Source organism: Pseudoalteromonas sp. NZS127, assembly GCF_015864805.1.
In the GTDB taxonomy this organism is placed as follows: Bacteria; Pseudomonadota; Gammaproteobacteria; order Enterobacterales; family Alteromonadaceae; genus Pseudoalteromonas; species Pseudoalteromonas nigrifaciens.
The window spans coordinates 230,686-287,996 of the sequence record NZ_JADYWN010000002.1 but is presented as its reverse complement, the minus strand read 5'-3'; the positions used below and the strand labels follow the sequence as shown (position 1 = coordinate 287,996).

The following is a 57,311-nucleotide window of genomic DNA, read 5'->3' as shown; positions in this document are numbered from 1 at the left end:
GCTTATCTTAGATTAATAACATATTTTTAATAAGTTACAGAAATTTTGACTTAAATATATACGATTTGTTTGTTTTTAATTCACTAAAGTTGACATGTTGGAATTTTAACTATTACCCATGCTATAGTGACAGAGAATGGTTTTTATCCCAATACTGTCTTAACTATAATATTTTAAGAGTCATTATTTGGATCAAAAGCCTGTTGCAATTTATTAGTGGAGGCGAATTTGGAAACAGGAATGATTATTTCACTAGCATTATACTTTGTTGTAATGCTAGGTATAGGATTGTATGCATTTAAGCAATCAACCAGTGATGTTTCAGGTTACATGTTAGGGGGCCGTAATTTATCACCAAGTGTTGCTGCGCTATCTGCAGGTGCATCTGATATGAGCGGTTGGTTACTTATGGGCCTTCCCGGCGCTATGTATCTTTTTGGTTTGAGTAAGGTTTGGATTGCGATTGGTTTAGTACTTGGTGCTTGGGCAAATTACTTCTTAGTTGCACCTAGGCTTCGTGTTTACACTGAAAAAGCGAATGATTCAATTACGATCCCGGATTATTTTGCAAATCGCTTTGCGGACAATAAGAATATATTACGTGTTATTTCAGCTATTGTTATTATTGTTTTCTTCACACTTTATACCTCATCTGGCGTGGTTGCTGGTGGTAAGTTATTTGAAAATTCATTTGGAATGAGCTATGAAGTTGGCCTTTATGTTACTACTGGCGTTGTAGTACTTTATACGCTTTTTGGTGGTTTTTTAGCGGTAAGTTTGACCGACTTTGTACAAGGTTGCATTATGCTTATTGCGCTATTAGTAGTACCAATAGTAACGTTTACTATGCTTGATCAGCCAGTAATGGAAACGCTCGCTAATGCAAGCTATGACCTGTTACTTATCTCGCCAAAGGCCAGTGAAGTTCACTCTCTAAATATGCTAGATTGGTTTGCTGGTGGCTCTACCATCGCAATTATTTCTGCGTTAGCTTGGGGCTTTGGTTACTTTGGTCAGCCTCATATTATAGTACGCTTTATGTCGGTACGTTCAGTTAAAGATATTCCAGCAATGCGACGCATTGGTATGTCTTGGATGACATTATCTGCAATAGGCGCAGTACTAACTGGTTTATTTGGGGCAGCCTTCATACTAGAAAATGAAATGCCGATAAATGATAAAGAAACAATATTTTTAGTGCTATCTGAATTGGTTTTTCATCCATTGATTGCTGGCTTTTTATTAGCAGCTATTTTAGCGGCTGTAATGAGTACTATCTCTTCACAATTGCTAGTGTGTTCAAGCTCGTTAACTGAAGACTTTTATAAAATATACCTGCATCGCGAAGCCTCTCAAAAAGAGCTGGTTTTTGTTGGGCGTATTAGTGTGGCATTAGTTGCTATGTTTGCTATTTACTTAGCTTACGATAGAGATAGTTCTATTTTAGACTTAGTGAGTAATGCGTGGGCAGGCTTTGGCGCTGCATTTGGACCACTCGTATTGTTTAGCCTTTACTGGAGAAGAATGAACTTTGCTGGCGCCTTAGCAGGCATGTTAGTGGGGGCTTCAACAGTACTTATATGGATATACGCACCAATTACTATTAATGGTGGGAGTTTAAGTAGCGTTATTTATGAAATAGTCCCAGGCTTTATTTTATCAAGTATTGCGATTGTATTAGTTAGCTTAATGACCAATGAGCCAGCTAAAGAAATTACAACCTTATTTGATGAAGTAGAACAAGAACTATAAAAAGTTATAAACAAAAAAAGGGAGTAACTTAGGTTACTCCCTTTTTTATGCAAAATTTATTAACTCGCTTTTTTGTCGCTACTTTCTTCTATGGGTGCAACATTATCTGCTTTTTTGCCTTTTACAGCAGCTTTAGGGGCTATAGGCTCTTTGCCACCTTTTAATATTGTCATGAAGTCATCTTTACTTTTTGCCATTTCTAAAGCGAGTGACTCTACTTGTTGCTCACTTAATGGTACATCAACTTTTTCTAGCAAAATTTCAAGCGACTCTGCAATATCGAGCATTTTATCATAGGCATCAGCTTCTTTTTTGGTAGTAAACGTCATGCGCTCGACTCCGTTTCGTTCTACAACATATTTAACAACAACAGCCATGATTTCTCCTGCTTACTTGCGTGGCATATAGTATATATAAACCATTAGATTACTGTTTTTATGTACAGTACAAGTTTGTGCTTAAATTTGCAAGTCCCCTAATTAATATTAAGTGATAATAGTTGACAACAAAGATTAACTTTACTTTATTTAACTTAATCACTTTTGTGTACCGTTGCAGTTAAGGATCTCACAGGGAGTGAATGTTAGGTTTAAGTATTTAATAAAGTGCAGGTGTAAAAAGCCTTTTGCGTTATGACTTAAACATATAAACAACAAAGTAAATGTTCATGTATGAACAAAAAAGGAAGAAAGATGAAAAAACTAAAATATAGTATTTTAGCTGCAGCTTTTTGTATGTTGCCAGTAACTCTTACCTACGCAAATGTTGATACCTCAGCAATAACTCAGCAAGTAAAACAGGCGGCTTTAAATATTAATACTGCTGATGTTAGCCAGCTATCTAAGCTCCCTGGTATTGGTAAGAAAAAAGCACAAGCTATTATAGATTATCGCGAAGCAAAGGGTAACTTTACATCGTTAGAGGATTTGAAAATGGTAAAAGGTATAGGTAAAAAATTAGCTGCAAAGCTTGAAGGTAAGGTTTCGTTTTAAGTTAAAAAGGGCGCGTTAAGCGCCCTTAGTATATTGGGTTAATGCTTCACATAAATGCTTTTTAGCAAAGTTAATTTCAATTGGAGTCGTTAGTAGTGGGTAACACAACCCACCGAGTAGTAAAAAAGGGATGAGTAACCAGCCTTCAAATACGGCAAATATTAAAAACAGCGGACTGAGTAATAATAATTTTATAATACGAAGTAGTACTTTATTAACAGGTGAAAGCATACTTAAAGAAATCGCTATAACAGCTTGTCTGTCACGTATTTTTAAATGTTTTAGAGCATTAATTTGGCTTGAAAAAAACACAAGCATTACAGCGACCTTTTAGTCATTAAGCGACTCGTTACCAGTAAAAATAAAGTGGCTGCAAACAGCGCAAATATTACTTCCATCCATGCCGGCATACTTAGCCACGCAAATTGCCAGTCAATGTTTCCGCAATCACCAGTGGCTGCAAAAAAGCTTGGGATCCACTCATGTAATGGCATAAAGGCAGGAAAGTTAGGTTCAAACTCACAGCTAAATGCAAAAGGATCAGTGGTTGTTTGCATTTCGATATGCTCGCGGGCAATTATAAATCCCCAAACACTAGAAACAGCCCATACACTATAGGCGAGCAAGCGAACCCCTCTATGCTCTGGATTACTTGTACCAATAATACCTGCAATAAGTAAACCTAATACCGCAGTACGCTGATATATGCACATGATACATGGCGCCAATCCCATTTTATATTGAAAAAACAGTGCCGTTATTTCAAGCAGAAAAACAATACCACTAAACAAAAGCCAAGGAGTACGTTGGGTGGGTAATTGTGCAAGCCAGTTCATAATAAATCCGTATTTAAATAAGACGTTAGATTATGACGTAGGATAAAGTTAGGGGCAAGCAAAACGACTTAAAGCCTACCCACATGCATTTATGATGATTAAAGTTAAGGTTATAATTCTAAAAGCCAATAAAAATCCAGTAATGTGAATAAAGAGGTAACCCTTTAAACGAGTAAAGTATGTGTGTGAGGTGACTTTATGTAATAAGTTAATAAGGCAAGGCGCGAACTTAAAGTAAATAACTACTTAAAATGTATCTAGGGTGAATATATAAGTGCTTGCGACAAGTGTTAGTAAAAAATATAAAGTATTTTATAGACACAAATATTTTAATCGCATACTGGCAGTAATATGGCGTACTTTACTTGTTACTTGAGCGTCGTCTGGTACAATCAGTCGGTTAATCGTATGTAGTAGTGTGAATTAATTCGAGTGGGAATTGGATGAGAATTTTTAAAGCGAAAAGCCCAGCAGGATTTGCTGAAGAATACATAGTAGAGTCTATCTGGAATGGCGATTTCCCTCCTGGATCTATTCTACCTGCTGAGCGTGAACTCTCAGAGTTAATAGGTGTTACCCGAACGACGTTACGTGAAGTATTACAGCGATTGGCTCGAGATGGCTGGTTAACTATTAAACATGGTAAGCCAACAAAAGTGAATAACTTTTGGGAAACGTCAGGACTAAATATTCTTGAAACGTTAGCACGTCTTGATGAAGATAAAATGCCAGAGTTAACCGACCAGTTACTCTCTGCACGCACTAATATAAGCGCAATTTATACGCGTGCAGCTATAAAGTTAAATCCAGAACGTGTGATTGAAATTCTCTCACAAAGCGATGAGTTAGAAGACAGTGCGCAAGCATTTGCTGATTACGATTATAAAGTGCATCACGAGTTAGCTGTTGCAGGTAATAATCGTATTTACGTGCTTATACTCAATGGCTTTAAAGGATTTTATTCAAAAATAGGTTGTCATTATTTTTCAGATCCGGGGACGCGTGAGTTGGCTCGCCAGTTTTATAAAGACTTAACTAAATTGGCCGAAAATAGAGAACACGACGGTGCGATCATGATGATGCGTAAATATGGTCATCAAACCGGTGAAATTTGGCAACAAATTCGTGGCGATATGCCCAGCGACATAATGGATTAAACCTATTTTAAAAGCCTGCATTTGCAGGTTTTTTTGTGTCTTCATTTTATTAATACTTTATAACCAAGAAACTGAGCTAATAAAATAAACCCCATCACTTTTTAGCGTTCAGTATTATCGATGGGAGGAATCGTTAAATACGATTGTCATTTCGCACCAGTTCTCTCTAGAATAATAATAATTATATGTGCGCTATTGGTTTTTAAGTTTTAGAGCCCATATAACTATCAGCATTGCATAAGCAATTGACAACAAACTCAAAATATTTGGAGAATAAAATGGGTGTATTAGTAGGCCGCCAGGCACCAGACTTTACCGCTGCAGCAGTTCTTGGTAACGGTGAAATTGTAGATAGCTATAACCTTCATGAAAAAATTAAAGGTAAAAAAGCAGTTATTTTCTTTTACCCACTAGATTTCACGTTTGTATGTCCTTCTGAACTTATTGCATTTGATAAGCGTTATGAAGAATTCCAAAAACGTGGCGTTGAAGTAATTGGTGTTTCTATCGATTCACAATTCTCACACAACGCATGGCGTAACACTGCTGTTGCAGATGGCGGTATCGGTAAAGTTAAATATGCACTAGTTGCAGATATTAAACATGAAATTTGTAAAGCATACGACGTTGAGCATCCTGAAGCGGGTGTTGCGTTTCGTGGTTCTTTCCTAATTGATGAAGAAGGCAATGTACGTCACCAAGTAGTGAACGACTTACCACTAGGTCGTAACATTGATGAAATGCTACGTATGGTTGACGCGCTAGCGTTCCACACTGAGCACGGTGAAGTATGTCCTGCTGGTTGGACTGAAGGTAAAAAAGGTATGGATGCAAGCCCTGAAGGCGTTGCTAAGTTCCTATCTGAAAACGAAGGCGATCTATAATTTAGCTCTCGTTTTAAATAAAAAAACCGCCAATTGGCGGTTTTTTTGTTGCTTCTAATTTAGAACGAGAAGCTTACTTTAGTATAAATATAACGACCGCGTGGGTTATGAACCCCAGACGCATAACCGTAAAGGTCAGAATCGCCATCACCAATTGCAAAAGGAGGCTCTTCGTCAAACAAGTTATTAATACCTAGTGATAATTTAGCTGACTCAGTGATACGGTACGACGTTTGTAAGTCAACCAACACTTGTGAATCAATCATACGTGATGTATTGCTATCAAAATCTAAGTTACCGTCAAAGTCGATATCAGGTGTGTCTTCAAACTCACCAACATAACTTAAGTTAACATTAGTATTAAAGTCGCCCACTTCCCAGTTAGTTGAGAAAATCCAACGATGCTCAGGGTAACCATATTCACCAGAGTAATCACGGCCATCTTTTTCAAATTTGTTTTGGTAAGCCCACTCTAAATTGAATTTCAATAAACCTAAATCATCCAATGAATGATTGTAATTTGCTGAAAAGTCGATGCCAGATACTTCTTGTGAAGAGACGTTTTCAAATGTGCTATAGATTTTTTGAATTGAACCTAAGCTTTCACCATTAGTAGGCGGTAAGCGAACACATACAGTACTGTTTTGGTTACCACACTCGGCAGCATAAATTGGACCAAACTCTTCTTGGTCAATTTTATTGTCTTGGGTGATGCTCCACACATCAACACTTAAACCAAACTCTGCGCTAGGGGCCCAAATGAAGCCGACGTTCCAAGATTCAGACTCTTCAGGTTGTAAGTCTGCATTACCAGAGAATTGAATGTTGTAATCAAGTGCCTGACAGTCTAAGCCCGTTTGTTGACAGCGTTGAGTATCAATAAAGAACTGACTTTTTTCTGATGGACCTAGGCCAACTTGTGCTAAAGAGGGTGCTCTAAAGCCTTGTGCCCATGAGCCACGAACCGTGATTTCATCACTAGGTGCCCAGCGAAGTGCAACTTTTGGATTGGTAGTTGTGCCAAAATCGCTATAGTCATCGTGACGTCCAGCAAGTTGCAATTCTAATGTATCAGCTAGTGGAATTGAAAATTCAACATAAGCAGCATATTGATCGCGCGATGCTGCGGCTGATACAGCTTCAGTACCAAAAATTAAACCGCGACGGAACTGATCATCAGGGATATCTGTAACGTCTTCTTCGCGGTACTCAATACCGGCTGCCATCATCACCACATCGTCGCCAAAGCTAAATGCTTCACCGCTAATGTTTGCGTCAAATGAGGTCATATGTGACTCACCTTGACGTACTAAGCTAGTAGTGATTCTGTCGATTACTGCAGGATCGTTATAAGTGCCGCCAAATGGGTTGTAATTACCGGCATCTATTTCTTGTTGTAAAAAGTCGGTACGCACCCAGCCTTGTGAGCGATCGCCAGTTTGCATTGATTTACTACGACCTTTTTGTACCGCTGTCTCCCAGCTCCAGTCGTTAAATTCGCCTCGTAAACCCGCTACAAAACGCATCGTATCTGATTCAATATCCCATTGGCGAGCACCGGCATCAACCGTTCTGTAACGGCCAATATCTATATCTTTACCAAATGGGTTATTAGGATGATTTGCTGGCACAGTAAGCCCTGCATCTTCATCTAGCGGGGTTGGCGCACCCATAGCCACAGAGCTATTGTGTTGTACTGCCATTTCTAAAAATGCGGTAATACCATTATCAAAATTATACTCAAACTGCGAAATAGCCCCAATACGTTCAGATGCTGGTGCAATATAGCCGTATGGGCCGTAATCGAACAAACAGCTGCCACTGGCAGTTGCGCTATCGGCTGGACAAGCAGGGTCAATGGTTTTTACACCATCAACGTAAAAGTAACCAGGGAAGCCACGTGATGAACGAAAGTCCTCACCACCTAAAGCTCTTTGATCTGCAGTGCCTAAACTGCCCATTTCACTTGACGATAAAGAGGTGTTTTTAAAGTAGTCAATAATAACGGAAGCACTGCTTTTTTCGTTACTTGTACCCCAAACGATGCTGGCTGATGTTTCTTCGTAATTAGGACCGTCAGTGCCACCGTAGCCTAAGTTTACTTCAATACCATCAATATCTTTTTTCAAGATAACGTTAACTACACCCGCAACAGCATCAGAGCCATAAATAGCTGATGCACCATCTTTTAAAATGTCGATACGTTCAATCGCTGAAACAGGAATACTGTTAATATCAACAAATGAGTTAGTAATACCTTCAGCGAATGCACTAATAGCAACACGGCGGCCATTAATAAGTACTAAAGTTGCGTCAGCACCTAGGCCACGTAAACTTACCGCTGCAGAACCATTTGCAGTAGAGTCTTGGTTATTACCACGGGTAGAGAAAGTACCGCTACCTGCAACAGGCATTCTTTCAAGCAACTGCTGTAGGTTGTCATAACCCATGTTATCAATATCGGCTCTACTGATAGATTGAACCGGAGAAGGGCCTTCCATATCAGAACGTTTAATACGAGAGCCCGTTACTTCAATGCGTTCTACTTTTTTCACTTCATCAGCGGCGTATGTTGTTGTTGTAAAGCCAGCTGTTAATGCCAAAGTAGCCCCTGCAATTAAGCTAGGGGTAAATGCAAATTGCTTCATCCTTAAGTCCTTGTTAGTTTTGTTGAATTTGGTAGCTAAAAAAGCCTCCATATTAATACCATGTAACAAAGGTGTTAGCAATTGCAGTGTGATGTGACTTTAGTCTGGGTGTTGCTGGTAAAATAGTCAGTGTGTTTTATTTACTTGGAGATAGAAGTTCGACGTAAAGCGGGGTTTTAATATAAATCTTGCGTTGCAATTAGTGGTAAGAATTAAATAGTTTAGTGAGCACTTATTTTGTAATAATTTATTCTTTTATTAACAGCCACTAAGTTGCAGTATATTTATGCAGTTTGGTTTAAAATTGTGCGTTAAATTATTTTAAAATAAATAAAAAAACGCCTAATAAATTAGGCGTTTTTATTTATGCTTTATGCTTCATTAAGCGTTCTTTTTCACGCGACCAGTCTTTATCTTTACCGTCTTCGCGTTTGTCGTGTAATTTTTTACCTTTTGCTAAATGAAACTCAAGTTTCACCCAGCAATTCTTCCAATACATAGCAGTAGCAATTAATGAATAGCCATCGCGTTCAGTCGCGCCTACTAAGCGATCTAGCTCGCGTCTGCTTAATAGTAACTTACGATAACGTAAAGGATCACAAATTACATGGGTAGATGCACTGTTAAGAGGCTGAATTTGGGCGCCTAATAAAAATGCTTCACCGTTTTTAAGATGGATATAAGTTTCAGTGATGTTAACTTTGCCAGCTCGGATGCTTTTTACTTCCCAGCCTTGGAGCTCTACACCCGCTTCAAACTTATCGTGTAAAAAATACTCATGTCGCGCTTTTTTGTTAAGCGCGATGGTATTGCTTGTCGATTTTGATGATTTATTCTTAGCCATAGTGCCCTATATTATACGTAATACGAGATGTTTTACATCGATTTTTTAATAATGCATTTAAAAGCTTAGTAATTAATTTAAGCAGCGTGAAAGTTTGGGGAAACGCGTAAAGCTTGCTAAAATTCCACCACACAGTTGGGAGTGAGTATGCCACAAATAAAAAAAAGTGCGCTGGTTATGTACAGCACTAAAGAGATGTTTGACCTTATTAATGATGTAGAAGCCTATCCTCAGTTTTTACCTAATTGCTCAGACTCAAAAATTATTAAGCAACACAATAATAGCATGACCGCGAGTTTAGAAATATCAAAAGCAGGTATAAAAAAGTGGTTTACCACAGAAAATACCTTTGTTGATGAGCAAACCGTGGTATTAAATCTTGTAGATGGTCCGTTTAAAATGTTGCAGGGGCGTTGGCACTTTCAACAACTTGACGCAAATGCTTGCAAAGTAGAGTTACAATTAGACTTTGAGTTTTCGAGTAAGTTGATTGAGTTAGCGTTTGGTAAAATATTTAATGATGTTGCAAAAAATATGGTGAGTGCGTTTACTCAGCGCGCGAAACAGGTTTATGGAGTGAGAGTATGATTGATGTTGAAGTTGTATTTGCACTACCCGAAACAGCAACAAGCTTAACAATAGAAGTTGTTAAGGGAACAACGGTAGAACAAGCTGTTATTCAATCAGGAATTATCGAAAAACACCCAGAAATAGATGCTACAGCACTAACACTCGGTGTTTGGAATAGAACTGTAAAGCCTAATCAAGAGCTAAAAGAGGGGGATAGAATTGAAATTTATCGTCCTTTAATTGCCGATCCTAAAGATGCGCGTAGAAAACGAGCTGAAAAAGCGAAAGAAGAAGGGCGAGCAAATAAAGTAACCGGTGGCCGTCCTATAGAGCGATAGCATAAGGTTTTAGCTATTATAAAGGTGAGCTTAACTCACCTTTATAATTTTATAAGCGAGGGTGCTTATTGTTCGAGTGGAGTAGTAAAGTTTTCTGGCTGTTCGTAATCACCTGAAATAGAAGCAAGCTTTTCATTTTCAAAGTTAATAACCAGTGATTTGTACTGCTCGTTACTACGGCCTTTATTAAAGCTATATACATAACGCCAAGTGTTATTATCAAATGCATTTTCGGCGATAGGCTTGCCTAATACATAAACAACTTGCTCACGAGTCATGTTTACACGCAGTTTATCAACATCAGATTGTTCTAAAAAGTTACCTTGAGGGATGTTGATTCTGTATACCCAGCTAGAACACCCAGCTGCTGAACTAAGCGTTAAAGCAACGATAAGCCAAAGAGAAAAAGTTTTTAACGACTGCATTGTTAGTTGTGATCCTTATTTTTTATAATCTGCATGATACCGATTAGTCACTGAAGGTAAAACCCTTTTAAGCAATTGTTTTTTGTTAAGGGCATTAAGTTAAGGTAGCGATTTGACCACTGATAATCAAAAAAGTTTAAAATGCAGTGATCAGAGCTGCTTAAAAAAGCCATCTATCTGGTATTTGTATATAGTACAAACCCGCTACGGCCATTGGTATACGGGTATAACGACCAATGTTGAGCAACGTCTTGCTACGCACCAAGCGGGTAATGGTGCAAAAAACCTTAAAGGTAAAGGCCCACTTTTACTTATTCATCAGCACAGTGTTGGCAATAAAAGTGCAGCAAGTAAATTAGAATACCAAGTGAAAAAATTATCTAGGGCTAAAAAAGAAGCCTATGTAGCATCATTTAAGACGGGCTAAGTGGGAGTGGTGTTTTAGCAAGCTGGTTAATAAAGGCTTCTATTAATAGCACTGCATCAGTAAAAAGTTTGCTGTTAATATTCTCAGCGGTGTCATTACTTGTATGATGGGCACTGTCGTAGCCCATGCCAAAGTAAACATAAGGGATTTTTTGTCTTGCAAACGAATAGTGATCGCTCGCTTTATGCCAGTTTATATTTTTAGATTTTATATATCTGCTCATTTGCGCTGCGGAGTAAACCGGTTTTAAATTTACATTATTATTTTCAACGGCTAAAAACACACTATTTAAGGTGTTTTTTAACGATCTAGAGGTTAATACATATAAGTTGCTACGACGTTTTTTAACCCCTAGCATGTCTAAATTTATGTTCATAATAACGCTATTTGGTAGCAGTGTTTTGGCAAAATATTTACTGCCATGTAAGCCGTTTTCCTCTGCATCTGTGGCTACAAAGGTAAGAGAAAAAGGCAGTGGCTTATTATTAAATACGCTTGCTAAATAAATTAAAGCAGCAACACCGGTGGCATTATCATTTGCTCCAGGATGCAGTTTTCCGCCACGTTTACCTAAATGGTCATAGTGTGCGGTAATAATAATACGAGTGGCTTTTTGTAATGGGTCGCTTGCCTGTGTTACTGCCTCTAGAGCACCTATGTTGGAACTAATAATATTAATACCACACGCTTGGCTAAATAGGCCCGATTTATAGCAAAATGGCTGCTCGACCACGTTATTATTAACTTGGCTTAATCTGTGTTTTATATAGCTTCTTGTAAGCTCTGCGCTTTGAGAACCTGTTTTTCTACCTGCAAGTTGCTGGTCTGCTAAGTAATATAAATCATCAATAAGTAGCTGCTGCGCCGTTTTACTATTAACAAAAGGGCTTAAAAGCAGAAAAATAATAACGACAGTTAATTGTTTAATGGGCACCTACCTTTGCGGTTAATGATTGCAGCGCTTTTAACTTTGCGTCATAACGTTTTTTGTCATGTAAAAAATCAGCATTTTTTCCGGCTTTACGCAAATGGTACTTTGCTTGCTTTGTATCGCCCCACTGAAAGTAAACTCGCGCCAAGCCAAAATGACTTTCGTGAAGTGTGGGGGATAATGTATAGGCCTTTTTAAAGTGTTTGAGTGCTTTAGCGTAATATTTATGTACGTACTCGGTATTACCAAGTGATATATGGTAATAAGGATTACTTTGGCGCTGTTTATCAAGCTGATTAAGTATTTGAGTTCCTTGCATCTCTCGCTCTGTAAGTAAGTACAACATAGCAAGATTACCTTGTGCTGTGTTGTTGTTTTTATCAAGATGAAGGGCGTAATTATAAGCTTGCTCGGCTTCATTTAAATAGTTAAATTGCTTAAATAAAACACCTAAGTTCCCCCATGCAACGCTAAAATTAGGTGCTACCTTAGTTGCTGCATTAAAGTAGCTATAGGCTAATTCATATTGTTTATTTATTAGCGCAGTAGCACCTTTATTATTATAAAACATAGCGGTAACAGTATTTTTTGATAATCGTGTTGTTTTAAAGCGTGCTTGTCGGCTGTTAGAGTCAAAGTCGATAATTAAGCGCTGATCTCGTTGGTAAAATAAAGTGCCAGCATCTTTTATTAGAGGTTGGCTATTAAGGCTTAAATTTATGTGTCCGGTTAATAAATTAACGCCTTGATCAAGTGCCCAATATTCAGGGATATGTACTTTTTGAAATTGCGCTTTTAAGCCTAAGTGCTCCGCTAAGCTATACGCTAATATAGATAATGACAAACAGTTAGCGTTTAGATTTTGATAGCTTTGTGCAGCGGTTAAAGTGGCAGATGAGCGATAGGCAAGTGAGTCATCACCATTTTTTAATAAAAAGCTAAATATGCCTTGTGCAATATGTTGGGCTGAATTTTGACTGTTTAAATGAGAATCTAATTGCCGCGTTAAGCTGGTATCTAATTTAAATATTTCTGCTGGAGTTTCGATCTGTTGTAGCTTAAAGTTTGCTGGCTCAATGAGTTGCGGCAGCGCTAACTTTGGCGGTGAGCTACACGCACACAAAAAAAGTATAAAGCTAAATGATAAATAATATTTAAGTTGAGTGGCTTTCATATAATACCTCTAAGCAAAACTACTTACCAGTTAAGTGTAGTTGTAATTTTACTCAGAGGTATAATTTAAATGTTACAAAAAATGAGTTAGCGATTTGCCTCAAAAGTGGCAACAAGTGACGCAAGCGTTTGTGCGCTATTTGCTAAATCGCGAATAGCCTGCTCAGTATTTAATTGCTCATTCATCGACTTGTCGCTAATTTCACTAATTTGCTCAATATTACGTCCTACATCGGCTACTACATTACTTTGCTGCTCTGTTGCTGTTGCGATTAAGGTTGCCATATCATTAATTTGATTTGCTGTTTCAGTAATTGTATCAAGCAGCTCAACTGAGTTTTGCATTGCCCCTACACTTTGCTGAGCTTTACTTTTGGACTGACTAATATCGGTAACAACATCATTCGATATTTGGGTTAATTCTTCAATCATCGACTGAATTTCAGTGGTTGATTGTGAGGTACGATTAGCCAGCGCTCGCACTTCATCGGCAACAACAGCAAAACCACGACCGTGCTCGCCCGCACGCGCAGATTCAATAGCAGCATTAAGCGCAAGTAAGTTTGTTTGCTCAGAAATACCTCTAATTGAGTCAACAATACTAGCAATATCAAGCGTTTTTTTAGAAAGTAAGGTTACTTGCTCTGTAATGCCATCTATGTCGCTAGCAAGAGCTGCAATAGTCGTTTGGCTTTGCAGTACCTGTTGATGGCTTTTACTGGTGTTTTCACGGCTACTATTGGTTAACTTCGCCGTGTTGGCGGCACTTTGTGCTATTTCTTGTACTGTTGCGCCCATTTCGTTAATGGCGGCAGCAACTGATATTGTTTGCTCTTTTTGCTGATCAATTGCTTGTGAGTTATGTTTTGCTTGCGCAAACACGTGGTCAGAGCTTTGGCGGATCCCATGGCTTTCATGGGCAACTTGTTTAATTGCTGTGTCTATTTTTTCGATGAATTGATTAAAACCATCGGTTAAATAATTTAGCTCAGGTTGCGCAGAGTAAGGAAGTCTATATGCTAAATTAGCATCGCCTGTGCCTAAACGAGAGAATAGCTCGGCTATTTTCGACAGTGGCGACGACAATGAGCGAGCAAGCAAATAACTAATACAGCTCGCTATAAGGGCGATAATTATAGTGAAGGTTAAAATTTGCCATTCTAATTTACTCACACTCGAAAACACTTCGCTTTTAGGTACTTGGGCTACAACAAAAAGGTCAGTATTTTTTATTGGTGTTGCAGCAACCAGGGTGTCTTCACCTGCTAAGTTAATTTCTGCCAATGAAAAGCCATTACTATTTAATAATTTATTATGTATATTTTCGCCGTACAGGGCATCTATATTTACTTTAGCCACTTTATTGGCGTCTTTGTGTAACTGGATCAAGCCATTTTTATTGGCAAGAAAAACAAATCCAGATTGCTCAATCTTAAATTGCTGCAGTAGCTTTTGCATATCGGTAATGCTTTTAGCAAGCCCTGCCAAACCTAAACCATTGGGTTGCTGATGGTTAATAAACATTTTTACATCGTTAGCAGATTCTTGATAAATACTAATGTCATAAGGGCGCTTTGACTGTTTAAATGCGAAAAACCAGCCATCTGCGGCATCGTTTTTCAATACGCGTAAAAAGCCATTTTGGTTCCAGTATTGTGCGGTGTCTCTATTTGCCCATGATGCAGTAGCAAGATCGTACTGCTGTACTAATCTATTTAACTCATTAAGAAGTTGAGAGTCGTCCTCGGTGGCTGAATTTGCCCAATCAATCAGAAATACATTTGAAGAAAGTTGTTCTGCGGCGCCTAAAAGCTCGTTTATTTCGCCACCAATATGGTTACTAATAGTTTGTAACTTGCTTGGAAGTTCAGACTCTATCATGCGCTTTTCGATGATATCCTCTGCGTTATGTAACGATGTTAAGCCTATGAGCGCGGCAACACAGATTGCTATAACACTGCCTAAAGCGGTGATTTTTTGAGTAATAGAAAGGTTTTGTATCATCATATGGGTAATTTTGTTTACAACTGAACCAAGTAGGTGATTATTTTAACACATTATATATTTTGAGCGAGTGATGAATAGCGTGCTATGCAGGTACGAAAAAGCCCACCGCAAAAGCAGGTGGGCTTGGTTTCTAACAAGTGAAACTTAGATTAACTTGGGATTAAACTATTTTTTTCATTGCTGACATGTAACCGCGTAATGTAGCGCCTACTTTTTCAACAGGGTGTTCACGTAATGCTGTATTAATTTGAATTAGCGTTTGGTTGTCTACTTGATTACTATGCTCACCTAAGCCTTTACCAATTACGTCGGTGTCAATTTTTTGCATAAAGTCTTGTAGCAAAGGTAAACATGCGTGGTTATATAAATAACAACCATATTCAGCCGTGTCCGAAATTGTACGGTTCATTTCAAATAACTTTTTACGCGCAATGGTATTAGCAATCAGTGGCGTTTCATGTAATGACTCATAATAAGCCGACTCTGCAATAATGCCTGCGGCAGTCATGGTTTCAAATGCAAGCTCTACGCCTGCTTTAACCATAGCGACCATTAAAATACCGTTATCAAAAAATTCTTGCTCAGCAATTTCAACATTGCCCGCTGGGGTTTTTTCAAAGTGAGTTTCGGCTGTTTCTGCGCGCCATTTAAGTAAGTTTGCATCATCATTATTCCAGTCTTCCATCATGGTACGTGAAAAAGTACCATCGATGATGTCATCTTGATGTTTGTTATATAGTGGGCGCATAATTTGTTTTAGTTCTTCGCTTAATTCAAACGCTTTTACTTTAGCTGGGTTTGAAAGACGGTCAAGCATATTGGTTACGCCACCGTATTTAAGGGCTTCAGTAATTACTTCCCAGCCGTATTGAATTAGTTTTGAGGCGTAACCTGCATCAATGCCTTTTTCAATCATTTTATCAAAACATAAAATAGAACCGGTTTGTAACATGCCACATAAAATGGTTTGCTCGCCCATTAAATCTGATTTTACTTCAGCAATAAATGACGACTTAAGTACGCCGGCTCTGTGGCCGCCAGTACCTGCGGCATAGGCTTTAGCTTGAGCTAAACCATGCCCTTGTGGGTCGTTTTCTGGGTGCACAGCAATTAGAGTTGGTACACCAAAGCCACGTTTGTATTCTTCACGCACTTCAGAGCCTGGGCATTTAGGTGCTACCATAATAACGGTAATGTCGTCGCGTACTTGCATACCTTCTTCAACAATATTAAAGCCATGAGAGTAGGCAAGGGTTGAGCCTTGTTTCATTAGTGGCATAATTGCGTTTACCACTGAAGTATGTTGTTTATCAGGCGTTAAATTTAATACTACGTCGGCAGTTGGAATTAGTTCTTGGTAAGTGCCTACAGTAAAGCCATTTTCAGACGCGTTTAAAAATGATTGACGACGTTCACTAATGGCCGAGTCACGCAGCGTATACGACACATCTAAACCAGAATCACGTAAGTTTAAGCCTTGGTTTAAGCCTTGTGCGCCACAGCCTACAATAACCAGTTTTTTACCTTTAAGAGCATCAACGCCGTCAGTAAACTCGTCTGCGTTCATAAATTCACATTGGGCTAATTGCGCCAATTGTTCGCGTAAAGGTAAGGTATTAAAATAATTCGCCATGTTAGTGTCCTATTGATTCAGTTTGTTAGATGCATTGCTGTTGCTTTGCTTAACTCAACCATATGAAAAATCTTTTCTTGCGTAAACTGATATATTTGCATTAGAGTGTTTCATAATATGAAATACTGAGTTGGTTATGGATCACAAGCATTTAAATTACTTTTTAGCGTTGGCAAAAACATTGCACTTTTCGCGTGCCAGTGAACTTTGTCATATAAGTGCGCCGACATTGAGCCGTAATATTAAGCAGCTTGAAAGCGAAGTGGGGGTAATGCTATTTTTACGTGATAACCGCAGTGTAAAACTAACCCGCGAAGGGCTGGCATTTATTGACTACGCCACATCCACATTGGCTAATTGGCAGCGCTTTAAAGCGAACCTAAAAGAGCCACAGCAGTATATTTATGGCAACGTGAGTATTTATTGTTCAGTAACCGCATCGTACAGCTTTTTACATCATATTTTAGAGCAGTTACGCGCTCAACATCAGCATATAGAAATCACCCTAAATACCGGCGATCCTGCGCTGGCAATAAACCGTGTTTTAGATGGCCACGAATCTATGGCTATTGCTGCTAAGCCAAATAAGTTACCTGCACAAATTGCCTTTGTTGATATTGGCTATTCGCCGCTGGTATTTATTGCGCCTAAAATTGCGTGCTCAATTACGCAAAAGCTTGCTAGTAATACAAGTAGTATTGATTGGTCAGAACTTGAATTTATTGTGCCAGAGCAAGGGTTTGCTAGGCAGCGCTTGGAGCAATGGTGGCGAAAAAATAATATTCAGGGAAAAATTTATGCACAAGTAGCGGGGCACGAAGCGATGGTATCTATGGTGAGCCTTGGCTTTGGTATAGCAATGATCCCTAAAATAGTTTTAGATAACAGTCCACTACAAGACAAAGTACACGTTCTGCAAACAAATACACATGCACCTAAAGGTATTGATATTGGCTTGGCAGTATTACATAAGGAATTAAACGACCCGGCTATAAGTGCCTTGTGGAATATAGCGCAAAATATGGGTGAAAAAATAATTTAATGCAATACACTTACTAAGGTTGCTCTTAGTATAAAAGCCCAGATAGCGTAAGCCTTTAATCTACCGCTCCTCTATTGCCTATCAATAGAGCTGTTAGGCTAAGTATATAAGCCGCAAAGTAATCATAATTGTATAAAAGTTGTTAATGATTGTAACTGCCTAGAGCTTGTTCTCAATGACCTTGCTACTATGGATAAATGGCCTTTTTATATATGTACGATGAACACAATGCGGTTTTATTTTATAATAATATTATTAATCTCTCTTTCGTTTAATGCTCAGGTATTTGCGCAAAGTGACGAGCCTGTAGATGCACATATATCTACAGAGCAACTGCATTTAAGTATGAGTATAGGGGCGGGAGTAATAACTAATCCATTATATGGTGCAGATAATATTCCGTTGGTGATCATTCCTCAAATAGCCTTTTATGGGCAACAGTGGTTTTTTGATAATGGCCGAGTTGGCTACTCGATTAAACAAACGCAACAGCATAACTTAAGCCTAGTAACAGAATTAAACCCTGAGTCGCGTTTTTTTATTGATTGGCACCCGCAAAATATATTTGCGCTAAAAAGTGCTAGTTCAAATAATCAATTTACCCAGTTAGAAACAGATACCTCGCCTCAACAAATAAATATTAATAATATTAGTAAGCGCAAGCTCGTTTTAGATGCAGGTATTAGTTACTCCTTTGTAGCTGAGCAGCAGATGTTATCCGTGCAAGCATTGCACGATGTAAACTCAGCTTATAATGGTTGGCGAGCTGCAATACAATGGCAGTATCATGGGCAAGTAGGTAATTTGCAATTAAAGCCCACTGTGGGAGTTAATTATAAGTCTGCGCAATTAAACGACTATTATTACGGTTTAAACAGTGATGAAACACTGTTAGGTAAAATAGTAGTTGGTAGTAGTTGGCAACCTTATGCTAAAATCGATGCCCGCTGGCCCCTTAGCAAGGCCAACGCTCTTCGTTTTCATTTAGCATATTATGACTATTCGGCTATGGATAGTAGCCCGCTGTTTGAACGTCATTATTCAACGACTGCCTTTATAGGATTTGAACATACTTTTTAATATGAAGTATTTAATCTTTTTTGTGTTTATTTCTTCACTACTTAGTGGCGTTAGCGTGGCGCAAACAATTCTTGATGTATCTCCCAAAGTTTGTGTTGTCTCTGAACAGCATGATTTTTGCGATCTCAATTTGCAGTTTAAATGGCAGCAGTTAGCGGTTAAAGATGTGTGTTTGTATCAACAAAATACGCAAATACGATGCTGGCAACAGCAAGGTTCTGGTCAGTTTAGCTATAAAGCGCGTGTTCAGGTGGAGACCATATACTCCCTGATCAATCCTCACACCGGTGACTCACTTGCGAGCGTACTCGTTGAAGTACAAAGTGCCCATACTAAAAAACAGTATCGGCTGCGTTCACCGTGGAGCTTTTTTTAATTTAGGAGTAGTAAATGCCAAAAATATTACTTGTTGAAGATGATCTTGGTTTACAGCAATTAACCAAAGATTACCTCGAACATAATGGCTTAGAAGTCGACGTACTAGATCGTGGTGATGAAGTGTTTACTTACCTTGAAAGTAATCCCGTCGACCTGATTATTTTAGATGTAATGCTGCCAGGTAAAGATGGCTTTAGTGTTTGCAGACAAGTACGTGATAAATACACCACTCCTATTTTAATGTTAACGGCCAAAGGTGAAGACTTTGATCAGGTAATAGGGCTAGAGCTTGGCGCTGATGACTATGTTATTAAACCGGCTGAGCCACGTGTATTATTAGCAAGAATTAGCGCATTATTACGCCGTGGGCAACCTAACTTAAAAGCCACCGAAGAGCTGCAGTTTGGCGACTTATTTATTGATAAAACCAGCCGTATTGTTAAGTTATCGGGCGCAGAAATAGTCCTAACCTCACATGAATTTGAATTACTTTGGCTACTAGCATCAAATGCCGGAGAAGTATTGAGCCGCGAACATGTGCACCAACATATGATAGGGCGACAATACGATGGCCTAGATCGCACCGTAGATGTACGCGTTTCAAGAATTCGCAAAAAACTGGGCGATAACAGCGACAAACCTTATCGGATTAAAACTGTTTGGGGACAAGGCTATTTATTTGTTTCTGACGCGTGGGATATGTAATTAATGCTTAGTGTTAAGCTGCGTTAATGGGCAAGCTGTTTATAAGCCTGTATGTGTATATTATTGTCTCGTTATTTATTGTCAGCGGGGTAATTGAACAGCTTTGGCCATATGAAGAATCGCAGCAGCAGGTGCTACTCGACGATGAGTTTGGCCAGTCTTTGTGGCTATTATCACAAACCCCTAATGGGCTTACAAAGCTAAAAAACCATTTTTCTAGTCAAGTGATTGCTCAGCGCGATTTAATATTACCCGCCGAGCAACAAGCTCAGCTATTAAAAAATCACTACCTTTATTTATATGATAAACAACAGCGCATAGTTTGGTATGTTCAACTTAACGCCACACAACTATTACAGGTTGGCCCTATAGGGGGGGCAGCCAAGCCCGTTGCCTCTGTTTTACCCTACTTATTGCTGTTATTAATTGTAGGCATTCCTGTTGGTTTGTGGAGTTTTTTACTGTGGCGAGACTTTGCTAAGCTGCGTAATGCATGCGAGGCCGTAGGTGGCTCACAGGACTTTCAATTAACAGATAGCTCTAAATCATTTTTTTTACCTATAACGGGCACCTTGCAAGTGATGCAGCAGCGAATTGAGTTTTTATTAACCGCGCAGCAAGAGCTTACCTCATCGGTATCGCATGAATTTAGAACGCCACTGGCGCGGTTAAAATTTGCCATTGCAATGCTTCAAGACCGAATGCTCGATGATAAAGCCGAAAAATACTTAGCTAATATGCAAGTCGATATAAATGAACTTGAGGCACTGGTTTCTGAAATGCTTGAGTATGCACGTTTAGATTCACAGCAACCGAGTTTACAGCTGATCAATTGTAATTTAGTGGCAGTGGTTAAAACGGTGGTTGAAAAACTCAGTTTTGATACGCGAATAAAGTTAAGCACTACATTACCCAGTGAACTGATTTACCGCTGCGACAGTCACTTTATGGCGAGAATAATGCAAAACTTGGTAGGTAATGCTTTAAAGCATGCCAATAATAGTGTGCAAATAACCTTATTAGCGCAAGCTAATAATATAGTTTTTATTGTTGAAGATGATGGCAATGGTATTGCTGAAGTTGAGCGTGAAAATGTATTTAAGCCATTTACTCGATTGGATAAAAGTAGAGATAAAAAAACCGGTGGGTTTGGCTTAGGATTGGCTATTGTCAGTAAAATTATTTCTTGGCATCAAGGTCAGTGTACAATTGAAGATTCAAGCTTAGGCGGAGCTAAATTTATTGTCAGCTTACCGATTAGTAAATAGCAGCTTTTAATACATAAATAAAAAGTACATAAATAAAAAGTACGCAGATAAAAAACACTCAATAAAAAAGCGCCCTTGTTAACAAGGGCGCTTTTTTGGGTTTTAATCAAAATCAACAAGTAGCAAAGTAATAGACAGCCCCTTTATAAAAAAGTTCTTAATTTAATTATTTTTCTTTTCTAGTAATGGCATTAACATTTGCTCTAGCCCATTGAGCTTTACCTCATACATCATGGCGAGTTGGCTGCCTAGCTTTGAGTCGGGAAACCCTTGTTGTTTAAACCATACTAAATAGGGCTCGGGTAAAAGCAGTAAAGGGCGGCCTGCGTACTTTCCAAAGGGCATAATAGTATTAACGGCAATTTTTAGCTGTGTAGGATCCATTGGCTTTAAAGGTTTTATAAAACATAGCTAAGTGTAAGGTATATTAAAGAGATAAAATAGGCTGTGACGGGCAAGTAACAGCCTATTTAACGAGGGAGCAGGCCCTCTGGATTAATATATTTTATTAGCAAGCCCTTCGTTAGCTGGAGTCTAATTAGGGGCAGGTGCTTGCGCTAATATTTACCAATAGTCTTTAGTTTACCTGCTTTTTTCTATGTTAGAGAATTAGCTTGTAAAAGAATGTAAATTCAAATTAGTGCTGCTTTACGAAAATAATTTTTGTTTAACGTGCTCAGCAAAACCACTACCGGCTTCTAAGTAAAAGTTATAGGTAGAATTTACACCCATTTCTTCTAACTCTTTTTGCTGATCAGGGTAGTTAGCAATAGCGGTAACTTGCCCTTTATAACCCGATGCTTTTAATTGCTCTAACGCAAAAATATTTTGCATATGCTGTGGCATTGTTAGCATGACCATTTCAACACGAGAGTGATTTACGCGCTGCCAAAAGTCAGGGTCGGTTGCATCTGCTATTAATACATTTCTTCCGCGTTTTATGTGCTTATCAACTACTTCAGGCTTTATGTCTATACCTGCAACTAGCTGTGGGTGCGTAGCATTTATTGTTTCATAAGCACCTGTGCCAATTCTGCCCATGCCAAATATAACAATTTTAGTGTCGTTAAGGTTAACAGGCAGTTCTTCGGATAAACGAGTTTTACTTTCAAACTTTAGTAGCCAAGGCTCTATTTTTGCGTAAATTTCGTTAGAACGCTTATTTAAAGGGGATGCAATAATAAAAGTAATTGATACGGCAATTGCAATAACGGCTAACCACTCAGAGGTGATCATGCCTGTAGAGGCGGCTACAGCGCAAACTATTAAACCAAACTCGCTATAATTAGCTAAACTAAAAGTGGTTAGCAATGAGGTGCGAGCACGTAAGTTAAACATGTTTGTTAGCACATAATATAAAAACGTTTTGATTGGTAATACTAACACCAGTAATAACGCGGCAAGTAATGAGCTGGTGGTAAGCTCTGCGTTTAAACCTATTGTTAAGAAAAAGCCAACCAATAAAATATCTTTTAAATTAAGTAATGACTTAGAAAGTTCACTGGCCTTTTTATGAGGCGCAATCATCATACCTATTATTAATGCCCCTAAATCACCTTTTAAACCAACTAGCTCAAATGCATGATAACCAGCCACAAGTGCAAAGAAAAACCCAAATAATGGCAGGAGTTCGCCGTGTTTAGAGCGGTTTAGTATCCACCCCATAACTGGGCGTACTAGCGGCAGTGAAATAATAAGTACCAAAGCCCAAATATTAGGGATTTTACCTGTGCTAATAGCTAAAAATACCACGGCAAAAATATCTTGCATAACTAAAATACCAATGGCTACTTTTCCGTGTAAGCTGCCCATTTCACCACGTTCTTCTAACACTTTAACAGCAAAAACGGTACTAGAAAAACTCAATGCAAAGCCAACTAATAAAGCGCTTTGCCAGCTCAAATCAACAAATAATGGCAGTGCAAATAGGCTAAGTAATAGCATAAAGCCACTAAATAACGCACTACTCAAAATAATATGTAAAGTAGCAGAAGCCCACACTTGTGGTTTCATTAAACTATTTACTTTTAGCTTTAAACCAATACTAAATAATAAAAGCGTAACGCCTAAGGTAGCAATGGTGTTGAGTAATTCGGTGCTTTTATAGCCCGCTAAATTAAGCGCGAATCCCGCAAGTAAAAAACCGATAAGAGGAGGGAGCTTTAGCTGATAAACAGCAAAGCCAAACACAAACGCGGCGGCAAAGTAAATTAGTTCCATAATTATAAATATCACTTCATTGGGAGGTTTAGTGTAACGAAAAATCAATACCATTGAAAATAAATATACAAATACTCACCATTTTACTCATACAATAAGTCCTTCATAAAAGATTAGGCTTAAGCGCCGTTTAATCAAATACTTGCTCTGTTGCGTATGAAAAATGGACATTTAACACTTATTTAATCGTAAACAGCATGTAAATAGTAGTTTTTCACTGACAAGAGCATTTAAATGTGGTTAAGATGCGCTAACGACGAAGTTTAAGTTAGAGCACATTATAGAGCCGCTCAGCTTAAGGAGAAAAATATGTTTAAAAAGATTTTAGCATCGGTTGGTATTGGTGCCGCCAAAGTAGACACTATTTTAGAAACAGAGCACCTTCAGCCTGGGCAATTATTTAATGCGCAAATCGTTATTACAGCTGGTGATGTAAGCCAAGAAATTGCAGGGTTAGATTTACTATTAATGACGCGAGTTAAAGCATCAAATGAAGATGGTGACTATTTTACCAACCACGTTATAGAGCAGTGGCGCATTACAGATATAGGCACGGTAGAGCCAGGGGAAGTTAAAACGATTCCTTTTCAAGCACGGTTGCATTCAGAAACACCTATTACTGAAATTAATGCAGGGTATAACCAATCTTATGTTTGGCTTGAAACTGGGCTGGACATTGATTTAGCGCTTGATCCAAGTGATAAAGACCATTTACATGTGTACCCCAATGAAGCTGTTAAAACGTGTATGCAGGCCATGGAAAAGCTAGGCTTTAGCCTAACTAAAGCTGATGTTGAAAAAGGCCACTTGCGCGCATCAACGTTTCAATCAGTGTCTGGTTGTTATCAAGAGCTAGAATACAAGCCTAACAGCCGCAGTTTATTTGGAGTGAAAGAAATTGAATTATCATTCATTCCAGAAGCACATAAAACCCATGTGTTAATTGAGTTAGATAGAGCATTTAAAGGCGATGGTTATGTAGATTTAACCATAGAGCACGACCATGTAAATCTCTCGCAATTATGCGATCAGTTAGAGCGACTATTTACCTAAGGTAGATAATTACTTAAAACAAACCCAGCTTATGCTGGGTTTTTGTTTTAAGCCATTTTATTATATAGCATAGCGGTTAATTAAGCCCCTAGCTGCATTACTGCTATTATGCCTAGCCCTAATAACGTATAGGCTTTTATGTCTATTAGAGCCAACGACAGGAGTTACAATGGCGTTTAAATGTGAAACTTTTACTGCGCTCAATACGCAAACCTTATTCTCCATAATGCGTGGGCGCGTAGAGGTATTTGTAGTTGAGCAAATGTGCCCTTATCCAGAGCTTGACGATAATGATATAGCACCAAGTACCTTGCATATTTACACTGTGAAAAATAATACGCTACAAGCTTATGCTCGATGCTACGAAAAAAACGCAAAATACAGTGCGATCGGTCGCGTGTTAGTCACTAAAGAGGAACGAGGTAGAGGATTGGCTCAGCAATTGGTTACAGAGGCCATTAATTGCTGTAAAAGCCAATGGCCAGAACGTGATATTTATATTGGTGCGCAAACGTACTTACTGGAGTTTTATCGCTCATTCGGATTTGAAAGTATTAATGCTGAATATTTAGAAGATGGCATTGCTCATCAAGATATGGTTTTACAACTAGTACCTTGATTACAAAAGCCCACAATGTGGGCTTTTTTGTTGTTAAGAGCAGAAACTAACTTTAGCTTAATAATGAATGTAAAAATACCAGGCCTATCGCCAGTGGGCATACAAACTTAGTGTACCAAGGCCATACTTTCCAAAATAAGGTATTGTGTACTTCAGGGTTACCTTCTTGAATGGCCTTTAGTAATGAGCCTCTTGACCAAATCCAGCCTACGTATATACAACACATAAGACCTAATAATGGCTGTGCCACTTTAGTGGTTAAGGTGATCACTAAGCCAAACAGTAACTCTAAGTTACACACTATCGTGATGCTCACTAGAGTGATTAATGCACCAATTACCCAAGTGGCCTGTAAGCGAGACATTGCAAAGCGTTCTACCGTATAAGATACCGGCGCTTCGAGCATTGAAATAGAGGAGGTGAGTGCTGCAATGCTCATTAGCGCAAAAAACGCAAAGCCAACAAATAACCCCATACCACCCATACCATCAAAAAGTGCAGGTAATACTTGAAATACTAATGTGTCTTCAGAGAGGAGCTTTCCGGTAGTCGGTGAGAAAATCTCAATCCCTTGTGCTTGTGCTACATACATAGCAGGAATGATTAATAACCCTGCGACAAAAGCAATAAATACATCAATAAGCGTGACATAAGCACCTAACGAAACTAAGTTCTCTTTTTTACTAATATACGAGCCATAAATAATCATCACACTGGTACCTAGTGATAATGAAAAGAATGCTTGCCCTAGTGCACTAACTAACAAGTTAGCATCAAAAATAGATGAGAAATCAGGTACTAAATACGCCTTTAAGCCTTCAATAGCGCCATCTTGGGTCATTACATAAATAATTAACGCAAATAAAATGCTGAGCAAAGCAGGCATTAAACGTTTTGACCATTTTTCGATTCCGTTTTCAACGCCACGACTAATAATAGCAACGGTTAGTACAATAAAGATCATAGTGAAAATGATGTTTCTGCTAAGTGACTGTTCACCTAGCCAAGCAGATGCAGAGTTTGCGCCCACTAACGTTGTAATAGGTTCTGCTGTTGCACTTAGCATCCAACCAGCAACAATGGCATAAAAGCTTAAAATAAAGCCAGCACATAAAATACCGCCAAAACCAACCGCAAAAGAAAAATGTTTTTGCCAAGGTTTATTAGATATTTTTCTAAGTGAAGAAACCGCATTTGCTTGGCCATGACGACCAATCATTAGCTCCGCCATTAAAGCAGGATAAGCCAAAAAGAATGCCAGTACTAAATACGCAATTAAAAATGCGGCACCACCATTACTTGCGGTTTGTGTAGGGAAACCCCAAATGTTACCTAAACCTACAGCAGATCCTGCGGCGGCCATTATAAAACCAAAGCGAGAGCTAAACTCGCCTCTTACTGCACTCATATTATTGTACTTCTCTATTTTGTGACGGCGCAGACAATCTACTGGAAATGTAAAAAAATAAAAAGTGCTAATTTGGTGATCTAGCACAATTACTTTATTAAACTCTGTGTTATGAACATAGATTTTAGTTTAGTAACTTAAAACTAAAAATTAACAGCTTGATATTGTTTAATAATTGTTAATTTACAGTGTGTAGCCTTTACTTTACACTAGGGTGTTGTTGAGCTATTTTCAGGGTAAAACAAGCTCCACCTAACTGCTTACTTTTGCCTGCATAAACACGGCCGTGATGCCAGTCAGCTACTTTTTCAACAATTGCTAATCCGAGGCCATAACTTTTATCAGCTCGATTGCGGTGATTGTTTTCGCGAAAAAAAGGGCTAAATACTTTGCTAAAGTTTTCAGCTGCTATGCCTGGGCCATCGTCCTCTACGGTAATAATAATATGTTGCTCATTGACAGTGGCACTTACATAAATATGTTGCAGGGCAAAGTCGCAGGCATTATTAATTAAATTAGTAACGGCTCTGGCAAGCCAATGTAAGTCGGCATAAATAACATCGTTACTACTATTAAGTTGCACACTGAGTTTGTGGGAGTCTAATTTAGGCGATAGCTGCGCTAAAATATCTTCAAAGTAGCTGCGCATATGGGTTGCAGAGTAGGTTAAGCGGTTGGCATTTTGTTCTAGCGTGGCAAAGGCTAGGTAGCTTTTTAGCATAGACTCCATATGGTCTAAGTCATTTTCCATGCGGGTTAAATATTGCTTCACTTTTGGCATGTCATTGCTATCTATTGCAGCATCTAAACCAAATCGCAGGCAAGCTATGGGGGTGCGAATGTCATGGGATAAACTCGAAGCCATTAGCTTATTTTCAGCAACCAGCTTTTCTATTTGACTCGCCATACGGTTAAAGGTGAGCTCTACATCTTTTATATACGTGAAATGAGAGACTTTGATACGAGTTTTAACATCACCCGATGCAAATTTTTTAGCTGCTTCATTTAACACGCTCAAGCGTTTGGCTAAGGGATAAATAATAAAGCCCATAAATACACACAGCCCAGCGTAAAATAATAAGGTTAGAATAATATCGTCGCGTTGCTCTGCTTCAAATGAGTTATCGAGGCGCATAGATAAATGATAAGGGCTTAATGCTTGGTTGCTATAAAGCATATGAAAACCCTGTTCGCCCTCTAAAATTAACCCACCATGGGTTTGCATTTGCATAAGTAAGGCAGGGCTAAGCGCTAAAGTGTCGTTTAGCTTATAGGTAAGCGGCAGGCTAAAGTCGTTGGCTAACTTTGTAACATAATTACTGCGCTTTGTAGGGGGGAGAGTAGCAAGCTGCTTGCTAAACCCTGCAATCATTTTACTTTGCATGCTAAATTCGTCTAAAGGGGCGTGTGTATTTTGACTAAAAGCGTCAATAAGCCAGCCTAAAACAATAATCGAAAGCAGTGCGCTGCTAAGCAGTGCAATATAAAACTTTTTCATTTGTAGCTACCAAGCAGTGGCAACGAGTAAATAACCTCGTCCCCAAATTGTTTTAATTTTTTCAGGGTTTTGCGGATCGTCATTAAACTTTTTACGTAGCGCAGAAATAAGCACATCAACACTTCTATCAAGGCCGTCGTACTCGCGTCCTTTGGTTGCTTTAAACACCGCATCGCGTGATACAACTTGCCCTGCGTTACTGGCTAAGTAATGCAGCAATAAATACTCAGCGCTAGATATATTTATATCGATATCGTTAAGTTTAACGCTTCGCGACTCACTATTAATGCTCAAAGCCCCTACATTAATAATACTATGCTGTTTATGAGATTGGCTGCTTTGGGTGGTGAGCCTAAGGGCTGACTTTATTCTTGCTAGTAATGCACGAGGGCGTACCGGTTTCATTATGTAGTCACTGGCACCTACCTCTAAGCCAATCACTTCATCCATTTCGTCATCACGAGCTGTTAGCATAATAATAGGAGCTTGATAAAAGCTACGTAGCTCGCGACAAACGCTTATGCCGTCTAACCCAGGAAGCATAATATCAAGTAGTATTAACTGCGGTTTCAAGGTTTTAACTTGGCCAACAACTTCATCACCGCGATGACAAACATGTACACAATAGCCTTGTTCTGTTAAATATTCAGCCACCCATTGTGCCAAAGAAATATCATCTTCAACGAGTAAAATAGTACCGTAATTATCCATAAGACTTCCTTATTAAAACAATCGCCAACGGCGTTTTTTCTGCCTGTTTTGATAAACCCACTGTAACTTTACTTCAGTGGTGGCTATGACTTTTGCAGTATTACTATCAAATAATTCAAATGATAAGCTCTGCTCAGAGTCAAATGCATAATTAAAAACGCCGTGTTGCTGCTTAAGCCAACATTGCATAATATATTTTGAGGTAGCGTCTCGTAAGCAGTAGTTACCTATTGTGGGCTGCTGCCATGATAAAACCACTTCAGTATAACAGTGGCGGCCTTCACGTAGTGCCACGCAGGTATTAGGTATTGCACTAAGTGCGGTTACCTCTTGGGGCACCTCGGCGAGTAAACTGCCAGGGTAAGCTAATAGTAAATAACACCAGCGTCTAAAATACATAACGCACGCCTAGCTTGGCTTTGTGTTGGTACCCTTGAGAAATAATAGGGCTGTCGTCAATTTCTTTAGAAAATAAAGTCGTTAACCAGCCGGCTAAAAACACCCAGTCTTGGTTAAGCGGGTACTCAGCATGAAACTCAAGCATAATGCTGCTGCTGGCATTGGTTTTATAGGCAGGACGCAGCAAGGTAACTTCACTTTGCTCAATACCAAAATAATAGTTAGTAAAGTCAGCAGAATAGGCACTAAAGCCTATGCCTGAGCGAAACTCCCAGTTACGCCAAGGTTGTATTTTGCTAAAAAAAGAATTAAATACCCAGCCATTGTGGGCGTTTGAAATGTCATGCAAAAATTCAATAGAAACCTGTGAGCCATCAAATCTGTGGGTAAATCTAAGGCCTGTATTAAAGTCATACTTACGCTTTTTAATGCCGCGTAATTCCTCAACCACACCATTGTTATAAAACCCCAAGCCTTTTTGACCAAACCCAGCTTGGGCGTTAGCACCGATTATATCGAGCTCCCAATTATATTTGTTAATTAGACTGTAGCCTATAACAAGGCCGCCGCTGAGTTGGTTATGGTCATAATCGAGATAAAAGTTATCAAAAGAAACCGCAAGGCTGAGATCTAATTCAATACCATCGTCATAGGAGTCCATGCCGATAAGGTAAGAGTCTTCAATATAATAACCAGTACCGGCGCTCCAGTCCCATGCAAAGCCTTGAATAGGCTCCAAGGTATTATCAGCATAATAGCGGTTACTGGCAGTACTATGGGCACTAAATACACAGGCAAATAATAAGCAGGTGTAACATAAAAAATAGCTAAGTATTGAGTGCTTCATCCTTGGAACCTAAATAAGTAATGATTATAAAGCGTAGTATATTGTTAAACGTTCCTTTAAACCTGTAAAAAAATGTAGTGTTTAACTTACGCTTATATCACTTTAATTTTGTCGATTAATATACTGCTTAAATAAAACTGCATCATTGGTGCTAAAGCACTTATTTCTGTGCGAGTACACGGGCCTTGCACTTTAGTCAGTGTGCTAAGCTTGCTCATTGTATTATATTTAGGAATAGTTACCTTTGTATTTGCCTCGGCGCGTGCTAAACGTGCTTGTTCGGTATTTTGCTGGTGGACAAAGGCGACTACTTCAAGTTCATTAGTGATTTTTTGCTCTTCGGTAAAACTATAAATCAGTGATTCACGATGAAAGCTAGTGCTATCTAAAGATGATTTTGCAAACCAAACAACATCACCAGAGGCTTTATGCGTTAAGCGCATGCTAACTTGCGCTAAAATAGTTGCACACTGCTGGGTTGGAAATTGCTGTGCAACTTTAGAGTATAGAGCATAAGGTTGTTTGGGCTGATTTAACGTGTATTTACTATCATCGGTAAACGACAGATCAACTTGATGAATAGCAAGTGTGTAATCACTATCGTTTTTAGTAGTTACTTTTAGTTGTTTGTCATTGAGCGCTTGGCTTATTTGCGCCAGTAAAGTGTCGGTTACACTTACTCTGTCGGTAACAATTTTAACCGTTTGGTTTTTCATTACTTTATGAGCTGGTAATTGCACTGACTTTACTTTAGGCGAGGTGTGTTGTGCCTCATACTCCAGTTGGTATGTCTGACTTTTTAACATTGGCTTTAAGGGCATTGCCAATGGCTCAGCAGGCTGATTTGTTGTTGTGGTTATAGCGCAACCCGATGAAAATAATATAAAAAGTGGTACAACTAAAAAACGCATAAATACTTCACACTCAGTAAAAGGCCAATAATCAACATATTGTACGTTAGTCTTGACAAAAGTTCATGATATTATATGCATAGAAGCAATTAAAAAAAGAAAAAACAGCCACCGATGAAGTACCTTAATTACTCGATTTATTACCTGCTCGCCTTTTGTATTTTAATAACCCACTCAGAGGTTGCTGCAAATGTAGATCCAGATTGGCCTGCATTTGTAAAAAAATATGGGCGTTACGCAGAAAAAAAGCTTAAACGAAAAGGTATACCTGGCGCGGCTTTATCGATTGTTAATATGCAGTCGAGTGATTATATTCATACCATGGGCTTTACCAAAGTGGGTAGCTCTCAAAGGGTTAATCAACATACACGTTTTAGATTAGCATCAGTATCTAAAACCTTTGCAGGATCGTTAGCTGCTAAGCTTGCAAGTGAAGGGGAAATAGATTTATACCAGCCTATTAGCGACTATATTCCTGAATTTGCTAACACCGACTACAAAGATAATTTAAAGGTTTATCATATTTTAAGTCACTCTAGTGGCCTAGTTCCCAACGCCTACGATAACCTAATTGAATCACGAATGAGTTATCCAGATATTGTTGAAAAGCTACTTACGGTAGCACCCATATGCGATCCTGGGCAGTGTTATGGCTATCAAAATGTGATGTTTAGTTTAATTGACGATGTAATTTTAAGGAGTACTCATAAAAGTTACTCTCAGTGGCTAAATGACGCTATTTTTACGCCCTTAAAAATGCATGACACTAGTTTAGGCTACGACGCTATGGTGCAAGATAAAAACTACGCATTTCCACATGTAAGAGGGAAAAAACGTTGGTATAGCGCTAAGCTGAAAAAAAATTATTATAAAGTAGCCCCCGCTGCAGGCATAAATGCCAGTGCTGCCGATATGGCAATATGGCTAAAGGCGCAATTAGGTCAGTACCCAAATGTATTATCGCTCGATGCATTAGCGGTACAAACACGTCCCTATACGCATACCAAAAAAGAGCAATACCGACGAGTATGGAAAGGTCATCTTAGTGAGGCTTTTTATGGGCTAGGTTGGCGAGTATATAACTACGATGATGAAACCCTTTATTACCATAGTGGTTGGGTGCAAGGCTATCGCACCGATTTAGTGGTTTTTCCTCATTTAAATGTGGGTTTTAGCTTAATAATAAATGCCGAAACTGGGGTGATAAATGAACTTACAACAGAGTTTATAAATAGAGTGCTTAAATATAAGCGAGGCTAAAAATCATGATTAAAGATAAAAGGCTTTTAATCTTGGCGCTACTGGTTATGGTGTTTAATAGCCAATTTGTATTTGCCGCCCCAGATAAGATTTATTTATTTCGCCACAGTGAAAAACAAGCCGGTAAAAACCCGTCGCTTACAGTGCTTGGCGCACAACGTGCACAGTATTTGGTACAGTTAATAAAACAACATAAAAACGTGCAGCTATTTAGCAGCAATTATAAGCGTACATTACAAACAGCAGCGCCAATGGCTACTTACTTAAGCACTACAGTAAAAATGTATGATGCAGCTGATTTAGCTTCACTTGAAAGTAAACTACTAAAATTACAGGGTGTTGTAATTGTTGTAGGACACAGTAATACCACGCCTGAACTTACGGCACTGCTTTCAAAAGGTACGGTGAGTGCTATGTCTGAAGATGAGTTTTCGCGCTATTACATACTAGATAAAATACGCGATAAAGCCCCAAAAGATGCACCACAATATAGGGTCAGTGAACTCACTATGGATTTTAATCATTAATTTAAAAGTGACAGATAATAAAAAACCAGCGGGTGCTGGTTTTTTTATATTACCGGGTAAATCCTACAAGTAGTGTTTAGCCACGCGGTAATTTAATTTTTTTCTCTTCACTTTGGCGGTAAAGCACAATAGTGTGACCAATTGATTGTAATTTAGTTGCACCAGTTTCACGCACAATTGCTTCAAAAATGAGCGCTTTAGTTTCGCGATCATCAGTTGGAACCTTCACTTTAATTAATTCGTGAATTTCTAATGCGCTTTGAATTTCTACTACTACGCCTTCGGTTAAACCGTTAGAACCTAGTAAAACTACAGGCTTGAGGCTATGTGCCTGACCTTTTAAAAACTGCTTTTGTTTGTTTGATAATGTCATGTTTATACAAATTTTGCTGAATATGGCTTGAATTAAGGGTATTCTACCGCCATCTAAAGAATATTACTAATTAGTTGCGTGTTAATTTATGACAAATAAAAAACAGTCAGCCAGTTCACAGCGATGGCTGAAAGAACATTTTGATGATAAATATGTTCAAGAGGCGCAAAAAAAAGGTTGGCGTTCTCGAGCTGTTTTTAAATTAGATGAGGTCCAAAGTAGAGACAAGTTACTCCGCCCAGCAATGACTGTTGTTGATTTGGGGGCTGCACCGGGTAGTTGGTCACAATACTTGGCAGAAAAAGTAGGAGATAAAGGACAAGTTATAGCGTGCGATATCCTCCCTATGGATTCATTAGCGGGTGTTGACTTTTTACAAGGCGACTTTCGTGAAGAAGCAGTGTTAAGTGCATTGTTAAAACGTATTGATGGCAAAAATGTTGATGTGGTACTCTCTGACATGGCACCAAATATGAGTGGTAACAATTCGGTTGATCAAGCTGGTAGCATGTATTTGGTCGAGCTTGCACTGGATATGTGTAATCAAGTATTAAAGAAAAATGGTGCATTTATTGTTAAAGTATTCCAAGGTGAAGGCTTTGATCAGTTCTTGCAAGATGTACGTAATAGTTTTAAAACAGTGAAGATACGTAAACCAGATGCCTCGCGCGCCCGTTCACGGGAAGTATATATAGTAGCGACTGGATATAAACTGTAGTACAGTTGTTGGGCGTTTAGTTGAATTTAAATTAATTGGATACAAGAGGTTAACCCCTTGAGCGATATGGCAAAAAATCTAATACTCTGGCTGGTTATTGCAGTTGTGCTGATGTCAGTATTTCAGAGCTTTAATGGCGGCGATCAAGTAGATCGTCAAACAAGTTATAGTCAATTTGTTAAAGATGCCCGCAGTGGCTCTATACAAGAAGTGGCAATTGAAAGTACCAGTGGCACAATTACAGGTACTAAAACCAGTGGCGAACGTTTTCAAACGATTATGCCTATTTACGACAAAGACATTTTAAATGATTTGTTAAAAAGTAACGTCAATGTGAAAGGGGTTAAACCTGAAGAGCAGTCATTTTTAGCAAGTATATTTATTTCTTGGTTCCCAATGATACTGCTTATTGGTGTGTGGATATTTTTCATGCGTCAAATGCAAGGCGGTGGCGGTAAAGGCGCAATGTCGTTTGGTAAGAGCAAAGCGCGCTTAATGAGCGAAGATCAAATTAAAACCACTTTCGCCGATGTTGCTGGCTGTGATGAAGCAAAAGAAGATGTATCAGAATTGGTAGATTTTTTACGCGACCCATCAAAATTCCAAAAATTAGGTGGCAGCATTCCTAAAGGCGTGTTGATGGTTGGTCCTCCTGGTACAGGTAAAACGTTACTTGCTAAAGCCGTTGCTGGTGAAGCAAAAGTGCCGTTCTTTACTATTTCTGGTTCGGACTTTGTTGAAATGTTTGTTGGTGTGGGCGCATCTCGCGTACGAGATATGTTCGAGCAAGCTAAAAAAGCATCACCCTGTATTATCTTTATTGATGAAATAGATGCTGTAGGTCGTAAACGTGGTGCTGGTATGGGCGGCGGTAACGACGAACGTGAGCAAACGCTAAACCAAATGCTAGTAGAAATGGATGGTTTTGGTGGTAACGAAGGTATTATCGTTATTGCTGCAACTAACCGCCCAGACGTATTAGATCCAGCCTTACTTCGTCCGGGTCGTTTTGACCGCCAAGTTGAAGTTGGCTTACCTGATATTCGTGGTCGTGAGCAAATACTTAAAGTACATATGCGTAAAGTGCCATTAGGCGACAACGTTGAAGCAGCTTTAATTGCACGCGGTACACCGGGTTTTTCAGGTGCTGATTTAGCAAACCTAGTAAACGAAGCTGCACTCTATGCGGCACGCGGTAATAAACGTGTTGTTAGTATGGCTGAGTTTGACGCTGCTAAAGATAAAATCATGATGGGCGCTGAGCGCAAAACCATGGTGATGAGCGAGCAAGAAAAAGCCATGACAGCGTACCACGAAGCTGGCCATGCTATTGTTGGTCGTATGGTGCCAGAGCATGATCCTGTTTATAAAGTATCTATAATTCCACGTGGCCGTGCGCTAGGTGTAACTATGTACTTGCCTGAACAAGACCGTGTAAGCCATTCGAAAGAATTGCTAGAGTCGATGATCTCAAGCCTGTATGGCGGACGTATCGCAGAAGCACTTATTTATGGTGCAGATAAAGTAACCACAGGTGCTAGTAACGATATTGAACGTGCGAGTGATATTGCCCGTAAAATGGTAACGCACTGGGGTTTAAGTGAAAAACTTGGACCACTACTTTACGCAGAAGATCAAAACGATATGTACATGGGCGGTGGCCGCTCTATGAGTATATCGGACGAAACAGCTAAAATTATCGATAGCGAAGTACGCTTATTATCAGATCGTAACTATCAGCGAGCAGAAGCGATATTAAAAGAAAATATCGATATTCTACACGCAATGAAAGATGCGCTGATGAAGTACGAAACGATTGATGCTAAGCAAATTGATGATTTAATGGCGCGCCAAGAAGTTCGTGAACCACGCGATGCGCATGACCGCCATGAAAAAAAGCCAGTTAAAGAAGATGTTTCAGCAGAAAAATTAGTTGATGAAGATCAAAAACCAACTGATGAAGCTAAAAAAGATGAAACAAACCTTGATGACAAAGCTGAATAATCGTTAAAATAGCTAAACTAAAAGCCCCGAACCTCGGGGCTTTTTTGTATCAAACGTATAAAATAAACTTCAGCTAATTCAAACAAAAAAGGTCATCATGAATAATTTACTAAACTTGCCTCGCAAACGTACACTAAGTTTGGCAAATCCAGTAATTATGGGAATACTTAATGTTACTCCCGATTCATTTTCAGATGGCGGGAAGTTTATAGACCCTGATATTGCGCTGCAGCGTGCGCTGCAATTGTTAGACGACGGGGCGCAAATTATAGATATTGGCGGAGAGTCGACTCGCCCAGGTGCTCCTGATGTGAGCCTTGAGGATGAATTAGCACGTGTAATACCAGCGATTAAAGCAATTCGTGAAAACAGTGATTGCGTTATATCTATTGATACCAGTAAAGCACAAGTAATGCACCAAGCTATTTTAGCTGGGGCCGATATTGTTAATGACGTACGTGCATTACAAGAAAGCGACGCACTGAACGTAGTGGCGCAGTTTCCTGATGTTGCGGTGTGTTTAATGCATATGCAAGGCCAACCTCGCAGCATGCAGGCAGCGCCGCACTATGATGATTTATTTACAGATATAAAACAGTTTTTTAGTCAGCGTATTGCTGCGTGTAAAACAGCGGGGATTAAGCAAACACAACTTATTCTTGATCCTGGTTTTGGTTTTGGTAAAACACTCAGCCACAATTACCAACTACTGGCGCAGTTTAATGACTTTAATCAGTTTGGTTTACCGTTATTAGCGGGATTATCGCGTAAGTCGATGATTGGCAACTTATTAAATAGAAATACAAATGAGCGATTGGCCGGCAGTTTAGCGGGCGCATTAATCGCAGCACAAAATGGTGCGCATATTATTCGTGTACACGACGTAAAAGAAACCGCAGATGTACTTAACGTACTACAAGCCTGCAAACAAGGAGTACTTTAAATGAAAGAAAGAAAATATTTTGGCACCGATGGTGTACGCGGACTCGTGGGTGAGCATCCTATAAATCCTGAGTTTGCAATGAAACTAGGTTGGGCTGCGGGCCGTGTCCTATCAGAAAATGGCACTAAAAAAGTGATGATAGGTAAAGATACCCGCATTTCAGGCTATATGTTAGAAACCGCATTACAAGCAGGGTTAATTGCAGCAGGAATCGATGTTGTATTACTGGGACCTATGCCAACCCCTGCGATTGCTTATTTAGCACAAACATTTAGAGCCGAAGCCGGCATAGTGATTAGTGCATCGCACAACCCGTATTACGATAACGGTATAAAGTTTTTTAACTGTCGCGGTTTAAAGCTTGATGACAAAGTAGAGCTTGAAATTGAAGCCATGCTTGATGAACCAATGACTTGTGTTGAGTCAGATAAATTAGGTAAAGCGAGTCGCTTAACTAGCGCTGATGGTCGTTATATCGAATTCTGTAAAAGCCAATTTCCACAAAGCTTGTCGCTTGAAGGATTAAAAATTGTACTCGATTGTGCCAATGGCGCAACTTACCATATTGCACCATCAGTTATGCGCGAACTAGGTGCAAATATAATCACGCATGCGTGTGAGCCCAATGGTGTAAATATTAACCATGAATGCGGCGCTACTCACGTAGATACCCTAAAACGTAAAGTGCTTGAACATAATGCAGATGTGGGCATTGCCTATGATGGCGATGGCGACCGTGTAATGATGGTTGATCATAATGGTCGAGTGTTTGATGGTGATGACTTAGTGTATATTATTGCCTGCCAAGCAGCGCAAGATGATAATTTAGGTGGTGGTGTTGTTGGCACTGTTATGTCAAACATGGGCCTTGAGAATGCATTGAAAGCCAAAGGTATTGAATTTGCACGCAGTAAAGTAGGCGACCGTTATGTAATGGAATTGCTACAACAAAAAGGCTGGACTATTGGCGGCGAAAGTTCGGGCCATGTATTAAACCTTGATTTAATAAGCACCGGCGATGGCATTATTTCAAGCTTGCAAGTACTAGCTGCTATGGTTGCGCAAAATAAAACATTACAAGACTTAGGTACTGGTTTTACTAAGTACCCAATGAAAATGATTAACGTACGTTACACCCCAGGTACAGATCCGACAAAAGCGCCTGCAGTATTAGCTGCAGTAGCAGAGGTTGAGCAAACTTTAGGTGAAAAGGGGCGTGTGTTACTACGTAAATCAGGCACTGAACCTGTTGTACGTGTTATGGTTGAGGCCGAACAAGAGAAGTTAGTAATCGACAGCGCAGAAAAAATAGCCGCGGTTGTTGAATCTATGAGCAAACAAACTGATTGATAACAATAACCTCTTGTAACTTTGGGCGAGTCGAGTTAATATCTCGACCGCTTTCTCATGTGGAGTGGAAAAATGGCAGCACGCAAGGCGATGGTCGCAGGCAATTGGAAAATGAATGGCTCTTTAGAGCTGGTTAAACAAATGTCTGATGCTATTAACAATGTTAAATCAAACGAGATAGACATTGTTTTATTTCCTCCGTTTCCGTTAGTGTCAGCAATGATAGCCAGCGGTGTTTCAACGGGAACTCAAACTGTGTCAGAAAATACCCCCGGTGCATTTACCGGTGAAGTTGATGCACAACTTATTAAAGAGTTGGGCGCCCAATATGTATTAGTAGGTCACTCAGAGCGTCGTAGTATATACAAAGAAAGCAATGATGTCGTAGCTGCAAAATTTGCTCGCGCACAACAAGTTGGTTTAACGCCAATTTTATGTGTTGGAGAGAGCGAAAGTGAGCAAGAAAACGGTAAAACAGAACAAATAGTTGCTGCACAAATTGATGCAGTAATTGAAAAATTAGGTGTAGCAGCACTCAAAGATTCTGTGATAGCATATGAACCCGTTTGGGCCATAGGCACAGGTAAGACTGCATCGCCAGAACAGGCACAAAGCGTTCATAAATTTATCCGTGACAAAATCGCTTCATTAAACAGCGATTTAGCACAAGGGCTAACCATCTTATATGGTGGTAGCGTTAACGAAAAAAATAGCGAATTATTATTTGCACAAACAGATATAGACGGCGGCCTAATTGGTGGCGCAAGTTTAAAAGCAGATTCATTTACTGCTATCTGCAACAGTGCAAAAGGGACCGTATAAATGTACGAAATTTTACTAGTAGTTTATTTAGTTGTAGCTTTAGCGCTTGTTGGAATGGTTTTAATCCAGCAAGGTAAAGGTGCCGATATGGGTTCTTCATTTGGCGCGGGTGCTTCGTCAACTGTTTTCGGATCATCAGGTGCAGGTAACTTTATGACTAAAACAACGACAGTTTTAGCTTCTGTGTTTTTTATATTAAGCATAGTACTGGGCAACCTTACTGCAAGTCATATTAAAAAGACTGATGAATGGGAAAACCTTGAAGCAGCACCAGCTTTAGAAACAGTTATTCCTGTTGAAGAAGATGTGCCAGTTACATCTTCGAAAGAGCAACGCTCTGACGTACCAAATTAATTTAGCGTAAAAGCTAAAACGTTAAACGATTTATACTCCTCAAATAAATCATAAAGTTTAACACCTAAGCGCAAGCTTAAAAAATGCGGATGTGGTGGAATTGGTAGACACGCCACCTTGAGGGGGTGGTGCTTTAGGGCATGGGGGTTCAAGTCCCCCCATCCGCACCAAATTTAAAACCCAGTAACTAACGTTGCTGGGTTTTTTGCTTTTAGCTAACGTTAACCTTTATTACCACAAAATCTCCTCACAAAATCACTTATTTAATCTAACAACAGATGCTTTTAGAACACACATTATTACTTGTGTAATCAGTTATGTAGCATTTTCATATAACAATAAAATCCTTGGTCCATTTAAACTATGCCGCAATGCTAAATTGATGCTAAGTTAAATAAAAAATAGGAGATAATTTGTGTCAAAAGTAGCGTTTATTTCAGGTGCAAGTAGAGGTATAGGTCGTGCAACAGCCATCGCATTTGCAAAAGCAGGCTATCGAGTAGCAATAACAGCTCGTGAATTAGATAGCGAGGTAGCACAGCAAAGTACGCAAGGGAGTTTAAAACAAACAGCCCAAATGATGGAGCAATTAGGTTGTGAGGTCATTGCGATAAAAATGGATTTACTTGATTTTAACTCCGTTGCTAATGCTCTAAAGCAGGTGTTTGAACACTTTGGTAAAATTGACGTGGTTGTTAATAATGCTATTTATCAGGGGGCTGGCCTTAATGCTTCTTTATTAGATGTAACGCAGCAAACGCTTGAAAAAGTTGCTAGAGGTTACATAGGCGCGCCAGTGCAAATAGCACAAGCTGTTTTACCAAGTATGTTAGCGCAACAAAGCGGTTGTATAATAAATATAACCTCGGGAGCGGGTGAAAAAGATCCGCCTATTCCTGCATCTAAAGGGGGCTGGGGTTATGCATACGGTGCAGGTAAGGCTGCAGTGTCGCGACTGTCGGGTATTATTTGCCGTGAACATGGTCATCAAGGTATTCGCGCTTTTACAGTAAACCCGGGAGTTGTTAACACTGAAACGCTAAGAGCGACTATTGGCGATCAGGGTATTAAAGGCTTGCAGCAGGCTGTAGCCGAACCGGATGAAATAGGTAATGTATTGTTATGGATTGCAGATAACTCTGCAGCAGATGAGCTGCAGTACAGTACCATCTCCGCACAAAAGTTAGCGCGCGAGTTAAACCTACCTAAATAATCGAACCTCATATAATCTTGCTGCTTTGTGCTAGGTCAATTAAGCGCAATTACAGCAAGGTTATAATTAATATAACTTTATATCCTACCTACCAAATTATGCGTATTAACCCTATCTCAACGATCATTACTGTGCAAATACAGCTGTATTCGTAGCAACAATAGCAGCACAAATAAAAAGGCCTTAATAAATATTAAGGCCCTTCTTCACTATAATAATTATTTAATTAATACTCAAAACTAACATCTATGCCATAGGTTCTTGGCGTACCGTATGCCTGCGCATCAAAGAAGTTAAAGTTTGAACCAAATACAATGTACTCTTCATCGGTAATATTTTTCCCCCAAAGCGATACTTTAAGGTTTGAACGCTCACCTATCTTGATATTAGATAATGTTAGGCGTGCATTGAGTAGCGCATAGTTATCACCCACTAAGCTTGGGTCAGATACAGAAAATTGATAGTCATCCACCATCACATAGTTTGTATTGAGTGCTAAGTTACCAAAGTCTAATTCGGCTATAGTCCAATTCATTGCAACAGATGCCGAATAAGAGGTGTTGTCGGTAAATGTAATATCACTGTATTTCGTATCTAAATACCCAAGGCTGGTGGTAAAGAATAGGCTGTCGGTAGCAGCAAATTTAGCATCAATCTCGATCCCCTTATTTTTCGACTCACCAGTATTAAGTGAACGACGAATACTGCCATCGAAAATGGTTTTTTGTAGGTTAGTGTTATTATTTAAAAATACAGCGGTATTAAGCATTAAACGGTCATCCAGCAGCATTGCTTTAACACCAACCTCATACGCTGTGGTATCTTCAGGATCGGCAGGTGTTAGTGTTCCTTCATAGTTTGCTTCGCCCATATTTGCTGGATTAAGATAAGCAAATCGGTCGATAGAACCTGGGTTGTAAACCCCTGCAGCGTACCCTTGTGAGATACTAGCGTACATAGTTAAATCTTGATCTACTACATAATTAAATAGCAGTGATCCCACTGTTTTTGACCAGTCAGTTTCAGAGTGTAAATCGTTTCTTAACATTGCATCATGCTTTGCTACGTTAGTCAGAGATTTGGTATCTTTTGTATAGCGTATCCCTGCAACCACATTTAACTCGTCCGTTAATTTATAATCAACATTGGTAAAAAGCGCCGATGATTTAGCGTTTACTTTATAAAAGCTACCCCATGGTAGTGAGCCGGTGAATAATACGTTAGCGCCTTGGCCTGTAAAAATACCTATATTCCACGGGTTGTTTTCTTCACCTTCTTCACTGAAGTAATAATACCCAGCTACGTACTTTAAATCACCTTCTAAAAACTGACCGAGTAGTTGAAATTCTTGTGATTTTTGCTCTTGTGATTTCACGCTAGTATATTGAAACGCCGGAATAGCAAGCACGTCACTGGTGTCAACACTTGGTGGCGAAGTACTGAAATCTAAAGCTGGAGCAAAATAAGCACCGCCATCGGTATCGTAACCTTCGCTTAAATCTGAGTCATAGCTGCGAAATGAGCTAATCGATTTAAAGGTATGGTTGTCAGAAAAATCCCATTCAAACGTTAAGTTGTGTCCTTCAATATCAACATACTCACGGCCATGTTGATCTAATTCAAACTCGGTTTGACGGCCAGGCGCTTTCTCATTGGCGGCCATCATTGCAAATACGTTGCCGGCATAGAGCTTACCCGTAGATAGGTCCATAGTGGGTACATTTGGATCTGTATATTGCGGGCGCACATTGCTAATTTGTACAGGCATAGCTACTGAACTGCCATCAGTATTGTCATAGCTGTAGTTAACGGTAAAATCATCACCGGTATAACGCAGTGCAACACGCAGTGCATCAACATCTTCTGCACCTAAGTTTTTTTCTTTTGCACCAGCAAAGGTATTGGTAGCCCAACCATCATGCTCACTGGTCATATACGTAAGTCTGGCGGTAAAATTACCAATTGCGCCGGTATCAATTGATGTGGTTGAGCTAAGTAAGCTGTTATTGCCTACAGTAACCTTTTGCTTAAATTGAAAGTCATCTGATGGTTTTCTAGTGACTAAGTTAAGCGCACCACCGGTTGTATTTTTACCCCAAAGTGTACCTTGAGGTCCACGTAGTATTTCCATACGCTCTAAATCAACGATATTAAAAATAGCCCCAGAGTTACGTGCTAAATAAACGCCATCTAAATAAATACCTACTTTAGGGTCAATCGCTAATGAAGGTTCAGATGTCCCTAGGCCGCGAATATCCATGCCAACGTTAAAGGTACTACCATATGGAGGAAAAATTTTGACGTTGGGTGCTTGCGCATTAACATCACTGATATCTTCAATACCCAGGTTTTCTATTGCTTCAGCGTTAAAAGCGGTAATGGCGATAGGCGTTTCTTGTAATGTGCTAATACGTTTTTGGGCTGTTACCGAAACACGCTCAATGCCTTTAACTGCGGTCTGTTTAGCTTCGGCCTGCTCTGGTTCTTGCGCTGCAAATACCTGACCAGATACAGCACATGCAATAGCAAACGCTAACGGTTTTATAGTGAGATTTGATGCAAACCTATTGTCATTTAAATTCATTACACTTCCTCGATGATTTTTTATATTTATTTCAGCGATAGGCATTCACTAACTACTGCAACCCTCATTGAGTAAAGCTTATCAAAGAGGAAATGCCTAACCGCTATTTTGTTGTACTTTTTTTACACTGCGGTTTGAAAGTAGCGATAAGTGATCTGTTGAGCATCACGCATTTGGACTATGTGTAAATAAGAGGTAAACAAACTGCTGCTTTGGTGTTGTTTTATAAGCGTTATATAAGTTAGTGCCCGTTGCCGTATTTGTTCACTTGAGTTTCACACCCATATTTCAACCCCATTCCTTTTGTTAAGCTATTGAATTTAAAGTGATATCACTGAGTTGGGAAATGTTGTTCTTTATTATGTGGGTTGCTTAATAGCGCTGTTAATTATTGCATGGAATGAGAAGTTTTTTTGCTTAGTCCATATTGACGATGAGAGATAGTGGCTAGTGTGAAAATCTGGTGTTAAGCAAGTTGGTGAGTTTAACCAGTGCAATTGCGCGCTAATTCTATGAAGGATAACAACCATGAGTGTTCCATATAAAATTGATATTACAGGTATCTCAGATGATTTTCTTACACCAGAAGCTAATCGTCTCATCGCAGCGGCAGAGAAGTTGGTTCCTAACTTACTTGAGCGCGCCCAAGCTGCAGAAACTGCTGGTAAAGTACCTGATGAAACAATAAAAGAAATGATTGCAGCAGGTTTGTTCCGTGTTTTACAACCTAAACGCTGGGGCGGATATGAGCTTGACCCTAGAGTATTTTATATTATTCAAATGACGCTAGCGCAAGGTTGTATGTCTACCGCTTGGATTTATGGTGTTATTGGCGTACATAACTGGCAAATTGGCTTGTTTGATGAAAGGGCACAAATAGAAGTACTTGCTGAAAACCCAGAAATATTGATTGCTTCTACTTATATGCCAGTGGGCAAAGTAGAAAAAGTGGAAGGTGGTTTTAACTTTTCAGGCCGTTGGGGTTTTTCAAGCGGTGTAGAGCACTGTGAATGGATATTTTTAGGTGGTTTAGTGCCTAAATCACCAGGCAGTAAAGAGCTTGAACATAGAACATTCTTATTACCTAAATCTGATTTTAAAGTGGTAAAAAACTGGGATGTACTTGGACTACGCGCTTCTGGTAGTCACGATATTGTGGTTGAAGGGGCATTTGTTCCTGAGTATCGCACCCACCAAACTAATGACTACAGCGACGCAGCTTGTAAAGGGCGCGCGATTAATGATAACTGGTTATACCGTATCCCATTTGTGCAGATATTTCAGCGTGCTGTATCTACCGCGTGTATTGGTGCACTGGATGGTGCTGTTACTGAATTTCGTCATCGCTGCGCTGAACATGTGGGTAAACACGGTGGTAAAACTGCAGAAGACGTGAATGCGCAAATGGCAGTAACCGAAGCAATAATGACCAGCGATCAGTTGAAGTTGGTGTTGTTTCGTAATTTTGCAGAAGTGGTAAAGCATACTCAAAATGGCGAAATGATGCCAGTTAATGACCGTTTACTACAGCGCGCGCAATCAGCAGCTGTGCCTAAACAGTGTAGTGAAAGAATTAACGAGATTATGCGCGCTTGTGCAGCGTCGGGAACTTATAAAGGTAATCCGATTGAGCGAATTTTTCGCGATATAAATCAGTCTCGTGGTCATATTGCTAACAATACAGATACTTACATGCGTGCACATGGCACTGTAATGCTAGGTTTACCTAACTCAGATCCTTTTGTATAAGCTAGGGAGTCGCTATGTCTCGTTATCATAATTTAACTATTGCTGAAGTAATACAAGAAACCGCTGATGCGAACTCTATTGTATTTGACGTACCAGCATCGTTAACCGAGCAATTTGACTATCAGCCGGGTCAATTTTTGACCCTTAAACTCCCTTATGAAGGGGCGTTTTTGATGCGTTGTTACTCTATGTCGAGCACGCCAAGCCAAGATACAGGATTACGTGTCACGGTTAAGCGTGTAGCAGACGGGCGAGGTTCAAATTGGATTTGCGATAATCTTAAAGCGGGTAGCAACATAGAAGTGATGCAACCTGCTGGGCTGTTTGTGCCAAAAGATTTAGCGGAAGATCATTTGTTATGTGCAGGGGGCAGTGGTGTTACTCCTGTGCTGTCTATTTTGCGACATGTGTTAATTAATGGCACCGGAAAGGTGCGGGTTATATACGCTAATCGCGATGAAGCCTCGGTTATATTTCAGCAAACATTTAAGGCATTATCGGCGCAGTACCCAGAGCGTCTCGAAGTGATTCATTTATTAGATTCGTTACAAGGCATTCCTTCATTATCACTGTTAACTTCGTTAGCCGATGGTATGCAACAAGGACGTGCTTTTATTTGTGGCCCTGGGCCATTTATGGATGCAATGGAATTGGCCATTAAAGCCGCTAAATTTCCTGCTAGTCGTATTCATATTGAACGCTTTTCTAGTGCAGTGCCAAAAATCACAACAAAACCGGTACCAGCCAATTCATTAAAAACACCGATTCAAGACAATATCGCAGAACTTGTTGTTGATGAAGCAAATATGCCAGCGGCAACAATACAGCTTGAACTTGATGGCGAACATTATGTTATTGCTTGTGAGAGCGGACAAACCGTGCTTGATGCAGCTGAAAAAATAGGTATTGAATTACCCTACTCTTGTCGCGAGGGCATGTGTGCCTCGTGTATGTGTGAAGTGGTGTCAGGGCAAGTAAAACTTAATAATAATGATGTGCTCGATGAAAAAGATTTAGCAAACAACTTAACGCTAAGTTGCCAAGCAGTGCCTTTAACCAGTGAGCTTAAGCTCAAATATACCTAACACTTAATATTAATATCAGTAACGCAACGCGTTATCACTCATTCACTCAGTGCAACATTGTTTGCACGTTTCCGATATAAGGAATTTCTCATGCAATCTCGTTTTAAAGATAAAGTCGCTTTCGTAACAGGTGGTGGCAGCGGAATTGGTGCAGCTACTGCACAGCGACTTGCACAAGAGGGCGCCACAGTAATTATTTGTGGTCGCAATAAAGCACCATTAGACGAAGTAGTAGCGACTATTCGCCAGCAAGGCGGTAACGCTCATGCAGTACAAGCCGATGTAAGCAACGAGCAAGCATTTGTTACAGCACTTGAGCAAACGGCGCAGCAATATGGCAGCCTCGATATTTTAGTTAATAATGCCATGGCCTTTACGTATGGGGCAATTGAAGATATGAGCACCGAACAGTGGCATAGCAACTTTACAACCTCGGTCGATGGTACATTTTGGGGCACCCGAACGGCAATGCAATTAATGAAAGAAAAAGGCGGTGCTATTGTTAATATTTCATCTATTTGTGGTGAATTAGGTACGCCGATGATGGCCGGATATAGCGCCTCTAAAGCGGCGGTAGTTAATTTTTCACGTGCGGCTGCGGCAGAAGGTGCAGCGCATAACATTCGCGTTAATGTGGTAGTACCCGCAGTAGTAGAAACCCCGGCTACGGCAGGTATGTTAAGTGATGAGGGTATGCTAAATAATACCAACAGGCTTATTCCTATGGGTCGTGTTGGCCGCGCCGATGAGTTAGCCAGTGCAATTGCCTTTTTAGCCAGCGATGACGCATCTTATATAACAGGGGCTTCTTTACCTGTTGATGGTGGCCGCGCAGCAGTATTGGTAACCGCTTTAGATTAAGGACATTGTATGACCACAAATAACCCACTATTAACCCCATGCAAATTGGGTGATATAGAAATAGCAAACCGAGTAATAATGGCGCCAATGACGCGTAATCGCGCTGATGCAGATGGTACACCTAATAGCATAATGCGTGACTATTATGCACAGCGAGCAAGTGCTGGGCTGATTGTAGCTGAAGGCTCGTGGCCTGTTGTTACAGGGCAAGCGTATAATCGCCAACCGGGAATAGAAACGCCAAAGCAAATTCAAGCATGGCGCGAGGTAACCGATGCAGTACATCAGGCGGGCGGTAAAATAGTGCTGCAAATTATGCATGCAGGGCGTATTGGCTCGCACCATATTAAAGGTAATGATGTAGCTACTGTTGCTCCTTCAGCGATAAAAGCTCGTGGCGAAGTGTATACCGACAGTGCGGGTATGCAGCCATTTGATATGCCTGAGGCCTTAACTACAGAGCAAGTGTGGCAAGTAATAGATGAGCATCGCCAAGCTGCCGAAAATGCAAAAGAAGCTGGTTTTGATGGTGTTGAACTGCATTGCACCAGTGGCTACTTACCTATGCAATTTTTGTGTTCTGATTCAAACCAACGCAACGACGAGTTTGGTGGTAGCGCTCAAGCACGCGCTAAATTTGCCAGTGAATGTATACGAGCTATGGCGACGGTATTTGGCGCAGGGCGAGTTGGTTTGCGGATGAATCCGGGAAACCGCTTTAACGATACCAAAGATGAAAACCCAGCAGAAAGTCATTTGGCCTTGCTGCATGCGGTGGCCGATTTAGATCTTGCTTATTTGCATATTATGCGTGCGCCGACAGCCGATATCGACGCCTTTAAAATGGGCAGAGAAGCATTTAAAGGCGCTCTGATCATTAATGATGGCTTTGATGGGGAGTCTGCTGCTGAGGCGGTTACTTCAAATCAAGCAGAAGCGGTTTCATTTGCTCGTCACTATGTTGCTAACCCTGATTTAGTAACTCGTTTTGCAGCGCAATTACCGCTGGCAAAGTTTAAACGTGAAACACTTTATACCCCAGGTGCGGCAGGCTACACCGATTATCCAAACGCATAATAAAGTACTATTATTGAGTGTTGCAACATAATAGGTACAGCAACACTCAATAGCTTCATTTCATCATTTGTCATAGTTTTCATACAATAAACTTAATCGTTAAAATAGATTAATATTACTTTAATTAGACTAAATGATAATCAAAGAGTCACTTGCAAACCTTGCTAATAACGGTGATAGTGGAGTAAGTGAAATATTAAATAGCAGTATAAATTAATAATATAGCATGCTTATTTTTTTGTTTTATTTTCAAGTTTTAATCAAAAAAAATAACTATAGGTTGAAAAATGGCACAATTAGATATAAGTCTCGATGCATATAATGAATTAATAAATGCATTATACGAAGCGTCGGCAGATACCAGTTCTTCAAGTTGGAATATCCCTCTAAAGCTAATCCAAAGCATACTTCAAGCAAACTATGTCACCTTAATATTAAAAGTTCCCGAGGAAGACGATTTAGGATTAATGATCGCAGTAGGTGAAGGTTTAGAAGAAGGGGACACCGTTCAGCATTTACCCTATCAATATAAATTAACCCCTTTTGCTGATCAACCACTTGATACAGTGTTAACTGTTGCGGATTTTATGGATGAAAACGAATGGAAAAATTCATCATATAGAGAACACTGGTGCGAAAAAAATAACATTTACCATGTACTCACTGCCGATATTAGTACTCCTAATGTTGGTCATTTAAGGTTTAGGGTTACGCGAACCGATGCACAAGAAGATTTTTCTCAAGCTGATAAAGCGTTTGTAGAGTTACTTATCCCGCATTTTAGACGCGCAATTACTACCTTTTTACAACTCAATAGTAGTGCCTCTTTAGGCTCGTTATATTCTCGTGCTATTGGTCGTTTGTCTATTGCTACTATTACTATTGATGAGCATGGCAAAGTACTCGATAAAAACGTATTTGCTAGCCATATACTCGACGCCGAAGACGGGCTTAAAATAATTGGTGGTAAACTAACCGCGCAAGATAACAGTGATAATCGCGAGTTAAAACGCTTAATTAAAGCAACGTTTGCTAATGCTGATGGCAAGCAAACTATGCCAGAGGCAATGTCGATTACTCGTCCATCAGGCGAAATAGCTCTTGGTGTAGTAATTGAAGTTATTCCCTCATTAGGTTGGGCTGAAGGTAAAGGGCAAAACAAGGCCGTAATTTACATTCGCGATGCGGTAGGTAAATCGACCACCAGTATTGAAATATCGAAAAAGCTATTTGGTTTAACGCCGGCAGAAACTGCGCTATCACTGCAGTTAACTAATGGTTTATCGTTAGAAGAAGCTGCTGAAGAGCTAAATATTCGCCGTAACACAGCGCGTGCTCACTTACGTTCTATATTTTCTAAAACCGGTGTACGCAGGCAAACAGAGTTAGTTAGATTGTTTTTAAATAGTGTCGCTGCGCTGGGCTACGACGACAGAAATAGCTTGTAAACTTTATTACAAACGATTCCTGCCTTACCTTAAAGTAAAAATAAGTAGGCAAAAAAAAGCCAGCTAAATGCTGGCTAAAATTAACAAAGGGGAGTGTTAATTAATTTAAATTAATGACTATTACCCTTACTTTCCGCTAAATACAGGATGGCGTTTTTGTAAAAACGCCTCCATACCTTCACGTTGATCTTTTGATGCAAATAATAACGCATTTGCTTTGCGCTCCAGCGCCATAGCACTGGCAAGTGGAGCGTCCATTCCTGCTAAAATAACTTCTTTTATTTGCTCTGCCGCTAGCGGAGGCATACGTGCTATGCGACGACAATTTGCTAGTGCCTGTTTATATACATCGTCATCTTCGCACAGCTCACTTACCAGTCCGCCTACCCAAGCATCGTAAGCACTAATAGGCTTGCCTGTAAGCGCCATTTGCATTGCTTTAGCTTTACCTACTGCACGTACTAAACGCTGCGTGCCACCAATACCTGGCATAATGCCAATGGCTATTTCGGGCTGACAAAAACTTGCGCCTTTACCGGCAATAATAATGTCGGCCAACATGGCCAGTTCACAGCCACCGCCATACGCGTAGCCATTTACTGCAGCAACTACAGGAATTGGGCATTGCTCAATAGGTGCCCATAGGCGTTCTGTATGGCGCTGGTAAATCTCAATTGGGTCTGCATCTATTAAGCTAGTAATGTCGCCGCCTGCAGCAAATACTTTGTCGCCACCGGTTAATAAAATACAGCGAATGTCTTTATTGTTTGCCAGCTCAGTAAAGTACTTAGATAGTAATGTTTGCAGTTCTAAGCTTAATGCATTGGTGGCACTGGGTCGGTTTAGCGTTAACTCGGCCACGCCAGGCTCAGGGAAACTTAGTAAAACGCTAGGCTCGTTTGTATCTGTCATTCATTACTCCAAAACATTGCTAGGCAACGCACAGTAAAATTTCTATGTTGTTATTGTCACTTGTTGTCGCTAAACACAGCATCGTCCATTTAGACGAAGCTGGTTATCTAATACTGCCTGTACACTGTTTTTATGGAATTATTTTATGACAAGGCTTAATTATGCATGCGAGTAAAAACTATAAAGATAAAGTGGTACTCATAACCGGCGGTACTAAAGGCATTGGCCTTGGTATAGCACAAGGTTTCTTGTCGGCAGGCGCTAAAGTAGTAGTGTGTGGTCGTGAACAAGTAGAGCAGCTACCACAGGTAATCCTTGATGGAAAAACTCGTCAGGCACACTTTATTCAAGCAGATGTGAAAGATATTGATAGTACTGCAGCCATGTTTAGCACCATAGTAAAAGAATATGGCACGCTTGATGTACTCATTAATAATGCGGGCGGCAGTCCATTTGCTTTGGCCGATAAAGCATCTCCTCGTTTTCATGAGGCTATTCTTAAGCTTAATTTAATTGCACCGTTAAACGTAGCACAGCAAGCAAACGAAATAATGCAAGCAAATAACAGTGGCTGCATTATTTTTATAGGCAGTATTAGTGCCATGCGTGCCTCACCAGGTACGGCGGCTTATGGCGCTGCTAAAGCGGGTATTTTATCTTTAGTAAAATCACTTGCAGTAGAGTGGGCACCTAAAGTGCGTGTTGTGGCGGTAAGCCCAGGGTTAGTACATACCGAAAACTCACACCTACATTACGGTGACGAGGCCGGAATTGCCGCAGTAAGCGCAACAATTCCAGCAGGGCGTATGGCGCAACCAGATGATATTGCTAACGCTTGTTTGTTTTTAGCTTCAGCAGAAGCAAGTTATGCAAGTGGCTGTAATTTACTGCTAAATGGCGGCGGTGAAATGCCCGCTTTTCTTAGTGCTAGCGAAACTAACTAAATAATTAATAATTTTAATTTTTAGAATTTATCTTGATAAATGCAGGAGACGAACATTGGCTAAATATGAATGGTTTGCAGAAATAGAAGCGATGATAGGGCGACAATATGGTCGTATCTATGCGTGGGACAAGGTTAATGAAGCTATGGTACGTCAGTGGTGTGAAATTATGGGGGTAGAAAACCCACTTTACACCGATGCAGACTACGCGGCAACAACCGAGTATGGGCAACTAGTAGCACCACCAGCAATGTTACAAAGTTGGTGTTTAGCGGGCTTTGGTGACAAAATTTTAGCACCAGGTTCAACTACCGAAAACCCGTATGGCGTACTCGAAATACTTGAAAAAAATGGCTACCCAGCGGTCGTGGCAGTTAATTCTAACCTAACGTTTGATCGCTACATTACTATGGGTGAAAAGCTTTATTACACCACAGTACTCGATAGCATCAGTGAAGAAAAAACTACCGCACTGGGCACCGGCTTTTTTGTTACGTTAAAAATGACTTATTTCTCAGAAAAAACCAATGGTGAAGCCGACGAAAAAGTAGGCGACATGATGTTTAGAGTCATTAAGTTTAAACCAGCGCAAAGGCCTGAGCAAACAGCGCCCGCTAAAGAAGCACCAGCTAGAAAGCGTCCTAAGCCTGGGGTCAGCGACGATAATCGCTTCTTTTGGGAAGGATTTGGCGAGCAAGAGCTGCGTATTCAACATTGTATAAGCTGCGACAAATTACAACACCCACCAGCACCTGTGTGCATGCATTGCCATTCGTTTGAACTTGATTACCAAGTAGCTAGTGGTAAGGGTGAGCTGTATTCATTTGTGATAATGCACTACCCACATGTAGCCCCATTTGATAGCCCAAATCCTATTGGTTTGATTGAGCTTGAAGAAGGCGTACGTATTCCAGCAGGCTTAATCGGAGTTGAAGAAGGTGTAGCTCCTAAAATTGGCCAAAAAGTGCAAGTCGAATATCACACATTTGATGGTGAGCTGACCTTGCCACAATTTAGACTTGTTCCAACTAAGGAGTCGTAATGGATTTTAATTTAAGCGAAGAGCAATCAGCCATTGCAGAAATGGCCAATAGCTTATTTACCGATACCTGTACCGATGACTTTCTGCGTGACTATGACGAAGCAGGCCAAGGTACCATGACACAGTTATGGAACTCGTGTATAGAAACCGGGCTGCACGGGGTAATTATTCCCGAAGCAATAGGCGGGATTGATTTAGGTATGACCGAACTGAGCTTAGTATTACAGGCGCAAGGCGGGGCGTTAGGGCAAGTTCCTTTGTGGCGTCATCAGCTGGTGGCTACTGCCATTGCAAAGTTTGCGGGTGCACAGCTGCAAACAGTTGCACAAGCTGCGGCTGAGGGCACAAACCTATTAACGCTGGCATTTAACTTAGTAAATACCCACAGCGAAGCGACGCTCAACGTAGAAAAAACGAATGACGGCTTAAGTATTAATGGCTTAGTGCAGTCGGTGGCAGTTGCAGGACTCGCTGACTTTGTTTTACTACCACTAACCCTTGATGAGCAAACACGCTGGGCACTAGTGGCAACAACAGCGCCAGGTTTAACCCTAGTTAAAGGGCAGATGACCCAAGGCGAAGAAGTTGCAGACTTACAACTAAATAACCTGCTTGTAAGTAATGCAGCGTTACTCGATAGCAAAGCTAATGACTGGTTAGTACCAAGAATATTCGCCTCTTTGGCATCATTACAGTTAGGTGTTAGTGAAGCGCAAATTAAAAAAACCGTTGAATATATTAGTGAACGCCAACAGTTTGGTCGCGCTATAGGCACCTTTCAAGCAGTACAAATGACCATGGCCGATACCAAAATTGCCCTTGAGGCATTACGCAGTAATGTATGGCAGTTGTGTTATCGCCTTGATAATAACTTAGGCTGCGATCACGAAGCGTTAGCAACAGCGTGGCATGCCTGCGAAGCGGGTCATTCTATTGGTCACAAAGCGCAACATGTGCATGGCGGTTTTGGTGTAGATGTTAGTTACGTTATCTACCGATACCTCTATTGGAGCCGGGCTATTAGCCTAAACTTGGGCGGGAGTCCCGCATTATTGGCAAAACTTGGCGATGCCTTAACCGAAAATAATAAGCTGGGGTGGAAATATGACCTTGATGAAAACAATGCAATTTAACGACATAAACGTAGGTGACAAGCTACCTGAAAAAGCGATTCCAATTACCGTGGCACTTATCTCTAATGGGGCTTTAGCAACGCGTGATTTTTTTCCAGGCCATCACGATAAAGATGCCGCTATTGCGCTGGGCTCACCACATATTTTTATGAATATTTTAACCACTAATGGCTTAGTGCAAAGCTATGTAGAAGGCTGGAGCGGCCCACAAAGTCGCTTAAAAAATATTGATATTAAATTAGGTATGCCTAATTACCCAGGCGATGTTATGACCTTTATGGGCGAAGTAACCGCAACCGATGCCACAACCCGCACTGTGGATGTAGGTTTAGCCGGCAAAAATAAATACGGCATGCATGTTACAGGTACCGTGCAATTGGTATTGCCATAAAATTTAGGAGAGACAAGATGAGTGAGTCAATTAGTGGTAAAGCTGCCATTGTAGGTCTGGGGGCCACAGAGTTTTCTAAAAATTCAGGGCGTACTGAATTACGTTTAGCCATGGAGGCAACATTAGCAGCTTTAAAAGATGCGGGAATTGATCCCAGTGAAGTGGATGGCTTTAGTAGTTATTCAGTTGATAAAGTACCAGAGTACGAAATTGCGCGTTTATTAGGCTGTAAAGAAGTTAAGTTTTTTTCACAAATACCTCATGGCGGCGGCGCAGCGTGTGCACCTATAGTGCATGCGGCAATGGCTGTGGCCAGTGGTGTGGCTAAAACCGTAGTGGTGTATCGGGCGATGAACGAGCGTTCTTGGTATCGTTTTGGTACTGGCGATTATGGCTTTTCATCAACCCCTATTTTTGAAAATGTGAATTACGGTTATTACATGCCCCATGGTTTTCATACACCTGCAAGTTGGGTGGGTATGTTTGCACAGCGTTATATGCATGAGTATGGCGCTACATCAGAAGATTTTGGTCTTGTTGCGGTTGCCGCACGTGACTTCGCAGCAACTAACCCTGCGGCATTCTTTTACGAAAAACCAATTACTTTGGCCGATCACCAAGCGTCTAAGTGGATTTGTGAACCGCTACATTTACTTGATTGTTGTCAAGAATCTGATGGTGCGGTGGCAATGATTATTACCAGTGTTGAGCGTGCAAAAACGCTAAAAAATAAACCTGTAGTAATTAAAGCCGGTTCGCAAGGTATTGCCGAAGGTCAGCAAAGTATGACCTCGTATTATCGCGACGACATTACCGGTTTACCCGAAATGGGCATAGTAGCAAAAGAGCTTTATGCACAATCGGGCCTAGGGCCAGATGATTTTCAAACTGCGATTATTTACGATCACTTTACCCCATTTGTATTACCACAACTTGAAGAGTTTGGGTTTGTGGAACGTGGTAAAGCAAAAGAGTTTATTCGCGCAGGTCATCATCAACGTGGTGGTAAGTTACCTATTAATACCCACGGAGGACAATTAGGTGAAGCCTATATCCATGGTATGAATGGCGTGGCCGAAGCAGTACGACAAGTGCGTGGTACAGCAGTAAACCAAGTTGATAATGTTGAAAATGTACTCGTTACAGCAGGCACTGGTGTACCCACCAGCGGCTTAATTTTAGGCGCAGAGTAGGAGTGCAAAATGTTCATTGATTTAACACCAGAACAACGGGCGTTACGCCTAGAAGTACGTGATTACTTTTCGCAATTAATGACATCCGAACTGCGTCAAAAGCTAAGAGGCAGTGAAGGCGGCGAAGACTTCCGTAAGGTTGTACGTCAAATGGGTAAAGACGGCTGGTTAGCTGTTGGTTGGCCAAAAGAGCACGGCGGCCAAGGTTATCAAGCCACCGAGCAGCTAATCTTTTTTGAAGAAGCCAATATTGCAGGCGCGCCCCTACCATTTGTTACTATTAGCACAGTAGGTCCTGCGTTAATGGAATACGGTACTGAGTTACAAAAAGAAAAGTTTTTGCCTGGTATTGCTAATGGTGAAATTCATTTTGCCATTGGTTATTCAGAGCCAAATGCGGGCTCTGATCTAGCCACTTTAAAAACCAAAGCCAGCCTAGAGGGCGACAACTTTATTGTTAATGGCAATAAGCTATGGACCTCAGGCGCTGAGTCGGCCGACTATATTTGGTTAGCTGCACGAACCGATCAAGAGCTGGCGCGTCACAAAGGGATTTCTATTATGATTTTAGATACCCAAAGTGAAGGCTTTAGCAGCACAGTTATTCCAACGTGTTCAAACCCAACCGCGGCTACTTATTACGACAACGTAAAAGTACCTCAAGAAATGCTGGTGGGTGAATTAAATGGCGGTTGGCGTTTAATTACTTCGCAACTTAACCATGAACGTTTAGGTTTAGGTTCGTGGTCTGATAAAGTGGTTGGCTTATTTCGTCGAGTATATTTGTGGGCTAATACCGCAGATGAGCAAGGCAAGTCTGCTGCTAATAACCCTTGGGTGCGCGCAGCGTTAGCTGAGTGTTACGCTAAGTTAGAAGCCATGCGTTTAATTAACTTTCGCATCGCCGCCGATTTAGAAAAAGGCCATATGGATATTGCTCTGGCGTCAATTACTAAAGTATATGGCTCAGAATGCTCAATTGAAATACTGCGTAAGCTGATTGATATTGTGGGAATGAATGGCATGGTTCGCGATGATTCTGCCGCGTCATTTTTAATGGGTGAGCTGGAATACGAAGTGCGTGCCTCGGTTACCTTAACTTTTGGTGGTGGTGCTAATGAGTTACAACGAGAACTAATAGCCCAATTTGGTATTGGTATGCCACGCGCAGTGCGCTAACAGGAGATAACAGCATGAGTGAGTTAACTGAATTTCGCCAGCAGGTTCGTACTTGGCTAGAGGCAAATTGTCCTATGTCGCTGCGCACCCCAACGCCTGATGGCGAGCTCATTTGGGGCGGGAGTGAGGTTAACTTCACTTTTGATGATCAACGCCAGTGGTTTAATAGCATGCGCGACAAACATTGGTTTTGTCCTAGTTGGCCAACGCAGTACGGTGGTGGTGGTTTAACTGCGCAGCAAAACAGCGTATTAGAAAGTGAAATGCGCCGTTTAAAGTGTCGCCCGCCACAAATTAATTTAGGTATTTGGATGTTAGGTCCTGTGCTGTTAGAGCACGGAACTGAGCTGCAAAAACAACAGTTTTTAACACCAATGACTCGCGGTGAAGTACGTTGGTGCCAAGGGTTTAGTGAGCCAAACGCCGGCTCTGATTTGGCCAGTATTCGTACCAGCGCAGTTGATCAAGGCGATCATTACTTAGTTAATGGTAGTAAAATTTGGACTTCTTACGGTGACAAATCCGATTGGATGTACGCATTAGTACGCACCGATGCTAAAGCCCCTAAACACCAAGGCATTAGCTTATTACTCCTCGATATGCACAGCCAAGGTGTGCAAGCCAAACCTATTGATTTAATTAGCGGTAAATCTTCTTTTTGTGAAGTGTTTTTCGATAATGTAGTCGTACCCAAAGAAAATCTTATAGGTGAGCTCAATGGCGGCTGGAAATTGGCTAAAGAATTGCTGCAACACGAACGCAGCGCAATGTCTAAGTTTGGTGAGTTTCAATTACCCACGCACTTTGACTTAATGTCACTAATGAGCGATTACATGCCAGCGCCACACAGCGCTAGTGAAGCCGCGCTTCTAAATAAGGCGGTTGCAGCCAATATGGAAGAGCAGGCATACAACTTAACGGTGCAACGCTTAGGTGCAGAAATGCAAGCGGGGCAAAGCTGTTTTGGTTTAATGTCGATTATGAAGTTAGTGCATACCGAACAAGAAAAAATTAAATTTGAATTATTACTCGATGCAATGGGTTACCGAGGTTTAGGTTGGGAAGATGATAGCTTTAGCGAGCAAGAGCAAGCAATTACTCGCGCTTGGCTAAATAGTTTTTCGCAAACCATAGCTGGCGGATCCTCAGAAGTTCAGCTGAACGTGATAGCAAAGCGTGTATTGCAATTACCTGAAAATAAAGGAGTAAGCTGATGAGTATGGTATATAGCGAAGACGATCGCATGTTGGCAGATACCGCCGAAGAGTTTTTAAGTGCGCAAAGCCCTGTCGCAGCGCAGCGCGCATTACGCGATAAGCCAACCGCAGTTAATTTTGATGAAAAAATTTGGCAACAAATGCTGGAACTAGGTTGGGGAGCAATTACTTTTCCC

57 protein-coding genes and 1 tRNA gene (1 of these 58 running past the window's edge) are annotated in these 57,311 nt (G+C 40.3%); 37 read left to right on the top strand and 21 right to left on the bottom strand.

The window, feature by feature from the left end; all coding sequences use genetic code 11:
• The first annotated feature begins 240 nt into the window (after positions 1-240).
• A complete protein-coding gene (gene putP, locus I6E78_RS03225) occupies positions 241-1,752 on the top strand; it encodes a sodium/proline symporter PutP (protein ID WP_269435613.1) in 1,512 nt (503 codons plus the stop codon).
• 59 nt (positions 1,753-1,811) lie between these two features.
• Here putP and I6E78_RS03220 read toward each other — a convergent pair whose 3' ends face one another.
• Positions 1,812-2,129 carry a YebG family protein gene (locus I6E78_RS03220; RefSeq protein WP_089367888.1) on the bottom strand — a complete coding sequence of 106 codons (318 nt, stop codon included), beginning with the start codon at positions 2,127-2,129 and terminating at the stop codon, positions 1,812-1,814.
• A 315-nt stretch (positions 2,130-2,444) separates the two neighbouring features.
• On the opposite strand from I6E78_RS03220, the gene I6E78_RS03215 reads away from it, so the two are divergent.
• Positions 2,445-2,744: a ComEA family DNA-binding protein gene (locus I6E78_RS03215; RefSeq protein WP_011327528.1), complete on the top strand. Its 300-nt coding sequence runs from the start codon at positions 2,445-2,447 to the stop codon at positions 2,742-2,744.
• Between the two features lie 15 nt (positions 2,745-2,759).
• On the opposite strand, the gene I6E78_RS03210 is transcribed toward I6E78_RS03215, so the two are convergent.
• Positions 2,760-3,062, bottom strand: a complete 303-nt coding sequence (locus I6E78_RS03210; protein WP_011327529.1) for a DUF6170 family protein — start codon at positions 3,060-3,062, stop codon at positions 2,760-2,762.
• On the bottom strand, positions 3,062-3,580 hold the full coding sequence (gene dsbB, locus I6E78_RS03205) for a disulfide bond formation protein DsbB (protein ID WP_197181911.1): 519 nt from the start codon (positions 3,578-3,580) through the stop codon (positions 3,062-3,064). Before dsbB ends, I6E78_RS03210 begins: the two co-directional genes overlap by 1 nt.
• Positions 3,581-4,023: 443 nt before the next feature.
• On the opposite strand from dsbB, the gene fadR reads away from it, so the two are divergent.
• On the top strand, positions 4,024-4,737 hold the full coding sequence (fadR, locus tag I6E78_RS03200; RefSeq protein ID WP_011327531.1) for a fatty acid metabolism transcriptional regulator FadR: 714 nt from the start codon (positions 4,024-4,026) through the stop codon (positions 4,735-4,737).
• A gap of 278 nt (positions 4,738-5,015) precedes the next feature.
• Complete coding sequence (locus I6E78_RS03195; RefSeq protein WP_011327532.1) at positions 5,016-5,621, top strand: peroxiredoxin; 606 nt, start codon at positions 5,016-5,018, stop codon at positions 5,619-5,621.
• Between the two features lie 59 nt (positions 5,622-5,680).
• Here the strand turns inward: I6E78_RS03195 and I6E78_RS03190 are convergent, their stop codons facing one another.
• Together I6E78_RS03190 and smpB are read right to left on the bottom strand one after the other, a co-directional pair.
• Positions 5,681-8,269, bottom strand: a complete 2,589-nt coding sequence (locus I6E78_RS03190) for a TonB-dependent receptor (protein WP_011327533.1) — start codon at positions 8,267-8,269, stop codon at positions 5,681-5,683.
• 364 nt (positions 8,270-8,633) lie between these two features.
• Positions 8,634-9,113, bottom strand: a complete 480-nt coding sequence (smpB, locus tag I6E78_RS03185; RefSeq protein ID WP_011327534.1) for an SsrA-binding protein SmpB — start codon at positions 9,111-9,113, stop codon at positions 8,634-8,636.
• A gap of 147 nt (positions 9,114-9,260) precedes the next feature.
• Between smpB and I6E78_RS03180 the strand changes: the two genes are divergently transcribed.
• The gene (locus I6E78_RS03180; protein ID WP_197181910.1) at positions 9,261-9,701 is read left to right on the top strand and encodes a type II toxin-antitoxin system RatA family toxin; all 441 of its coding nucleotides are present in this window, start codon (positions 9,261-9,263) and stop codon (positions 9,699-9,701) included.
• A complete protein-coding gene (locus tag I6E78_RS03175) occupies positions 9,698-10,021 on the top strand; it encodes an RnfH family protein (protein ID WP_011327536.1) in 324 nt (107 codons plus the stop codon). The genes I6E78_RS03180 and I6E78_RS03175 overlap by 4 nt, the downstream gene beginning before the upstream one ends.
• Positions 10,022-10,086: 65 nt before the next feature.
• Here the strand turns inward: I6E78_RS03175 and I6E78_RS03170 are convergent, their stop codons facing one another.
• Entirely contained in the window at positions 10,087-10,446 is a 360-nt protein-coding gene (locus I6E78_RS03170) for an outer membrane protein assembly factor BamE (RefSeq protein ID WP_086993523.1), read from the bottom strand.
• Positions 10,447-10,558: 112 nt separating this feature from the next.
• Here I6E78_RS03170 and I6E78_RS03165 point away from each other — a divergent pair, with 112 nt between their 5' ends.
• The gene (locus I6E78_RS03165) at positions 10,559-10,873 is read left to right on the top strand and encodes a GIY-YIG nuclease family protein (protein WP_089367892.1); all 315 of its coding nucleotides are present in this window, start codon (positions 10,559-10,561) and stop codon (positions 10,871-10,873) included.
• Here the strand turns inward: I6E78_RS03165 and I6E78_RS03160 are convergent.
• The 4 genes from I6E78_RS03160 to ilvC form a co-directional block, all read right to left on the bottom strand.
• Positions 10,860-11,807, bottom strand: a complete 948-nt coding sequence (locus I6E78_RS03160) for a M28 family peptidase (protein ID WP_197181909.1) — start codon at positions 11,805-11,807, stop codon at positions 10,860-10,862. The genes I6E78_RS03165 and I6E78_RS03160 overlap by 14 nt on opposite strands.
• Positions 11,797-12,978, bottom strand: a complete 1,182-nt coding sequence (locus I6E78_RS03155) for a tetratricopeptide repeat protein (RefSeq protein WP_179808128.1) — start codon at positions 12,976-12,978, stop codon at positions 11,797-11,799. The genes I6E78_RS03160 and I6E78_RS03155 overlap by 11 nt, the downstream gene beginning before the upstream one ends.
• An 86-nt stretch (positions 12,979-13,064) precedes the next feature.
• A complete protein-coding gene (locus I6E78_RS03150) occupies positions 13,065-14,984 on the bottom strand; it encodes a methyl-accepting chemotaxis protein (protein WP_182683986.1) in 1,920 nt (639 codons plus the stop codon).
• Between the two features lie 160 nt (positions 14,985-15,144).
• Positions 15,145-16,617, bottom strand: coding sequence for a ketol-acid reductoisomerase (gene ilvC, locus I6E78_RS03145; protein ID WP_011327542.1), 1,473 nt, complete (start codon positions 16,615-16,617; stop codon positions 15,145-15,147).
• Between the two features lie 136 nt (positions 16,618-16,753).
• On the opposite strand from ilvC, the gene ilvY reads away from it, so the two are divergent.
• The 5 genes from ilvY to I6E78_RS03120 all read left to right on the top strand — a co-directional run bounded on the left by ilvY (position 16,754) and on the right by I6E78_RS03120 (position 21,090).
• Positions 16,754-17,659 (top strand): HTH-type transcriptional activator IlvY, encoded by a 906-nt coding sequence (gene ilvY, locus I6E78_RS03140; protein ID WP_197181908.1) that lies wholly within the window; start codon positions 16,754-16,756, stop codon positions 17,657-17,659.
• 228 nt (positions 17,660-17,887) lie between these two features.
• Positions 17,888-18,739: a MipA/OmpV family protein gene (locus tag I6E78_RS03135; protein WP_231617932.1), complete on the top strand. Its 852-nt coding sequence runs from the start codon at positions 17,888-17,890 to the stop codon at positions 18,737-18,739.
• 1 nt (position 18,740) lies between these two features.
• Positions 18,741-19,115: a DUF3019 domain-containing protein gene (locus tag I6E78_RS03130; protein WP_011327545.1), complete on the top strand. Its 375-nt coding sequence runs from the start codon at positions 18,741-18,743 to the stop codon at positions 19,113-19,115.
• A gap of 14 nt (positions 19,116-19,129) precedes the next feature.
• Positions 19,130-19,822 carry a response regulator gene (locus tag I6E78_RS03125; protein ID WP_011327546.1) on the top strand — a complete coding sequence of 231 codons (693 nt, stop codon included), beginning with the start codon at positions 19,130-19,132 and terminating at the stop codon, positions 19,820-19,822.
• A gap of 26 nt (positions 19,823-19,848) precedes the next feature.
• Positions 19,849-21,090, top strand: a complete 1,242-nt coding sequence (locus I6E78_RS03120) for an ATP-binding protein (protein ID WP_197181907.1) — start codon at positions 19,849-19,851, stop codon at positions 21,088-21,090.
• A 162-nt stretch (positions 21,091-21,252) separates the two neighbouring features.
• Here I6E78_RS03120 and I6E78_RS03115 read toward each other — a convergent pair whose 3' ends face one another.
• Together I6E78_RS03115 and I6E78_RS03110 are read right to left on the bottom strand one after the other, a co-directional pair.
• A complete protein-coding gene (locus tag I6E78_RS03115) occupies positions 21,253-21,474 on the bottom strand; it encodes a DUF3820 family protein (protein ID WP_041454363.1) in 222 nt (73 codons plus the stop codon).
• Between the two features lie 264 nt (positions 21,475-21,738).
• Positions 21,739-23,310, bottom strand: coding sequence for a cation:proton antiporter family protein (locus I6E78_RS03110; protein WP_041454668.1), 1,572 nt, complete (start codon positions 23,308-23,310; stop codon positions 21,739-21,741).
• A gap of 309 nt (positions 23,311-23,619) precedes the next feature.
• Here I6E78_RS03110 and I6E78_RS03105 point away from each other — a divergent pair, with 309 nt between their 5' ends.
• Positions 23,620-24,363 (top strand): sporulation protein, encoded by a 744-nt coding sequence (locus I6E78_RS03105; RefSeq protein WP_011327550.1) that lies wholly within the window; start codon positions 23,620-23,622, stop codon positions 24,361-24,363.
• A 169-nt stretch (positions 24,364-24,532) separates the two neighbouring features.
• Entirely contained in the window at positions 24,533-24,982 is a 450-nt protein-coding gene (locus tag I6E78_RS03100; protein ID WP_086993505.1) for a GNAT family N-acetyltransferase, read from the top strand.
• Between the two features lie 52 nt (positions 24,983-25,034).
• Here the strand turns inward: I6E78_RS03100 and I6E78_RS03095 are convergent, their stop codons facing one another.
• From I6E78_RS03095 to I6E78_RS03070, 6 genes are all read right to left on the bottom strand, one after another.
• Positions 25,035-26,390 (bottom strand): sodium-dependent transporter, encoded by a 1,356-nt coding sequence (locus I6E78_RS03095; RefSeq protein ID WP_086993503.1) that lies wholly within the window; start codon positions 26,388-26,390, stop codon positions 25,035-25,037.
• Between the two features lie 199 nt (positions 26,391-26,589).
• Positions 26,590-27,888 (bottom strand): ATP-binding protein, encoded by a 1,299-nt coding sequence (locus I6E78_RS03090; protein ID WP_197181906.1) that lies wholly within the window; start codon positions 27,886-27,888, stop codon positions 26,590-26,592.
• Between the two features lie 6 nt (positions 27,889-27,894).
• Positions 27,895-28,599, bottom strand: a complete 705-nt coding sequence (locus I6E78_RS03085) for a response regulator transcription factor (RefSeq protein WP_011327554.1) — start codon at positions 28,597-28,599, stop codon at positions 27,895-27,897.
• A 12-nt stretch (positions 28,600-28,611) separates the two neighbouring features.
• The gene (locus I6E78_RS03080; protein ID WP_041454364.1) at positions 28,612-28,998 is read right to left on the bottom strand and encodes a DUF3019 domain-containing protein; all 387 of its coding nucleotides are present in this window, start codon (positions 28,996-28,998) and stop codon (positions 28,612-28,614) included.
• Positions 28,988-29,845, bottom strand: a complete 858-nt coding sequence (locus tag I6E78_RS03075) for a MipA/OmpV family protein (RefSeq protein ID WP_086993499.1) — start codon at positions 29,843-29,845, stop codon at positions 28,988-28,990. Before I6E78_RS03075 ends, I6E78_RS03080 begins: the two co-directional genes overlap by 11 nt.
• 92 nt (positions 29,846-29,937) lie before the next feature.
• The gene (locus I6E78_RS03070; protein ID WP_011327557.1) at positions 29,938-30,756 is read right to left on the bottom strand and encodes a hypothetical protein; all 819 of its coding nucleotides are present in this window, start codon (positions 30,754-30,756) and stop codon (positions 29,938-29,940) included.
• 114 nt (positions 30,757-30,870) lie between these two features.
• Between I6E78_RS03070 and I6E78_RS03065 the strand changes: the two genes are divergently transcribed.
• Positions 30,871-32,016 (top strand): serine hydrolase domain-containing protein, encoded by a 1,146-nt coding sequence (locus I6E78_RS03065; RefSeq protein WP_011327558.1) that lies wholly within the window; start codon positions 30,871-30,873, stop codon positions 32,014-32,016.
• Positions 32,017-32,021: 5 nt separating this feature from the next.
• The gene (locus tag I6E78_RS03060; protein WP_011327559.1) at positions 32,022-32,543 is read left to right on the top strand and encodes a SixA phosphatase family protein; all 522 of its coding nucleotides are present in this window, start codon (positions 32,022-32,024) and stop codon (positions 32,541-32,543) included.
• A 76-nt stretch (positions 32,544-32,619) separates the two neighbouring features.
• Here the strand turns inward: I6E78_RS03060 and yhbY are convergent, their stop codons facing one another.
• Complete coding sequence (yhbY, locus tag I6E78_RS03055) at positions 32,620-32,916, bottom strand: ribosome assembly RNA-binding protein YhbY (RefSeq protein WP_011327561.1); 297 nt, start codon at positions 32,914-32,916, stop codon at positions 32,620-32,622.
• A gap of 88 nt (positions 32,917-33,004) precedes the next feature.
• On the opposite strand from yhbY, the gene rlmE reads away from it, so the two are divergent.
• The 8 genes from rlmE to I6E78_RS03015 all read left to right on the top strand — a co-directional run bounded on the left by rlmE (position 33,005) and on the right by I6E78_RS03015 (position 40,320).
• Positions 33,005-33,634 carry a 23S rRNA (uridine(2552)-2'-O)-methyltransferase RlmE gene (gene rlmE / locus I6E78_RS03050; RefSeq protein WP_011327562.1) on the top strand — a complete coding sequence of 210 codons (630 nt, stop codon included), beginning with the start codon at positions 33,005-33,007 and terminating at the stop codon, positions 33,632-33,634.
• Between the two features lie 57 nt (positions 33,635-33,691).
• The gene (gene ftsH, locus I6E78_RS03045) at positions 33,692-35,638 is read left to right on the top strand and encodes an ATP-dependent zinc metalloprotease FtsH (protein ID WP_172459236.1); all 1,947 of its coding nucleotides are present in this window, start codon (positions 33,692-33,694) and stop codon (positions 35,636-35,638) included.
• Between the two features lie 97 nt (positions 35,639-35,735).
• Positions 35,736-36,581 (top strand): dihydropteroate synthase, encoded by an 846-nt coding sequence (gene folP, locus I6E78_RS03040; protein ID WP_179808219.1) that lies wholly within the window; start codon positions 35,736-35,738, stop codon positions 36,579-36,581.
• Positions 36,582-37,931, top strand: a complete 1,350-nt coding sequence (gene glmM / locus I6E78_RS03035; protein ID WP_011327565.1) for a phosphoglucosamine mutase — start codon at positions 36,582-36,584, stop codon at positions 37,929-37,931.
• Between the two features lie 72 nt (positions 37,932-38,003).
• A complete protein-coding gene (gene tpiA, locus I6E78_RS03030) occupies positions 38,004-38,753 on the top strand; it encodes a triose-phosphate isomerase (protein WP_011327566.1) in 750 nt (249 codons plus the stop codon).
• Positions 38,754-39,107: a preprotein translocase subunit SecG gene (gene secG, locus I6E78_RS03025; RefSeq protein WP_011327567.1), complete on the top strand. Its 354-nt coding sequence runs from the start codon at positions 38,754-38,756 to the stop codon at positions 39,105-39,107. It begins immediately after the preceding gene.
• A gap of 85 nt (positions 39,108-39,192) precedes the next feature.
• A tRNA-Leu gene (locus I6E78_RS03020) sits at positions 39,193-39,277 on the top strand.
• Positions 39,278-39,522: 245 nt separating this feature from the next.
• Positions 39,523-40,320 (top strand): SDR family NAD(P)-dependent oxidoreductase, encoded by a 798-nt coding sequence (locus I6E78_RS03015; RefSeq protein ID WP_197181905.1) that lies wholly within the window; start codon positions 39,523-39,525, stop codon positions 40,318-40,320.
• A gap of 226 nt (positions 40,321-40,546) precedes the next feature.
• On the opposite strand, the gene I6E78_RS03010 is transcribed toward I6E78_RS03015, so the two are convergent.
• On the bottom strand, positions 40,547-42,904 hold the full coding sequence (locus I6E78_RS03010) for a TonB-dependent receptor (protein ID WP_197181904.1): 2,358 nt from the start codon (positions 42,902-42,904) through the stop codon (positions 40,547-40,549).
• A 528-nt stretch (positions 42,905-43,432) separates the two neighbouring features.
• On the opposite strand from I6E78_RS03010, the gene I6E78_RS03005 reads away from it, so the two are divergent.
• The 5 genes from I6E78_RS03005 (at position 43,433) to I6E78_RS02985 (ending at position 49,124) form a co-directional block, all read left to right on the top strand.
• Positions 43,433-44,653: an acyl-CoA dehydrogenase family protein gene (locus I6E78_RS03005; protein ID WP_011327570.1), complete on the top strand. Its 1,221-nt coding sequence runs from the start codon at positions 43,433-43,435 to the stop codon at positions 44,651-44,653.
• 14 nt (positions 44,654-44,667) lie between these two features.
• Positions 44,668-45,738 (top strand): ferredoxin--NADP reductase, encoded by a 1,071-nt coding sequence (locus tag I6E78_RS03000; protein ID WP_197181903.1) that lies wholly within the window; start codon positions 44,668-44,670, stop codon positions 45,736-45,738.
• Positions 45,739-45,828: 90 nt separating this feature from the next.
• The gene (locus I6E78_RS02995) at positions 45,829-46,599 is read left to right on the top strand and encodes an SDR family NAD(P)-dependent oxidoreductase (protein ID WP_011327572.1); all 771 of its coding nucleotides are present in this window, start codon (positions 45,829-45,831) and stop codon (positions 46,597-46,599) included.
• Positions 46,600-46,608: 9 nt separating this feature from the next.
• Positions 46,609-47,676, top strand: coding sequence for an alkene reductase (locus tag I6E78_RS02990; protein WP_011327573.1), 1,068 nt, complete (start codon positions 46,609-46,611; stop codon positions 47,674-47,676).
• A 287-nt stretch (positions 47,677-47,963) separates the two neighbouring features.
• Complete coding sequence (locus I6E78_RS02985; RefSeq protein WP_011327574.1) at positions 47,964-49,124, top strand: helix-turn-helix transcriptional regulator; 1,161 nt, start codon at positions 47,964-47,966, stop codon at positions 49,122-49,124.
• Positions 49,125-49,250: 126 nt separating this feature from the next.
• On the opposite strand, the gene I6E78_RS02980 is transcribed toward I6E78_RS02985, so the two are convergent.
• Positions 49,251-50,036: an enoyl-CoA hydratase gene (locus I6E78_RS02980; RefSeq protein ID WP_011327575.1), complete on the bottom strand. Its 786-nt coding sequence runs from the start codon at positions 50,034-50,036 to the stop codon at positions 49,251-49,253.
• Positions 50,037-50,197: 161 nt separating this feature from the next.
• Here I6E78_RS02980 and I6E78_RS02975 point away from each other — a divergent pair, with 161 nt between their 5' ends.
• The 8 genes in view from I6E78_RS02975 to I6E78_RS02940 are tightly spaced (at most 55 nt apart) and all read left to right on the top strand, a layout consistent with a single transcriptional unit that may run on beyond the window.
• Complete coding sequence (locus I6E78_RS02975; protein WP_011327576.1) at positions 50,198-50,980, top strand: SDR family oxidoreductase; 783 nt, start codon at positions 50,198-50,200, stop codon at positions 50,978-50,980.
• 55 nt (positions 50,981-51,035) lie between these two features.
• Positions 51,036-52,022, top strand: a complete 987-nt coding sequence (locus tag I6E78_RS02970) for an OB-fold domain-containing protein (protein ID WP_197181902.1) — start codon at positions 51,036-51,038, stop codon at positions 52,020-52,022.
• Positions 52,022-53,155 (top strand): acyl-CoA dehydrogenase family protein, encoded by a 1,134-nt coding sequence (locus I6E78_RS02965; RefSeq protein WP_089367909.1) that lies wholly within the window; start codon positions 52,022-52,024, stop codon positions 53,153-53,155. Before I6E78_RS02970 ends, I6E78_RS02965 begins: the two co-directional genes overlap by 1 nt.
• Positions 53,136-53,546: a MaoC family dehydratase gene (locus I6E78_RS02960; protein ID WP_231617931.1), complete on the top strand. Its 411-nt coding sequence runs from the start codon at positions 53,136-53,138 to the stop codon at positions 53,544-53,546. Before I6E78_RS02965 ends, I6E78_RS02960 begins: the two co-directional genes overlap by 20 nt.
• Positions 53,547-53,563: 17 nt before the next feature.
• Complete coding sequence (locus tag I6E78_RS02955) at positions 53,564-54,739, top strand: lipid-transfer protein (RefSeq protein ID WP_011327580.1); 1,176 nt, start codon at positions 53,564-53,566, stop codon at positions 54,737-54,739.
• Between the two features lie 9 nt (positions 54,740-54,748).
• The gene (locus tag I6E78_RS02950) at positions 54,749-55,918 is read left to right on the top strand and encodes an acyl-CoA dehydrogenase family protein (RefSeq protein ID WP_197181901.1); all 1,170 of its coding nucleotides are present in this window, start codon (positions 54,749-54,751) and stop codon (positions 55,916-55,918) included.
• 14 nt (positions 55,919-55,932) lie between these two features.
• Positions 55,933-57,132 carry an acyl-CoA dehydrogenase family protein gene (locus I6E78_RS02945; RefSeq protein WP_197181900.1) on the top strand — a complete coding sequence of 400 codons (1,200 nt, stop codon included), beginning with the start codon at positions 55,933-55,935 and terminating at the stop codon, positions 57,130-57,132.
• Positions 57,132-57,311: the 5' end (the start) of an acyl-CoA dehydrogenase family protein gene (locus I6E78_RS02940; RefSeq protein WP_197107685.1), read on the top strand. The gene runs 933 nt beyond the window's last position; 180 of the gene's 1,113 nt are visible here — the first part of the coding sequence; it begins with the start codon at positions 57,132-57,134; its stop codon lies off the right edge, out of view. The genes I6E78_RS02945 and I6E78_RS02940 overlap by 1 nt, the downstream gene beginning before the upstream one ends.

What these genes read in the sequence shown, in the direction of transcription:
- putP (WP_269435613.1), top strand. Translation starts at nt 241, where the DNA reads ATGATTATTTCACTAGCATTATACTTTGTTGTAATGCTAGGTATAGGA.
- I6E78_RS03220 (WP_089367888.1), bottom strand. Translation starts at nt 2,129, where the DNA reads ATGGCTGTTGTTGTTAAATATGTTGTAGAACGAAACGGAGTCGAGCGC.
- I6E78_RS03215 (WP_011327528.1), top strand. Translation starts at nt 2,445, where the DNA reads ATGAAAAAACTAAAATATAGTATTTTAGCTGCAGCTTTTTGTATGTTG.
- I6E78_RS03210 (WP_011327529.1), bottom strand. Translation starts at nt 3,062, where the DNA reads ATGCTTGTGTTTTTTTCAAGCCAAATTAATGCTCTAAAACATTTAAAA.
- dsbB (WP_197181911.1), bottom strand. Translation starts at nt 3,580, where the DNA reads ATGAACTGGCTTGCACAATTACCCACCCAACGTACTCCTTGGCTTTTG.
- fadR (WP_011327531.1), top strand. Translation starts at nt 4,024, where the DNA reads ATGAGAATTTTTAAAGCGAAAAGCCCAGCAGGATTTGCTGAAGAATAC.
- I6E78_RS03195 (WP_011327532.1), top strand. Translation starts at nt 5,016, where the DNA reads ATGGGTGTATTAGTAGGCCGCCAGGCACCAGACTTTACCGCTGCAGCA.
- I6E78_RS03190 (WP_011327533.1), bottom strand. Translation starts at nt 8,269, where the DNA reads ATGAAGCAATTTGCATTTACCCCTAGCTTAATTGCAGGGGCTACTTTG.
- smpB (WP_011327534.1), bottom strand. Translation starts at nt 9,113, where the DNA reads ATGGCTAAGAATAAATCATCAAAATCGACAAGCAATACCATCGCGCTT.
- I6E78_RS03180 (WP_197181910.1), top strand. Translation starts at nt 9,261, where the DNA reads ATGCCACAAATAAAAAAAAGTGCGCTGGTTATGTACAGCACTAAAGAG.
- I6E78_RS03175 (WP_011327536.1), top strand. Translation starts at nt 9,698, where the DNA reads ATGATTGATGTTGAAGTTGTATTTGCACTACCCGAAACAGCAACAAGC.
- I6E78_RS03170 (WP_086993523.1), bottom strand. Translation starts at nt 10,446, where the DNA reads ATGCAGTCGTTAAAAACTTTTTCTCTTTGGCTTATCGTTGCTTTAACG.
- I6E78_RS03155 (WP_179808128.1), bottom strand. Translation starts at nt 12,978, where the DNA reads ATGAAAGCCACTCAACTTAAATATTATTTATCATTTAGCTTTATACTT.
- I6E78_RS03150 (WP_182683986.1), bottom strand. Translation starts at nt 14,984, where the DNA reads ATGATGATACAAAACCTTTCTATTACTCAAAAAATCACCGCTTTAGGC.
- ilvC (WP_011327542.1), bottom strand. Translation starts at nt 16,617, where the DNA reads ATGGCGAATTATTTTAATACCTTACCTTTACGCGAACAATTGGCGCAA.
- ilvY (WP_197181908.1), top strand. Translation starts at nt 16,754, where the DNA reads ATGGATCACAAGCATTTAAATTACTTTTTAGCGTTGGCAAAAACATTG.
- I6E78_RS03135 (WP_231617932.1), top strand. Translation starts at nt 17,888, where the DNA reads ATGCGGTTTTATTTTATAATAATATTATTAATCTCTCTTTCGTTTAAT.
- I6E78_RS03130 (WP_011327545.1), top strand. Translation starts at nt 18,741, where the DNA reads ATGAAGTATTTAATCTTTTTTGTGTTTATTTCTTCACTACTTAGTGGC.
- I6E78_RS03125 (WP_011327546.1), top strand. Translation starts at nt 19,130, where the DNA reads ATGCCAAAAATATTACTTGTTGAAGATGATCTTGGTTTACAGCAATTA.
- I6E78_RS03120 (WP_197181907.1), top strand. Translation starts at nt 19,849, where the DNA reads ATGGGCAAGCTGTTTATAAGCCTGTATGTGTATATTATTGTCTCGTTA.
- I6E78_RS03115 (WP_041454363.1), bottom strand. Translation starts at nt 21,474, where the DNA reads ATGGATCCTACACAGCTAAAAATTGCCGTTAATACTATTATGCCCTTT.
- I6E78_RS03110 (WP_041454668.1), bottom strand. Translation starts at nt 23,310, where the DNA reads ATGGAACTAATTTACTTTGCCGCCGCGTTTGTGTTTGGCTTTGCTGTT.
- I6E78_RS03105 (WP_011327550.1), top strand. Translation starts at nt 23,620, where the DNA reads ATGTTTAAAAAGATTTTAGCATCGGTTGGTATTGGTGCCGCCAAAGTA.
- I6E78_RS03100 (WP_086993505.1), top strand. Translation starts at nt 24,533, where the DNA reads ATGGCGTTTAAATGTGAAACTTTTACTGCGCTCAATACGCAAACCTTA.
- I6E78_RS03095 (WP_086993503.1), bottom strand. Translation starts at nt 26,390, where the DNA reads ATGAGTGCAGTAAGAGGCGAGTTTAGCTCTCGCTTTGGTTTTATAATG.
- I6E78_RS03090 (WP_197181906.1), bottom strand. Translation starts at nt 27,888, where the DNA reads ATGAAAAAGTTTTATATTGCACTGCTTAGCAGCGCACTGCTTTCGATT.
- I6E78_RS03085 (WP_011327554.1), bottom strand. Translation starts at nt 28,599, where the DNA reads ATGGATAATTACGGTACTATTTTACTCGTTGAAGATGATATTTCTTTG.
- I6E78_RS03080 (WP_041454364.1), bottom strand. Translation starts at nt 28,998, where the DNA reads ATGTATTTTAGACGCTGGTGTTATTTACTATTAGCTTACCCTGGCAGT.
- I6E78_RS03075 (WP_086993499.1), bottom strand. Translation starts at nt 29,845, where the DNA reads ATGAAGCACTCAATACTTAGCTATTTTTTATGTTACACCTGCTTATTA.
- I6E78_RS03070 (WP_011327557.1), bottom strand. Translation starts at nt 30,756, where the DNA reads ATGCGTTTTTTAGTTGTACCACTTTTTATATTATTTTCATCGGGTTGC.
- I6E78_RS03065 (WP_011327558.1), top strand. Translation starts at nt 30,871, where the DNA reads ATGAAGTACCTTAATTACTCGATTTATTACCTGCTCGCCTTTTGTATT.
- I6E78_RS03060 (WP_011327559.1), top strand. Translation starts at nt 32,022, where the DNA reads ATGATTAAAGATAAAAGGCTTTTAATCTTGGCGCTACTGGTTATGGTG.
- yhbY (WP_011327561.1), bottom strand. Translation starts at nt 32,916, where the DNA reads ATGACATTATCAAACAAACAAAAGCAGTTTTTAAAAGGTCAGGCACAT.
- rlmE (WP_011327562.1), top strand. Translation starts at nt 33,005, where the DNA reads ATGACAAATAAAAAACAGTCAGCCAGTTCACAGCGATGGCTGAAAGAA.
- folP (WP_179808219.1), top strand. Translation starts at nt 35,736, where the DNA reads ATGAATAATTTACTAAACTTGCCTCGCAAACGTACACTAAGTTTGGCA.
- glmM (WP_011327565.1), top strand. Translation starts at nt 36,582, where the DNA reads ATGAAAGAAAGAAAATATTTTGGCACCGATGGTGTACGCGGACTCGTG.
- tpiA (WP_011327566.1), top strand. Translation starts at nt 38,004, where the DNA reads ATGGCAGCACGCAAGGCGATGGTCGCAGGCAATTGGAAAATGAATGGC.
- secG (WP_011327567.1), top strand. Translation starts at nt 38,754, where the DNA reads ATGTACGAAATTTTACTAGTAGTTTATTTAGTTGTAGCTTTAGCGCTT.
- I6E78_RS03010 (WP_197181904.1), bottom strand. Translation starts at nt 42,904, where the DNA reads ATGAATTTAAATGACAATAGGTTTGCATCAAATCTCACTATAAAACCG.
- I6E78_RS03005 (WP_011327570.1), top strand. Translation starts at nt 43,433, where the DNA reads ATGAGTGTTCCATATAAAATTGATATTACAGGTATCTCAGATGATTTT.
- I6E78_RS03000 (WP_197181903.1), top strand. Translation starts at nt 44,668, where the DNA reads ATGTCTCGTTATCATAATTTAACTATTGCTGAAGTAATACAAGAAACC.
- I6E78_RS02995 (WP_011327572.1), top strand. Translation starts at nt 45,829, where the DNA reads ATGCAATCTCGTTTTAAAGATAAAGTCGCTTTCGTAACAGGTGGTGGC.
- I6E78_RS02990 (WP_011327573.1), top strand. Translation starts at nt 46,609, where the DNA reads ATGACCACAAATAACCCACTATTAACCCCATGCAAATTGGGTGATATA.
- I6E78_RS02985 (WP_011327574.1), top strand. Translation starts at nt 47,964, where the DNA reads ATGGCACAATTAGATATAAGTCTCGATGCATATAATGAATTAATAAAT.
- I6E78_RS02980 (WP_011327575.1), bottom strand. Translation starts at nt 50,036, where the DNA reads ATGACAGATACAAACGAGCCTAGCGTTTTACTAAGTTTCCCTGAGCCT.
- I6E78_RS02975 (WP_011327576.1), top strand. Translation starts at nt 50,198, where the DNA reads ATGCATGCGAGTAAAAACTATAAAGATAAAGTGGTACTCATAACCGGC.
- I6E78_RS02965 (WP_089367909.1), top strand. Translation starts at nt 52,022, where the DNA reads ATGGATTTTAATTTAAGCGAAGAGCAATCAGCCATTGCAGAAATGGCC.
- I6E78_RS02960 (WP_231617931.1), top strand. Translation starts at nt 53,136, where the DNA reads ATGAAAACAATGCAATTTAACGACATAAACGTAGGTGACAAGCTACCT.
- I6E78_RS02955 (WP_011327580.1), top strand. Translation starts at nt 53,564, where the DNA reads ATGAGTGAGTCAATTAGTGGTAAAGCTGCCATTGTAGGTCTGGGGGCC.
- I6E78_RS02950 (WP_197181901.1), top strand. Translation starts at nt 54,749, where the DNA reads ATGTTCATTGATTTAACACCAGAACAACGGGCGTTACGCCTAGAAGTA.
- I6E78_RS02945 (WP_197181900.1), top strand. Translation starts at nt 55,933, where the DNA reads ATGAGTGAGTTAACTGAATTTCGCCAGCAGGTTCGTACTTGGCTAGAG.